Genomic DNA, 57671 nt, shown 5'->3' with positions numbered 1-57671 from the left:
TTTATTGATTTTGGTATTGTTGGGCGAATTCGCCCGGATACCTGGCAGGCTGTCAGCGATTTTATTTCATCGGTGATGGTGGGCAACTTTGACGGCATGGCTAAGGCGATGATCCGCATTGGCATTACCAACCATACTGTCAAGGCAGAAGATTTGGCAGCGGACTTGCGTAAGCTTTACCAGCAGATGGATAAGATGGTTCCGGACCATGAGCCGTATCAGGCCGATCAGGCGGAAGACGATGTGAACAGCATTCTGATGGACATGGTGAAGGTGGGTGAAAGCCATGGCCTGCACTTCCCGCGGGAGTTTGCTTTGTTACTGAAGCAATTCCTGTATTTTGACCGCTACGTACATATCCTGGCTCCGGAAATGGACGTGTTCATGGATGAGCGCCTGAATATGCTTCACTGAGGCGGTCGCCTTCAGCGGTATGGTTTTGTACACTAAGGCAGCATTTCACGAAGCAGCGAGATGCTGCTTTTTTCGTGGATAATCCTCCACTCTTCTTGCTGCCGCGACGAGCTGTCCCTTCTATGGCGCTGGTAAAACTTCATACCGAGTTTTTTCGCAACCTGTCACCAGATGAACCTGCGTCCTTCTCATCGTCGTTCAATTTTCTTTATGGTGCCAACGGGAGCGGTAAAACAAGTGTGCTTGAGGCCATTGGTTACCTTGGCCTTGGGCGATCTTTCCGGATCAATCGTCATCAAGCTGTTGTTCAGCACGGGCAACAACGATTCACTGTATTTGGTGGCCTCGATCATGGCTTTGATAAAGAGCGCAATGCGCAGTCCGCAGGAACACTCGCTCACCGGTTAGGTATTTCCCGGGACGTCGCGCAGAAGGAAACCACGCTTCGGGTAGACGGTGAAGGTGTGAGGAGCCTGTCTTCTCTTGCCAAGCATTTGCCGGTTTCGGTCATTGATCCTGGCGTATTTGATATTGTCGCCGGAGGGCCAGGTAAACGTCGGCAATTTCTCGATTGGGCAGTGTTCCACGTGGAACCTTCTTTCGCATCAAGCTGGCAACAGTGTCAGAGAGTCACATCACAGCGGAATCAAACGCTGAGAAATGGTAGACTGGACGAATCCATGTTGCGCATCTGGGATACGCAGTATGCGGCGCTGAGCGAAAGAATAAGTGGAGCCCGGAGAATCGCCTTTGATCAATTCAAAAGCGCGTTCGACAGTCTGGTTCAGGAAGTTGGTATGAATTGGACAAAGGGGCTAAAGCTTGAGTTTTATCCCGGGTGGGATACCAGTCAGTCGCTGGTAGAGGTACTTGTTCGGCACAGGGAGCAGGAAGCTCGCATGGGGCACACGCTCTATGGGCCGAACCGGGCAGACATCCGGATCAGATTTCAGGGACGACCGGTGGCGGAAACCTTTTCTCGCGGCCAACAAAAAACCCTCGTTATTCTGATGAAGATTGCCCAGAGCATAGTGTTGAATAATCTCGGAAAGCAGGTCAGCTTTTTGGTTGATGATATCAACGCCGAACTGGATGAGAGCCACAGAACAATGCTGGCTCGGAAATTACAGGAATTGCGTTGTCAGGTGTTTATTACCTCCATTGAACATCCCGATCCGGAGACATTGTGGCAGGGTAACCAGGTACCTGATTACCGAATGTTCCACGTGGAACATGGCAAATTGAAGGAAGAATGAAACCGGCATACCAAATCCTTAACCCGCGGATTAGCGGCTTTAGGGAGGGCGCCGGCCCTTACGGCTTCAGGAGTTTCTAATGAGTGAATCGAGCTACAATTCCACCAGTATCAAAGTCCTGAAAGGGCTGGATGCGGTAAGAAAACGACCAGGGATGTACATTGGCGATACGGATGACGGTACTGGCCTGCATCACATGGTGTTCGAACTGGTGGATAACTCCATCGATGAAGCTCTGGCAGGTCACTGCTCCGAAATCGGAATTATCATTCATCCTGACGAATCCGTGAGCGTTCAGGATAACGGCCGTGGCATTCCTGTAGATATCCACGAGGGAGAGGGTATATCTGCCGCCGAGGTTATAATGACGGTGCTCCATGCCGGGGGTAAATTTGATGATAACTCCTATAAGGTTTCCGGCGGTCTCCACGGTGTAGGCGTATCGGTTGTAAATGCGTTGTCATCAACACTGACTCTGACCATCCGCCGGGATGGCAAAGTGTATGAGCAGGTTTATACGCACGGTGTGCCTAATGCGCCTTTGGCTCCGGTAGGCGACACCGAAGCCTCCGGCACCCGGGTTCATTTTATCCCTTCGCCAGAAACCTTTACCCACATCGAATTTCATTACGACATCCTTGCCAAGCGCATAAGAGAATTGGCGTTTCTGAACAGCGGTGTGCGTATTCGCCTGACAGACGAGCGCAGTGGTAAAGAAGAAATTTTTCAGTACGACGGCGGCTTGCGGGCGTTTGTTGAGCATCTTAACGCTAACAAAACGCCCATCAACCGGGTTTTCCACTTCACCCGGGAGCGCGAAGACGGCATCGTGGTGGAAGTTTCCATGCAGTGGAACGATGCCTTCCAGGAAAATATCTATTGCTTCACCAACAACATTCCCCAGCGCGATGGGGGCACGCACCTGGCAGGCTTCCGTGCTGCTCTTACCCGCTCATTGAATAACTACATTGAACTGGAAGGCCTGGGTAAGAAATCCAAGGTAAGCACGTCCGGTGACGATGCCCGCGAAGGCTTGACGGCGATCATCAGCGTTAAAGTGCCCGACCCCAAGTTTTCTTCACAGACCAAAGACAAACTGGTGTCTTCGGAAGTGAAAACAGCGGTTGAGCAGGAGCTCTATCAGAGCTTCGCCGAGTATCTGCAGGAACAGCCCAACGAAGCCCGGCTAATTGTTAATAAAATGATTGAAGCTGCCCGGGCTCGCGAAGCTGCTCGTAAAGCCCGGGATATGACCCGACGCAAAGGTGCTCTGGATATTGCCGGCTTGCCAGGCAAGCTGGCTGATTGCCAGGAGAAAGACCCCGCCCTTTCCGAACTGTTCATAGTGGAGGGTGACTCGGCCGGCGGCAGTGCCAAACAGGGCCGAGACCGCAAAACCCAGGCTATTCTGCCTTTGAAGGGTAAGATCCTGAACGTAGAGAAGGCACGCTTCGACAAGATGCTGTCCTCCGCGGAAGTTGGCACTCTGATCACCGCTCTGGGTTGTGGTATCGGCCGGGAAGAGTTCAACGCGGACAAGCTTCGGTATCATTCCATCATTATCATGACGGACGCCGACGTGGACGGTTCCCACATTCGTACCCTGCTGTTGACCTTCCTGTTCCGTCAGATGCGCGAAATCATTGAGCGTGGCCATGTATTCATTGCAATGCCGCCGCTCTACAAGGTCAAGCGTGGCAAGCAGGAGCAGTACCTGAAGGATGAGAAGGCAAAAGAAGCCTACCTTACTCAGACTTCGCTGGAAGGCGCTCAGCTGTATGTGAATCCGGAAGCACCCGCTATCAAGGACTCCGCACTGGAGACCATGGTAAAGGACTATCAGGCCGTGATGGCAATGATCGTACGCCTGTCCCGTGCGTACCCGGCAAAAGTGCTGGAGCAGATGCTACACAACGATACTCTGAAGCCCGAGCACCTGAAGGATGAGCAAACCGTTGCTGCCTGGGCAAGTCGTTTGGGCGACGGCCTGGATGTGGATACCCGCACCGGAACAAAGTACACCTTCTCCGTTACGAAGGATTCCGAGCGTGGCCTTTATCTGCCTAAGGTCACCATCTACGTCCACGGTATTCCCCATGAGTACGTGTTTAGTCATGATTTCTTTGATTCACCGTCCTATGGTGCCATAGCGCGGCTTGGTGAAACCCTTAACGGGCTGGTCGAAGAAGGTGCCTACATTCAGCGAGGTGAGCGTCAACAAGCGATACTGTCGTTTGAAGGAGCGCTGGCGTGGTTGATGAAGGAGGCCCAGCGAGGTCTGAATATTCAGCGTTACAAAGGTTTGGGTGAGATGAACCCGGACCAGCTGTGGGAAACAACCATGGATCCTGAAACGCGTCGAATGATGAAAGTGAAGATCGATGACGCCATTGCGGCAGACCAGATCTTTACGACTCTGATGGGTGACGACGTAGAGCCGCGTCGTAACTTTATCCAGACCCATGCGTTGGAAGTGCACAACCTGGATATCTGATAACTTTTGAGCAGTAACAAAAAACGGCCAGAGCATCACCACTCTGGCCGTTTTTTTATACTCGGAAAACCCCGGTAAATTATTGAAATATTGCGTTATTTGCCAGAATCGGAGCCTGAAGACCGGGCCTTCTCCTTCTCCGCCAAGTGTGGCGACATCACCTCTTCCAGGGTATAACCTGTCAGGCGGCGTATGGTTCTCCACAGGTAGTAGAAGATAAGCATCATCATTACCATGGAAGGGATGGCGATCATCGGGTAACTCACCAGGGTCATTCTGCCAAGCTCTTCGTTAAAGGCCTGAGTGCCAGAGGGGCTGACCACAATCCAGCGGGCGAGAACGTAGTTCATGATGGATGAGAACAGAAAGGTGCCAGCGAAAAAGTAGCTGGCCTTCAACAAGCGCGCCTCAAACTGCTCTACACAATTCTTTTCCTCCAATGCCCCGTGGATCTTTTTCACATCAAGCACGTTCGGGTTATAAAGCAGCGTACGCACCAAGGGGTATTTTGTGCGGGTGGACACAAGCACGGCCAGGCCGATAATTGCGGGAATAGCGGCTTCTTTTACGGCTAGCCAACCGGCATCCAATTCCAGCAAACCAATGCCACCCGTCAGCCCGACACTCACCAGACCCAGCAACGCGATAAAATTCTTCTTGTGGTAGCGGACCAGCTCGAAAAGCCCCCAACCCAAGGGGAACGCAAGCCCGAGAATCAGGGCGTTAACGCTGCCAAGATGCTGTTCGCCGCTGAATTTCATCAGAATAACGGAGGGAATGATAATGCTGACCAGCAGATCAACCCAAGGCCTGGGTTTATGGTCGGGTGCGGATGTGGCGGTGTTCGGTGAGGTCATAATTCTGCCTGGTTGGTGAAACAACTGAAGGCAGTATACGACGAACGCCATAAAAAAACCGAACCCTGAGGTTCGGCTTTTATACGAGCAGGTGAAGGATCAGGCGCCCGCTTCTTTCATGCTTTCCTCAAGAATCGCCAGACCTTCTTCAAGGATATTATCCTCGATGGTGACTGGCATCAGGAAGCGCAAAGTATTGCCGTACATGCCACAGCTCAGAAGAATCAGGCCCTTTTCTTTGGCTTTTTTCGTGATGGCTGCAGCGAGTTCCGGCATGGGTTTACGGTTTTCTTTGTTTTCGACCAGCTCAAACGCCGCCATGGAGCCGAGACAGCGGACGTTATCCACATGGGTGAACTGCTCTTGCCACTTGGTGAAGCAAACTTCCAGTTTCTTGCCGAGACGCTGGCTTTGACCCAGAATATCCTCGTCCCTGAACACATCAAATACAGCCAGGGCGGCCGCGCAAGCGGTCGGGCTACCGGTATAGGTGCCACCCAGCGAATTCGGGCCAGAGGCATCCATGTGCTTGTCTGTTCCAACGATCGCCGAGATGGGCATGCCGTCGGCCATACTCTTGGCCATGGTTATCATGTCCGGCTCAACACCGCTGTGCTCGATGGCAAACATCTTGCCGGTACGGCCAAAGCCGCTCTGGACTTCGTCAACAATCAGCAGAATGCCGTTTTCATCACATATCTCGCGGAGTTTCTTGAGGAAACTCGCAGGTGCCGGATAAAAACCACCCTCACCCAGCACCGGCTCAATAACAATAGCGGCAGTCTGGTTTGCGGGTGAATCTGCCTTCATGGTCATCATCAGCCCACGCAGGGCTTCATCTTCGCTAACACCGTGGTATGGCACGGGGTAAGGCGCTCGGAAAACGGTTCCCGGCATAGGGCCAAAATCCGTCTGGTAGGGCGCAGCCTTGCCGTTCATAGCCATGGTCATGAACGTACGGCCGTGATAACCACCGTCGAAGCAGATGATGTTCGTGCGGCCGGTAGCAGCACGGGCAATTTTGACGGCGTTTTCCAGTGCTTCTGCACCGGAGTTCGCCAGCATGACTTTGGCGTGACCTTTCACCGGTGAAGCTTCGCTGAGCTTCTGTGCCAGGCGCACATAGCCCTCATAGGACATCACCGTCTGGCAGGTATGCATCAATTTATCAAGCTGGGCTTTTACTGCCTCAACCACTTTCGGATGTCGGTGGCCAATGTTGAGTACGCCGATACCGCCGGCAAAGTCGATCATGCGCTTGCCGTCTGCGTCCCACAGTTCTGCGTTTGTCGCGTGGTCGGCAAATTGTTCATTGGGGCTTGCCGCGCCTGCCGCAACATAGCGTTCTTTAAGTGCCTGCAATTCTTTATTGCTCACTTTGCCATTCTCCCTGTGTCTCTGATTTATCAATCTCGTTTAACAGTGTAGGGAGTAGCGAGGCATGACACAAATTGACAATGTTCATATTTATGCCGGTTGCTCCCGGAACTGTAGCGCAGCCAGACGCCGGTAAAGCTCGTTTTGCTGTATTAACTCTTCATGGGTGCCAACGGCTAACAGCCGGCCCTGATCCAGAACGGCGATGCGATCAGCATCCCGAACCGTGGCAAGCCTGTGGGCGATCACCAGTGTGGTTCTGCCGGATGTGAGTGCCGGCATGGCTTGTTGGATCAGGCTTTCACTTTCCGCATCCAGTGCGCTGGTGGCTTCATCCAGCAGCAGAATGGGTGCGTCGGCAAGCAGAGCTCGGGCAATGGCTAGGCGTTGCTTCTGGCCGCCCGAGAGCCCCAGCCCCGCATCCCCCAGACGCGTGAGATAACCGTTCGGCAGTTCTTCGATAAATTCATCGGCGTGAGCGATGCGGGCTGCATTTTCAACCTCGGCCTGGCTGGCGTCAGGGCGCGCGTAGCGGATGTTGTCTGCCACGGTGCCATGGAACAAAGCGGGGTTCTGGGGCACCAGTGAAAAACAGTTACGCAGCGCCTCCAGAGAAACCGTAGCGCTATCTGTGCCGTCGATGTGAATGGAACCGCTGTCGGGCTGATAGAAATGCAGCAGCAAATCAAACAGCGTAGATTTTCCGGCCCCCGAGGGGCCAACCAAGGCCAGGGTTTCCCCGGCACGGACATGCAGGCAGATATTGGCCAGTGCCGGATGTTCGCGACGACCGGGGTAGCTGAAGTTCAGGCCTTCGATGGCAATATCGCCGATAATGGGCTCTGGAAATCCCTTTGCCAGTCCTGCAGACCGTTCAAACGCAGGTTCCGTCTGCAGCAATTCAAAAAGCCGTGCGGCGGAGCCGGCTGCTCTTTGCAGTTCCCCGATCACTTCGCTGATGGCGCCTGCGGCAACGCCTACCAGCAGGCTGTAAAACACGAAAGCTGCCAGTTCACCCGGGGTAATGCGGCCGTGAATAACATCGAGGCCGCCAATCCAGATCACAACACCGACAGCCCCCATCACCAGGGAAATTGCTATGGTGGTCAGCCAGGCGCGCTGTTTGATGCGGGCGCGGGCAATGTCGAAGGCTCGCTCCGACACGTCCGCAAAAAAGCGCCGGTCGTGGGTTTGATGGTTAAAAGCCTGCACGGTTTTGATCTGGGTGAGGTTTTCTCCCACGTAGCTGCCCACATCGGCCACTCTGTCCTGGCTGAGCCGTGAAAGCTGTCTTACTCGCCGGCCGAAAAACAGGATGGGAACGATCACCAGGGGAAAGCCCAGCAGAATGATTCCGGCGAGCTTGGCGTTGGTAATAAACAGCAACAGCAGCCCGCCCACGAGCATGAGCGCGTTGCGCAAGGCAATGGAGACCGTTGAGCCGATCACCGACTGCAACACAGTGGTATCGGCGGTGAAGCGCGACTGTATTTCCAGCGCCCGGTTCTCCTCGAAAAATCCCGGGTGCAGATCAATCAGATGGTTGAACACCTGTTTACGGATATCCGCCACCACCCTTTCGCCGATCCAGGACACAAGATAGAACCGCGCGAAGGACCCGAGCGCCAACCCCAGCACCAAAATGAAAAACAGGCCCATGGCGCGGGCCAGGTTGCCGGGAGATTCCGTAGCCAGGCCCTGATCAACCAGAACCCGAAGACCCTGCCCCAATCCGAGTGTAATCCCTGCAGTGATAATCAGCGCGACCAGCGCTCCCGCAACAGCTTTGCGATAAGGGCGTATAAACCCTATAACGAGTTTCAGGGCCTGCCGGTGACGAGTGTTGATGGTGTGCCTCCTGAGAGCTGTCTACTGTAAACTTAGCCAGCTATACGGTTACGCTTGAAGTAAGGACTTATCATACAGCCAGACAAGAGCATGTGGGCAGACACCTCCTGCCAGGACCGTCAAAAGCCAGGGATGGCTTTTGCCGAGCGTACATGGACGTATTTACAGCGTGTCCTGGCGGGAGGTGTCTGCCCACATGCTCGCTAAAACCGTATTTCCTGATAAATAACTACGCCATAAAAAAGGATCCCCCGTGCGAGCCTACGCCGACAGTGATTACCCGCAAAACCACAAACCTGACTGGAAGGTGATCGCCGGGCTCTGGCCTTATCTTGCCGAGTTCCGTGGGCGGGTTGCGTTGTCTGTCGCCTTCCTGATATTGGCAAAGCTGGCGACCGTGGCAACCCCTGTGGCCCTGAAATACATTGTCGACTACCTCGATCAGGGCCGTGAAGGCGAGCTGTTGCTGTGGATTCCTGTGGTTCTGGTGGTCGCCTATGGTGCATTGCGGTTTGGCAGTACGCTGTTTGGTGAACTGCGGGACGCGGTGTTTGCGCGGGTCGCCGAGCGCGCCATGCGGCGGGTATCACTAAGAGTGTTCCGCCATCTGCATGACCGCGAACTGGCGTTCCATCTCGATCGCAAAACCGGAGGGCTGGCTCGGGACATCGAGCGAGGAACCACCGGTATCAGCTTCCTGCTGCGCTTTACCCTGTTCAACATTGTTCCGACCCTGCTGGAAATTCTGATGGTGGCGGGCATTTTACTGGTAGCGTTTAACGCCAGCTACGTGTTGGCAATTCTGATAGCTGTAGTGGTGTATATCGTGTTTTCCATTGTGGTTACCGAGTGGCGAACCAAGTTCGTACGTGAGGCCAACGCCCGGGACAACCAGTCCAACTCCCGCGCCATTGATAGCCTGCTCAACTACGAAACCGTGAAGTACTTTAATAATGAAAAATTTGAAGCCGACCTTTATGATGAAAATCTTGAGGGTTGGGAACAGGCACGCCTGAAAAACCGGCTGTCTCTGGCTGCGCTCAATACCGGCCAGGCGTTCATCATAGGTTTGGCCATGATAACCATGATGGTGATGGCCGTAAGGGAAGTGGCCAGTGGCGCCATTACCCTGGGTGACTTCACCATGATCAACGCCTACCTGCTTCAACTGTTTATTCCTCTGAATGCTCTGGGATTTGTTTACCGGGAAATCCGTCAGGCGCTGGTGAACGTGGAGCGCCTGTTTGGTTTGCTTGGTGAAACGCCTGCGATTGAAGACGCTCCCGGTGCTCCTGCGCTGGCTGTGAATAAAGGCGAGGTTGGCATTCACCAGGTGCATTTCGCCTACCGTGCAGATCGACCGATTCTGCGGGATGTGGACTTCTCGATACCTGCGGGACATACACTGGCGGTTGTGGGCGCCAGCGGAGCAGGTAAATCCACCCTCGCCCGCCTGTTGTTCCGCTTTTTTGACGTGGATAAAGGCCGCATCACCATTGATGGTCAGGACATTCGCGAGGTCAGCCAGGACAGCCTGCGTGCGGCCATCGGCGTAGTGCCGCAAGACACAGTGCTATTCAACGACACCCTGTATCGTAATCTGGCCTACGGCCGCCCGGAGGCCACCGAAGCCGAGGTCCATCACGCCGCGAAACAGGCGCGCCTGGACGACTTCATCAGCAGCCTGCCAGAAGGTTACGACACCAAAGTAGGCGAACGTGGCCTGAAACTCTCTGGCGGTGAAAAACAGCGCGTTGCCATTGCCCGCGTGCTGCTGAAAAACCCGCCGTTGTTGATCCTGGATGAGGCCACGTCGTCGCTGGATTCCATCTCCGAGCAGGCGATTCTGGATGCCCTGAACGAAGTCAGTCGCCAGCGTACCACCCTTGTTATTGCCCACCGCCTGTCCACCGTGCGCGATGCTGATACGATTCTTGTAATGGATCACGGCCAGATCGTGGAAAGCGGCGGCCACAGTGAGTTGCTGGCACAAAATGGCTACTACGCCAGATTGTGGCTGCAGCAACAGCACAGCGCTGAAGAAGAAACAGGTATTTAAAAGAAGTTAGAGTTATCCGTTAGTTCAGAAAGCCAAAATACCCGCAACTCTTTAATTACTCCCCAAGCACAGAAGCCAGCCCGGAGGCGCGCACCACCCTCTGGCCCACACTGTCGCTGAACACGCTGGCGTCGCCGGTGATCAGGCTGAACCAGTTTTTTGCACGGGTGATGCCGGTGTACACCAGCTCACGCGTGAGCACCGGGCTGAGGCGATCTGGCAGCACCAGGCAGGTGTGATTGAACTCCGAGCCCTGGGATTTATGCACCGTCATGGCGTATACGGTTTCCAGCTGCTGCAGCCGGCTGGGTGAAATCCAGCGGATGTCGCCGCTGCCATCGCTGGTGGGAAATGCGACGCGCAACACTGGCTGCGGTTGCTCGTCGCTGGCTTGTGCGTCAGCAGCCCAGGGCAGGCTGAAGGTAATGCCGACATCGCCGTTCATCAGGCCCAGGTTGTAATCGTTGCCGGTGATCAGCACCGGGCGCCCGGCGTACCAGCCCTCGGCCCGGGGAATCAGACTTTGCTTGAGCAAGTGGTGGGCAATCAGCTCGTTCAGCCCTTCTACGCCCCAGGGCCCGCGACGCAGCGCGCAGAGCACCTGAAAATCACTGAAGGCCTGCAATACCGATCTTGCCAGCGCGTCCCACTGTTCCGTTGTGCTGTTGCTGTCCAGATTGTGATCCTGCATCAGCGATAAGTAGTGGCGATAGCCTACCGGTGGCGGCAGGGGCTGGCTATTGCCATCGATTCGTCCTTCCCCGTTATTGTTGAATGCCTGAGGACTGCCACTGACCGAGTGGCCGCAGATCAGCGCCTGAGTGTCTTCCAGCGGTGGTTTGCTGGTGCGGCCATTCAGCCACACCACATCCTCAAACCCGGCGCTGCGGGCCTGTTGAAGGGTGCTGTCGCTCAAGGTGTTGGTGTTGACCGCTTCAGCCAGTTGCCGAATGCCACTGCCTTCGGCAAAGCGGTAACTCTTGCGCAACATGGCCACCGCCTGATCCAGGGGCTGACCGTCGGCGCTCTGCAGGCTTGTCGGGATGTCGGCGCCGGTTATGGTTTTCAGCCATTGCACCGTGGCTGGCTGATAATGCCCCTCTGGCGCACGCTGACACAGTTCGCCTAACACTGCGCCGGCGTCTACCGAGGCCAACTGGTCCTTGTCACCCAACAGAATCAGTTGGGCGTTGGCGGGCAGGGCGTCAAATACCGACGCCATCAAGTCGAGATCCACCATGGACGCTTCGTCGATCACCAGAATATCCACCAGCAGCGGGTTGTCGCGGTTATGGCGGAATTTACGGGTGTCCGGACGGCTGCCCAGCAGCCGGTGCAGGGTGGTTACTTTGGTGGGAATGTCTGCCAGAGTCACCTGTCCCGGCAACTGGGCCAGTGGCAGGCGGCTGACGGCACCGCCAATGGATTCGTTCAGTCGCGCAGCAGCTTTGCCGGTGGGGGCCGCCAGGCGGATGCGATATTTGCGCCCGTCCCGTTCGGTGGATTCGCCCGCGACGGACTGCAGGGCGGCCAGTAAATTCACCACAGTGGTGGTCTTGCCGGTGCCGGGGCCACCGGTAATGACGGCGAAACGGTTGCGGGCCGCCAGGGCGCAGGCGAGCTTTTGATAGTCCACAGGCGAGCCCACAGAATCCTGGGGTTTAAACAGTACTTCCAGAGCTTTGCTCAGTGTTGTGGCAGCGGGTGAAGATGGGTCGGCCAGGGTGGACGACGGCTGCGCCAGACGCTGCAGAATGCCGGCAGCGATTTGCTGCTCATAGCGCCAGAAGCGGCGCAGGTAGAGCCGACTACCACTCAACACCAGCGGCGTAGTATGTGAACCATTACTTACCGCTAAAGCGTTGTCCAGAGCGGCCAGGCATTGCTGAGTGGATACGCGAGCCAGGACTTCTCCGGGGCCGTTGAGGCTGCCGTCAGTGTTTGCTGGCTCTGCCGATGAGCCTGGCGAATTGTCCCTGTTATGAGCGGAGTGGGATGCGTTCGGCTCCTCCGGTGGCAGCGACAGAGTGTTGTCCGCATCGGCCAGCAGGGTGGCCAGATCCACGCACACGTGGCCCCGGCCCACCTGGTGAGAAGTCAGTGCAGCGAGTAGCAAAACCAGCGGTTGCGGGGCTTCACCCTGCTCTTTCGACAGATCCTGAATCAGCCGTGCAAAGCGCACGTCTAATGGTCGAATCCAGCCGGCGTGCTGCCAGTTATCAAGCAACTCCAGAAGGGCTGCTGTCTGGTTCAACGCAAGGCTGCTGTCCTGGCCGGGAGTAACGGAAGCAGTTTTAACCACATCAACGGCCTCGTCCAGATCAAAGGCAAACTGGTTATCGGTATTCCGCGTTTTGCTCATGCCGCCACCTCCCCGGGTGCTGTCTTGCCGTCAAACATGGCATCCAGTTGTTCGATCAGTGCTCTGGGTGGTTTGTCGGTAAACGCCCCTGCCCCGGGCGCATTCACGCCGCGTAAAAACAGATACACGGCGCCGCCTATGTGCTGGTCGTAGTCATACTCCGGCAGACGCGCTTTCAGCAAGCGGTGCAGGGCCAGCAGATAGAGGATGTACTGCAGGTCGTAGCGCTTCTCCAGAATCGCCTCGCCCATGGCCTGATCCGTGTAGGCGCTGTCGTTGTCGCCGAGATAATTGGATTTGTAGTCCAGCACGTAATATTGCCCGTTGTGTTCAAACACCAGATCGATGAAGCCTTTCAGCATGCCGTTGAAGTGCCCGTCATCCACCCGCGGTCGGTCAGCGCCGTTGAGAGTGTGCTCGGTAACCAGTCTGTCCATGGCCCGGGTGCTGACGTTGCGGCTTTCAAACCAGAACTCCAGCTCCGGACGCAGTGTGCCAAGGCTCGCCAGGCTCGTGCTTTCGCCGCTGCTGCGGCTCAACGGCAGTGGCTGGCGGATCAGCGCCAGTATCCACTGTTCCAGAGTATCAACCCAGTCACTCCAGCCCCGGGTGCTGCAGCGGCGGGTGAGCTGTTCGCGCAGTTGTGAGGGGTTATTTACAATGTGTTGCAGGCCCTGCTGCACGCACCATTCCAGCAAATCGTGCAGAAAGGTTCCCGGGCCTGCGCCTTTGGGAAAATGATGCAGGCTGTGGCTGAGCGGGATGATCAAGTCGTCCGCCTCTGGGTTGTGGGCGCCCTCTTCCAACAGGTTCTGGGTTTCGGCGTCTTCCACTTCGCCGGCGAACACGATGCCGGTACCAGATAGGCCGCTGTACTCCAGGGCGGAATAGCTGGCAATCCACCAGTCTTCTCGCGCTTCGCGGGTTGAGATCAGCGCTGGCCCGAGCGCTGCCGGTGTCTCTTCCGCGTAACGTAGACTGGTAGCCGCCGGCAGCGGCTCGGCACACAGCTCTGTCTGGCCATTAACCAGATGGTTCAGCGCGACACTCAGCGGCTGCGCCGCTGCAGGTTCACCACCGAGTAGATAACCCAGGCCGCTGAGGTGCCAGTTTTCAATGTCGGCAACGCCCACCCAGGTGGCGAAGCGGGCGCGGGTCAGGGCCACGTAGAGTTTGCGGATGTCCTCGCCCAGCCGTTCCCGATCGGCGCGGGCAACGTCTTCCGGCGTTGGATCAAATACGGTGATCAGCTTTGAGTGGTCATCGTGATAACGCACGAACGACTGTTTTTCGCTTTGGGCGCGGAACGCGGTGCCAAAGGGCAGGAACACCAGAGGGTATTCCAGACCTTTGGATTTATGCACGGTAATCACTTTCACCAGGCCGGCATCGCTTTCCAGGCGCAGGGTGCGGTGTTCGTCTTCTTCGTCTGCCGCGCGCAGAATCTGGGTGTAGTGATGCACCAATGCGTGTTCGCCATCCAATTGCAGGCTGTCCTGCTGCAGCAGTTCGGCAATGTGAAGAATATCGGTCAGCCGGCGCTCGCCGTCGGCGCGCTGCAGCAGCCGGCCGGGCATGTCAAAGTCCATCAGGAAACTGCGCAGCATGGGCAGCACGCCCTGGCTTTGCCACTGTTGCTGATAGCCCATAAAGCGTTCGATTTCACGCTCCAGCGCCATCTCGTCGGTCAGCAACTGATCAAGATAGCACCAGGATAGACCCAGCGTAGGCGTGGCGAGCGCCGCGCGGGCGTAGGCCAGCTGTCGGGGTTCGGCAAAGGCTTTAAGCCAGCACAGCACTTCCTTTGCCTCCTGCGAGGTGAGTACCGAATCCCGGTCGGACAGGTACACGCTTTTGATGCGCCTTTGGCCCAGGGCATCGCGCACCGCAGCCGCTTCGTTGCGGTTATTAACCAGAATGGCGATGTCTTTGGGTGCAACCGGCTCCAGGTCAGCCGGATTGTCCGTCAGGGCAAAACCGGCCAAGCCCTGCTGGCCAAGGGTCAGCAGGCGGGCGATTTCGCTGGCGCAGGTTTCTGCAACCTCCGTTGTGGCGGCACCCTTGGCCAGGCTCTTGCGATTGCCGTTTCTGTCTTCCTGATCGCTTTCCAGTGACCACAGCGTCAGGCTGGGCTGTATGTCGCCATTAGCTGACCACAGGCGTTTGGTGCCGTTGGCCTCCACCCCCTGAAATGGCAGAGGTGAGGTATCGCCCTTGCCGAACAGAAAGGCACCTTCCGGGCTGTTCTGATCGCCATACTCGAACACCCGGTTGACCGCTTTCACCATAGGCTTGGACGAACGGAAGTTGCGGCCCAGGGTCCAGGTGCGGGTGCCGGTGCGGGCGTCCAGATAGGTGTAGATGTCGGCACCGCGGAAGCCGTAAATAGCCTGTTTCGGATCGCCGATCATCAGCAGGCAAGTGTCCGGATGATTCTCCGCAACCCGGTAAATGCGGTTGAAGATGCGGTATTGCACCGGATCTGTGTCCTGGAATTCGTCGATCAGCGCCACAGGAAACTGCCGGCGAATGGTCGCCGCCAGTTGATCGCCGCGAGGACCATGCAGGGCGTCGTCCAGCCGCGTGAGCAGGTCGTCAAAGCCCATTTCCGAGCGCTTCTGTTTTTCCGATTCCAGTCGCGCCGCAATCCAGCGGGTGGCGTGCTTGAGAATGTCGGACTCGGCGCTCGGCAAGCTCTGGCTGAACTCAATCAGCTCTTCGATAGCGTCAAAAGCGGGATGGTGGGGCACATCGCCATCACCCTTGAGTTTTGTCGTTAGTATGTTCGGTGTCTGGTTCTGGAAGCCGGCCTTGTCGAGTCCCTCCGGGTAGAGCTCATCGGAAGCGGCCCACTCCAGCAGCGTGTCCCAGGCGGCAATCATCGGTTTCATGCTGCCACCGTGCAGGCGTTTGCTCTTGTTGAGTGCAATCAGCATGTCGGTGACTTCAGGCTTCCAGTTTGCCCAAGGGTCAGCTTTCAGGGCCTGAGCCTGCTCCATGCGCTTTTGCAGAGTGGCTTCGATGGCCTGCTTTACATCGTCGGTGGCAACTTCGAAAGAATCGGCATCGCCAAGCAGATTGTGCACAGAGGCACGGAGGTTGTCCGGGGTTTTCCAGTGGCTCAGCACCTCGTCCATCAGTACTGGCGACAGCGGATAGATAAAGGTGCGCCAGTAGTCGCGCGCTACTTCATCGAGCAGCTCGCTCTGATCGGTTTCCAGTGACAGGCGAAACAGGCTGCCGCTGTCGAACGCGTGCTCGGTGAGCATACGGTTACACCAGGCATGGATAGTGGACACAGCGGCCTCGTCCATCCATTCAGCGGCCAGCAGCAACTTTTTGCGGCAGTCCGGCCAAGTCGCCGGATCCGGATAGCTGGCATCCCGAAGCTGATGAATCAGAGCGGTTTCCGGCGTGGGCTGGATAATTTCCGCGTTACTGGAAAACACCTCGGCGGCCTGAGTGAGCCGGGTGCGGATACGATCCCGCAGCTCCTTGGTGGCGGCGTCGGTGAAGGTGACCACCAGCAGATTTGGTGGTGGCATGCCGGCAGCCAGAGCACTGCCCTCGGGTTGTCCGTGGCCCAATACCAAACGCACGTACAGGATTGCGATGGTGAAGGTTTTGCCGGTACCGGCGCTGGCCTCAATCAGGCTGCTACCGTTCAGGGGCAGCGCAAGCGGATCAAGATTCGGGTTCGTAGCCGCTGTGGTAGTCGTCATAGCTTGCCCTCAATCTCACCGGCGGCGGATTTATCCTGTTCGGCTTCCCACAAAGGCACGTAAAGCGCGTGTAGCAAGGCCTCAAACTCACCGCTTTCGAGCAGCTTTTCGGCGCGTTCGAAGGCGCCTCGCAGATAGCCTGCGTCGCGCTCCAGGGCGGTGGTGTAAGCCTGCTGGGCATCGCTGGTGGCGCGCTCGTGATCACCGAGGAATTTTTTGCTCTGGTAGAAGCTGTAAATCCAGGCAAAACCGGCCTCACAGTGCAGCGGCAAAGCGCGGGTGCTGGCCTCTATCCAGCGCGCCAGCAAGGCGTCGAGGTGTTTGGCGGCGGTTTCTTTGGGCAGAGGTGCAAAGCGGACTTTGCGGCCTTCCTCCTTGCCCAGAATCAGGGTTTCAAAAGGTTGCGCCGTCAGTTGTCCGGCCAGGTGAATCACCCAGTCCCGCATCAGGTTGGCGTAGCGGAGCTTTTTGCTGTTACCGCTGCCGGTGAGCAGGCTGGAACCGGCGATAACCAGCCGGCAGATTTTGCCTTCGTGGTTGCGGCGCAGGTGATCAATCAGGTCCAGCACCTCCACGGATCCGGTGCTGTTGGTCAGACGGTATTCAAATGGCAGCGGTTCGCTGATCGCCTCGGGCCATTCGGCCAGAGCGCTCTGATACCGTTGGAACAGATCCGGCAGGCGGCCGGAGAGGTCACTGCGCAGCCTGTGTTCGGTTATACCCATACCAAGGTCGCCGCGCCGCGCCATGCGATCCAGAGTGCTTTCCAGGCGTTCGTGCAGGTCTTCTTCATTACTGGCTTTCAGCAGGCTCTGCTCAATCAGCTCGGTGTCCAGACGCCAACGGTCGAGTCCGTTCAGGTCAAAGTTTTCGTTATCCGTGTCGTCGTCTTCCACATCCTCGAAGCGCACCTGCAAGCGGCGTTGATAAAAGGTGTCCACGGGTTTTTTCAGGAAGCCGGCCAGATCGTTGAGGGTGATGGGTTCCTCGGGCTGCTGATACGGTAAGGCTGTTTGCGGAGATTGTTCAACCGATTCGTTGCCATGGGCACCGCGCCATTCGTGTTCGTAGGTGAACAGGCTGCGGGCTGCAAGCACCTCGGAGAGTGGCTTTGGCTGATCACCTTCACTCTGGCCATTGGCCTTGGGGAAATAGTCGCGGCTGAACGGCTGCAAAGGGTGGCGGGTGGTGAGGGCACCGGTTACGGCAGCGTCTGGCTGCCCGGGCAGTTGCCACAAGCTGTCGAGGTGATCCTGCAACTGGCCCACCAGTACCGACGGTGGTCGCGGCGAGTCGTCGCGAATGCTGCGCCCTACCCAGCTGATGTACAGCTGTTCGCGAGCCGACAGCATGGCTTCGAGAAACAGGTAACGGTCGTCTTCCCTGCGCGAACGGTCGCCCGGGCGGTAATCCTGCGCCATCAGGTCAAAATCCACCGGCGGTCGTGAGCGTGGGTAGTCGCCGTCGTTCATACCCAGCAAGCACACCTTGCGGAAGGGAATGGCACGCATGGGCATCAAGGTGGCGAAGTTTACCTTGCCGGCCAGGAAGCGTTGGTTCAAACCGCCTTCGTCGAGGCCTTCCAGTAATACGTCTTTCACAATATTTAATGGCAGCGATTGTTGATCCAGCCCGGCGGCCAGTGTGTCCTCCAGCCACTGCTCCAGTTGCCGGCGAAAGCGATTAAGTAGCAACAGGTCATGCCCCTCTACCTTGTGGAAAAACTGCTCCAGCATGGCTGAGAAGAGCTCTTCCCATTGTTGCGGTGTGCGGCTTGCCTGCAGCTCCTGCCACAGGGTTTCCAGGCGATACACGAACTCGCCAAGACGGCCTGCCAGGCTGGCTTGCAGCCCTCCAATTTCGCCGTAGGGTTGAACACCCGCCCAAGGCTCGTCGTCGCCCATGCCGTAACCCAGCAACATGGAGCGTAGGCCAGCCTGCCAGGTGTTGCGATCCAGATCAGCCGGCAGCTCCAGGCTTTCGCGGTGGGCGCCGTGCAGGCCCCAGCGGATGTTGGCGCCCGCTACCCAGCGCCGGGCCAGGGGAATTTCTTCTTCGGCAATCTCGAAACGGTCGCGGATCCCGGGCACTTCCAGCAGGCTGATGATCTCACTCACCCCGAAACGGCTGCGGGGCAGAGACATGAGCGTCTCCAGGGCAATCAGTACCGGCTCGTGGTGGCGTTGGCCCTGGTCGGAAATGGTGAACGGAATGTGGCGTTTGCGTCCTGGCGGGTAGCGACCAAACACCGCCTGAATATGCGGTGCGTAGACGTTGATATCCGGCACCATCACCATCACGTCCCGAGGCCGCAGTGAGGTATCTGCGTTGAAGGCGGCCAGCAGTTGATCGTGCAGAATCTCCACTTCCCGTTGCGGGCTGTGGGCGTCGTGGAAGGCCAAGGAATGATCCCGGCTCAGATCAAGCTGGCGCTGTTCATCGCGGATTTCCTGCAACGGCGTCAGGTTGTAAATGTCGTTCTGCAGCTCGTGCAGCAGGCACGGGGCCTGCCCTGTGCCATGCTCGGAGAAAATGTCGATCTTCTGATCCGGGGTCTGGAAGCTGGCGCGGTATTCATCGGGGTTGTCGAATTCATCCAGCAGGCGAATGTAGTCCCGGCCCTGCTTGCCCCAAGCTGCCAGCAGCGGGTTGGCGTGCTGGTGCAACTGGTCGGCATCGTCAATTTGCGACAGCGTGGGATGGCTGGCACCGCGTTTGCGCTCGGCTTTCAGCAGTTCGCGGTCGCTGACAATATCGGCCCAGTAAAACTGCGAAGGGTTGTGAACGCAGAGCACCACCTGGCTGAAACGGCTAAGCACGTAAAGAGCTTCCAACGCCTGGCGTGGCAGCGACGACACCCCGAACACCACAATGCGCCGGGGTAAGCGGCTTGGGTGAGCTGGCGTGGTGATGCGCTGGCCTTCGTCCATAAACCGGGTATGAATCTGCGAGCGGCTGGTGTGAGCTTCAGCGCCTGTGTCTTCCACCAGTTTGCGCCAGAGCATCGGTTGCCAGTGGGTGTCTTCGTCAACCGGCTTTTCTTCGTTGCGGGCGGTGATCACCACATCCCGGCCCTGCTCCCATGCGGCGAGCCAGTCGGCGCGGAACACCTGATACTGGTCAAACAGATCCGCCACTTTCTCAGCCAGCTGGAATGCCCGCAAATCCGGGTCGCTGCCTTCCAGAAATCGTGCCAGCGGGTTGAATACGTCGTCGCTATGAACCAGCTCTGGCAGCAGGCGGTACAGTCGCCACACCAGCCGGCGCTTATCGAACGGGGATTGCTCCGGCACCTCTCCATCCGGCAACACGGCGCGGTAGGCCTGCCAGATAAACCGTGCCGGAAACAGAAAATCCATACCGGCGGCGATGCCCAGCCCGCCTTCACTGCCATCTTCCGAGCGTTTCTCCGCCAGCGCCAGCTTCAGCCACTGGGCAATACCGTTGCTTTGTACCAGAAAGGTCTCGCTCTGTAGCGGCGGCAGCGGGTTCTGCTGGCAGATAAACACCACAGCCCGGCGCAAGTCTTCCAGATGATTGGCGTGAACGGCGTGAAAGCCGGGCGTGATGGCGGAGTGTTCGGGCATAGTGTTCCTTATCGGATTATCGTTTCAACGCTAATCAGGTGATCGTATCAATAGTAACCAGGTCATCGTATTGATAGTAAAGAGTACCGCAACTGGTGACAGAATCAGACCGGAGACACTCGAGAGTATGACGGAAGGTGGCGACAGTTTGTGTCGTTCTGGTAAGCCCGACGTATAAAGAGCGATTGTTGTCCCACTATTTGAGCTGCGCCGCCACCCATCGTAGAGTTGTGGCCTGAATAACCCTCAGCAGTAAGGTCTGCCTTTGCTTTTATGAGTATGCACCTCCGGCCCGCCACGGCGGATCTCGAAAACCCCCTGTATTACCTGGAAAACATGGAAACGGTGGTGGCCTGGGTGGCTGATCACCACGCGGATCTGCTGCTGGAGTCGGAGCGTGCCTGCCTGCGCGGCTTTTTTGAGTTGCCGCGCCCGTCGCGAGCGCTGTTAACCCGCATGGTGATGCGCAGCGGAGACCTGTTCCGTGCTGACAAGTTGAATTATCCGGAGCTGGGAAGCCCGAAAGCCGGCGCACTGGATGAGCTGATTGCCTATGGGTGGCTGGATTCCGATCCGTTGCTTGCTCTGAACGATATCTTCCGCCTGTTCACCCTGGCCGAATTGCGCCCGGCGTTTGCGCCGGTTCTGGCCCAGGCGGGATTCGCCAAAAACCTGCCCAAAGCCCGAATGTTCGAAGTCCTGCAGGACACCTTCACCGGTGCTCGCGCATTGACGGACTGGTTCGAGCAAGAGATGGCGTCCGTAGTGCGGGTCGACCAGATGCCTTTGTTTGATCGCACTCGCCTGATGTTCTTCGGCAACCTGCGCCAGAGCTGGACAGACTTCGTGTTGGTGGAACTGGGTCGCCATCGCTATGAACAGGTTGAGTTTACCCCCGAAGCACGGGCTTTTTCCCGACGCAGCGAGGTGGATGCCTATTTAGACATGCACCACTGCCGCGAGAGCCTGGATGCTGGAGCGCCAGCTGCAGAGGTTTGGGCTGATATTCCCGCAGCCACGGACAACCCCTGGCTGACCAGCCGCCGAGATCGCCTGTTGCTTGAACTTGGGCGGCAGGCGGAGCGTCAGAGCGAACGTGAGCTGGCGTTGCAGTCCTTGGCAGCCAGTGGCCATCGCGAGGCACGGCTGAAACAGCTGCGGCTGCTGGAGCGAATGAAGCGTTATGAGGAAGCCTGGGCAATCGCCAAACAGTGGGGTAGCGAAGAGCTTGGCGATGCCGAAGCTCAGGGTCTGGCACGCATTGTGAAGCGGCTGGCAAAAAAAGTGGGCGAGCCGGTTCCGGCGGCGCCGGAGAACCCGGAAATACGTGAGTTTACGCTGACCCTGCCACAAACCGATGACTCGGTTGAGATGGTCGTTCGGGATCACCTCTCCACGCCCGAGGCGCCGGTGCTCTATGTGGAAAACACGCTGATCAACAGCCTGTTCGGTTTACTGTGCTGGCACACGATATTCAAAGCTATACCTGGTGCTTTCTTTCATCCGTTTCACACCGGGCCAGCGGATCTGGTGCGGGACGATTTTGTCAGCCGCCGGCATGCGGCGTTTGATCAATGTTTTGCGGCGCTGAACGATGGCAGCTATCGCAAGAAAATTCTGGATACCTACGCCGCCAAACAGGGCATTACCAATCCTTTTGTGACCTGGCCGGTGCTGAACGACGAGTTACTGACTCTGGCGCTAGACTGCATTCCTGCAGCAGACCTTCTGGTTCTGTTTGAGCGATTTTTATTGAACATTCGCGAACATCGCAGTGGTTTTCCCGATCTTATAAGATTTTACCCGGAGATCCCGGGAAATAAGCCCCGTTACGAAATGATCGAAGTAAAAGGCCCGGGCGATCGGCTACAGGATCATCAAATTCGTTGGCTGCACTTCTTTGCCCATCAGGGCATTGCTGCCAGCGTATGCTATCTGCGTTGGCAAAACAGCGGAGCAGCGCCGTGAAGGTTGCAGTCAGAACCCTCTGTGAGTTTGCCGCACGGGAAGGCGATCTGGACTTTCGTTACACGCCGGCGCCCACTGCCGAAGAGGGCGTGGCGGGGCACCAGACCATTCAGGGAAAGCGTGGATATGGTTATAAAAGCGAGTATTCACTTACCGGTGAGTGCTTTGGGTTAGAGCTGTATGGCCGAGCCGATGTCTATAACCCGCATTCCGGCCTGCTGGAAGAGATCAAAACACACCGTGGGGATTTGTCCCGTATCCGCCCCCATCAACGTGCTTTGCACCGAGCTCAGTTGCGGGCCTACGGCGCCCTGCTCTGCCGCCAGGAAAAGCGAAAAACCCTCAAGCTGGCGTTGGTGTATTTTGATATTGGCAAAAACCGGGAAACGCCAGTCACCGAAACTGCCCGCGCCGATGAACTGTGGCAAGAGCTGGAAACTTTATGTGAACGTTATCGGCTTTGGGCGGAGCAGGAAGCTCACCACCGGGAACAGCGTGATATTCGCCTCGCTGGGCTGCGTTTTCCGTTTGCACAGTTTCGTCCCCGCCAGCGCCAGCTTGCCGAAACCGTTTATAAAAATGCGGTAAAGGGCGGCACCTTGCTGCTGGAAGCGCCCACGGGTTTGGGTAAAACCCTAGGCACTCTGTTTCCTGCACTCATGGCTATGCCTGCAGCTGAGCACGATCGCCTGGCCTATCTCACCTGCCGAAACACCGCCCGACAACTGGCGGTGGACGCGGTGGAGCGCTTACGGGCCGCGCAGGAGGCACCGCAGATCTGGCCCTTGCGTACTCTGGAATTGGTGGCCAAGGCCGACGCCTGCGAGCATCCGGACAAAGCTTGCCATGGGGATTCCTGCCCGCTGGCCAAAGGCTTCTTTGATCGCCTGCCGGACGCCCGTGCCGAAGCTGCTCAGGCTGGCACAACGCTTACGCAGGAGGTATTGGCGAAGATCGCCGCCGGCCACGGCATCTGCCCCTATTTTCTGGCGCAGGAAATGGCGCGCTGGTGTGATCTGATCATTGGGGATGTGAACCGGATGTTTGATCAGTCTGCCCTGCTCCATGGCCTTACCCGACAAAACAACTGGAAAACCGCCGTTCTCGTGGATGAAGCGCACAATCTGGTGGACCGCGGGCGCGGCATGTATTCGGTGCAGCTGGACCAGCAGCGGCTGCTGAAAGTGAGGAAAAACGCACCCAAAGCTCTGAAACCGCATCTGGACCGCGCGGCCCGAGCCTGGCAGGGTGTTATCCGTGATCAATCAGATAACAGCGATGGCCCGGTGTTTCTCGACAGCCTGCCCTCAACGCTTACCGGCAGCCTGTTGGGGTTGGTGTCCGGGCTTACGGACTTTCTGGCAGACAACCCACCGGATCTGGCACTTCAGGAAGTGCTGTTTGAATCAGTGGCGTTTATGAAGCTGGCGGACTCCTTTGGCGACCATTCCCTGTGTGAATTCCGCCGCGAAGGCCGCGGCCGTGCGAGCCTGACCATCCAGAACCTGGTGCCCGCGGATTTCCTGCGGGACCGCTTCCAGGCAGCCACCTCGGTATTGCTGTTTTCCGCCACTCTAAGCCCTGGTGTTTATTATCGGGACCTTCTGGGATTGCCGGAGGACAGTCGGTTTATTTCGCTGCCCAGCCCCTTCAGCGCCAACCAGTTGCAGGTGAACTTCACGCCAAAGATCAGCACCCGTCAGGCCCATCGCGAAGCGTCGGTACCTCCCATTGCTACGCTGATTGCCCAGCAATACCGCAAGCGCCCCGGGCACTATCTGGCGTTCTTCAGCAGTTTCAAGTATCTCAATGAGGTAAGCGAAGCATTGGCCAAGACCGCCCCGGATGTCCCCCAGCGCTCCCAGCACTCCGGAATGAGTCCACAGCAGCGAAGGGAGTTTCTGGCAGGGTTCCGCGAAGAATCTGGCAGCGTGGCTTTTGCCGTTCTGGGAGGGGTGTTCAGTGAAGGGATCGATTTACCGGGGGATCAACTGATCGGTGCCTTTGTCGCTACCTTGGGCCTGCCACCGTTTGATGCCTGGCATGAGATCCTGAAACATCGCCTGCAGCAGCGCTTCGGCGCGGGTTATGACTATACCTATCTGATTCCGGGACTGCAGAAAGTCGCCCAGGCTGCCGGTCGGGTGATTCGCACGCCGGATGACAGGGGGTTGATCTGGCTGATAGACGACCGCTTTTTACAGCCGCAGATTCGAAGGTTATTACCGGGGTGGTGGTTCGGAACCGGAGCCGCCGATTGAAGCGGCCCCGGTGTCTGGCAAGGTTACATCAGCCGAATTTGAAGAACGCCAGCTTGTTGCCGTCTGGATCTTTCACGTAGGCGCCATAGAACTGGTCAGGAATACGCTGCCCGGGCTCGCCGTCACAGGTTGCACCTAGCTCTATCGCTTTGTGGTAGTGGGCATCAACCGCCTCTTTTGAGCCTGGCTGTAACGCCAGCATGTTGCCATTACCGGGGTGGTTTGGTGAGCCGTCGAACGGTGTGCAAACAGCCAACATCGGGGATTTCATGCTTTCACCAATAAATGCGATGCGGCCCAGGTCCAGCAGCAGCTTCGCGCCCATGTCGCCCAGAAGCTCTGAATAGAACTTCTTGGCTTTTTCCATATCACTGACACCAATGGTGACGTATCCAATCATGCTTTATTCTCCTGTTTTGCGCTCTTGCCTGCGCAGTTGATTTTAAGTCGCTCACCGTTTCGAAACTGACAATCGTACTGTCGTCTGTATCGTTCAACATGTCCATTACAAACGAGCGGACGCTACGGGTGTCGAGAAGTTCCCGCCGGATCACCGCCGTGCTGGCTTTGCCAGCCATTCACGTCCCCCAGACCAAAGATGTTGGTGTGGCGCTTATGGCAGAGCATGTCGTCTTCCAGATCGAGCCATAAAGGTGACTTTGTCACTGAACAGAGCAGGCAGGCGGCCTATTCTGGATGTATACCACCGATGAACCGATACAGGAGCACTTCAAAATGATCAAATCACTCAAGGCACTTATCGCGGCGTCCGTAGTTGCTGTTGCCCCCATCAGCGCTCACGCAGGAGATCCGAAAATGGTTGAGGAAGTACTGGTGATTCTTTCAAGTGATTCCCTGCAAACTCAGGGTATGGCGATGGTTCTTTCCAGCACCATGGCTCAGCAGGGAGCCAAGGTGAACGTTCTGCTGTGTGACAACGCGGGTGATCTTGCTCTGAAAAGCTATGAAGCACCCGCTCTGAAGCCGAAAGACCTTACCCCCGGCCAGATGTTGCGTGGCCTGCTGAAGAAGGGTGGTGTTGCCAACGTTTGTGCGCTGTACCTGCCAAACAGTGACTACAGCAAGAACGACCTGATTGAAGGTGTGGGTGTTGCAACTCCTCCGGAAATGGCAGGCCAGATGCTGAACCCTGCGATGCGGACCTTCACTTTCTGAGATTTCCTGACACAGCCCTGAGATATGAAAAAGCCGGCTCCTTGAACAGGGCCGGCTTTTTGTGGGTAGCACAAACACGAATTATCAGGATTATCCGGCAGGTTCGTCCAGATCCTCGTAGCCGGTCACCATGGGTTTGATGTGGCTGGTCAGGGTTTGTCCCATCGTAGTCATATACACATGAGCAATAATGAAAACCAGCATGGCAAAGGCTGCAGCGGTATGGACCAGTGCCACGGTCTCAAGGTTTAACGCCCCTGCACGCAAGGCCGGCCAGTCGTTGTAAAACAGGTACAGCAGACCACTCACCCATATGATGGGTGAGATCACCAGTTTGAAGAACAGGTAGGCCAGCCGCTGCAGCGGGTTGTGCTTGGCTTTACTGGTTTTGCGATAAGGGTGTTCAGCACCGGTAAAGGTGCCAATCAGGTAGTAATGCACCACCGCAAACAGTCCGTCTCGGGTGGGCACATACTGGCGCCATTCGCCGGTGGTTATGTGCCAGAAAATTGCAAACAGCCAGAGCACGATCAGTGACCAGGCCGCGATGGTATGCAGCCGCGTAGCGTCACCAAAACCCAGCAATGAATAGCTGCCGTGTATTTCAAAGCCGGTGATCAGCAGGCTGAAAATCAGCAAGGCCTGAAACCAGTGCCAGAAACGTTCAAAGCGTTTGAAGATCAGTACCCGGCTCATGATTGCTTCCTCCTTCTGAATACCACGCGAGCAAGGCCGTGGAGCACCACTCCGGCCAGGGTCAGTGCCACCGCCAGCCAGCCAATGCGATCCAGCCAGAGGTTGCCGCTATGTCCTGGCATGTAGATACCACCAATACCCGCCAGGCGACTTTCTCCCGAATGGCAGGAGCCGCAACGCAGGGCCTGGTCTGCAGGCGGAACCATGTGGGTAATCGGCCAGTACATTTTGGTTTCCATGAAGTCGAAGTTGCCACTGAACGGCATGCCCGACATGTCGCTGGCGAATTTCAGGGCCTTGGGCCAGTCGTAGTTGCTCCAGAGCGACGAATCATCAGCACCGAATACGTGAGTGGCCAGGAGTGTTTTGTGTTCGGTATCGAAAGGTTGTTTGCCGCGCATCAGCTTGAACGGCCAGATGCGTGAGCCTGGGTCGTTTGGTTCGCCATCCAGCCGGTTGATCTCCAGCGGCGGGTTATCGATGTCGAATTGTTCATCGACCATCGTGTACTCAACGGTGCCATCAAACCAGGCGTAGTATGGAACCACATTTTCACCGTGGCGGAAATCGCCCTTTTCGCTCAAGTAGCTCACGTGGCCCGCATCATCGTATGTGGCGACCGGTTTGCTGTTCTCGTCAAGCTTGCCAGCGGTGGACCAGTCCCACCACATCTTGGTTGGCACGCCACCCCGGGCAAAAGAGGGTACGTGGCAGGTCTGACACGCCAGCTTGTTCACGTGATCGTTCAGCTTTTCCCTGCCATGTGGTTCACCGCCATGGCAAGACTCGCAGCTCGCGCGGCTGAGATCGGTGTGGCCGGGGATATCAATGCCCAGGGTATCTTTCGCGTTCACCTGATAGCGGCTGCCGGAAACACTGTGACCCCAGGTTGAATGGCAGTCGGAACAACTGAAATTGCCGCCATCGGGGGACATGTGTACGTCGAGGGAACGGGCGGGCGACACCAGTGAAGAGTCGAGATCGCCGTGTTTTACACCGTCGCCACCGCCGCCGTAGAAGTGGCAGCTGCCGCAGTTAGCGCGGCCAGTGGCACCTACGTTCTGGGCTATGTCAGGTAGATCCGGCGGCTGGACCATCTTGCCGCTGCCTTTAGGCCATTCCCGGGGCACATAGGTCGGGTCGCCTGCGAGTGTGGGGAACTTCCAGTAATCGCCGGTTGTGTCGTGGCACACCAGGCAATCGACGGCAGAATCGGCTTCTGGCGGCGGCTGATTCATGTCCTTCCAGCCATAACCTACGTGACAGGAAGTACACCGGGGCTCATTGGTGACAGCCATACCGCAGAAGGAGTTGATAACCTTGTTTTTACCCAGCGTTTGCCCGGTTTCTTCGTGCTGGTAGAGCCAGGTCCAGTGGGTGGTTGCCTTGATTTGCCCGGCCGCCTCGGTGTGACACCTCAGGCAGGCTTCGGTTACCTGGCTGGCGGATTCAAATGGGCCTTTGAGGGATTTGAATTTGCTATGATCGGCGGTGGCGGGGGCGCGCTCAACCGCCGCCATTCCGGGGGAACCAACCAGCATCAGCAGGACTGCCAGTATGCTTATCACCAAGTATGTGGCTGTGTGAGCCTTTGTCAGCTTGGCCATGACGTCCTCCCTATTTTTATCAGATTAAGGAATCGCCCGTGCCCTGCCAGCACAGCGGTTGTCAGGGCTGGTATATTTTTTCCGGATTAAGCTTCATGGACCAGGGCAAGCCCTCGTTTTGCCAGCCGTTCACAATCCTCATGCCGGCCTTTTTGCCCTCTTTTGAGCCACTACCCTGAAAGCCATGATCAATGTATTTCACGTTGCTGAAGCCGTGGTCCAGCAGATAGTCTGCGCTGGGTTTGCCGCGGGTGGAGCCGGAGCGGCACATGGTGACAATCAGGGCATCCTTGTTCAGCCGTTTATCCTTCAGGGCCTGCTCAACACTGGCCGCAAAGTCCGGGTTGGGGTTCATGGCAAATCGGCCTTTGTCTGCGAGAAATTTGCTTCGGTCGGCGAGCTTGAACGGAATGTTCGTGTCAACGGCGTCGGTGAAACCGATAAACATGATTTCTACCGGATCCCGCACATCAACGAACAGCATCTGGTCGCCCTGCTTCTTAACCAGGTCGTAAGTTTCCTGGGCGGTCAGGGACAGAGCTTCGCCTGCCGACGCCTGAAAGCTCAGCCCGAAGGTAATGAGAAATGTGGCCAATAAGAGCTTCATCATTTTTTCTCCGGAGGTCGAGGTAGAGCGAGGTGTAGCTTCGACCATACCCCTGAGAGGTGGAAGCCCCAATATTCGGCATAAGTTTATAAGTTCTAGTTTGACTAAGGTCAAAATAGCAACAGATGAGCTGCTACAATTAGTCATCTGATCAGTGGGAGTAACTCAATTGTCGAACTGGCTCAAGCGACGTTACCCGGGCGTGGTCTCCGTTCTGGCTGCTCTGCTGACCATAAGCGGATGCGCTTTACCTTCTATGGCTGATCGCACCGAGAGCTGGGCGGTGCCTGCTGAAAAAACAGCAGACACACGGCTAGGAAGCGCGATTGTTCCGCTGATAGAGGCACACCCAACCGAGAGCGGGATTGTGCTGCTTGAAAACGCCCACGATGCGTTCGCGGCGCGGGCGTTGTTGGCTGAAGGCGCCGACGCTACTTTGGATGTGCAGTACTACATCTGGCAATACGACATCACCGGCACCATGTTGCTTGATGTACTTTATCGGGCGGCGGAGCGAGGTGTTCGTGTTCGCCTTTTGCTGGATGACAACGGCATCTCAGGGCTGGATCAACCGCTCGCAGCGCTCGATACTCACCCGAATATAGAAGTACGCCTGTTCAATCCGTTTGTGGTGCGCAGCCCCAAGTGGATCGGCTACATAACCAGCTTCTCGCGCCTGAATCACCGCATGCACAACAAATCATTCACTGCTGATAACCAGGCAACCATCATCGGCGGGCGCAACGTTGCTGATGAGTATTTCGGAGCCGGTGAGGGTGCGCTGTTTGCGGATCTTGATGTATTGGTTATCGGACCGGTGGTGAGTGAACTTTCTGATGATTTTGATCGCTATTGGTCAAGTGCCTCGTCATACCCTGCTGCGACCATTCTGCCGGAGCCATCAGAGACGGATCTCGCACGGGTTGTTGAGACAGCGAGAGAATGCAATACCAGCTCAGAGGCGAGCAGGTATGTCTGTGCGGTGGCCGACTCAGAGTTTCTGAGAAACCTGCTGGCGGGCAACCTGGAGTTTACTTGGGCACCGGTCTCCATGGTCAGCGACGATCCCGCCAAGGTGCTGGGAAAAAAACCAAAGAACGGATTAATGAGCCGGCAACTGGCAGAAGCCATGGGGAGCCCCGAACGCTCGGTGACGCTGGTGTCACCCTATTTTATTCCCACCAAAGCCGGTGTTGAAATATTCCGTGGCCTGGAACGTAAAGGGGTTCACGTGCGTGTGCTGACCAACTCCCTGGAAGCCAACGACGTAGCCATGGTGCACGCCGGTTACGCGAAGTACCGCAAGCCGCTGCTGGAAGCAGGCGTGCAGCTGTTTGAGCTTCGCAAGTTACCTGGAAAGGAATCTGTGGAGCGTCAATTACAAGACAACCTGATGGGAAGCTCTTCCTCCAGTCTCCACGCCAAGACCTTTGCGGTTGATGGCGAGAACCTGTTCGTGGGTTCGTTTAACTTCGACCCCCGCTCGGTTCATATCAACACTGAGCTGGGCTTTGTTATTGAAAGCCCGGAGCTGGCCCAGGTGATGGAAAGCCATTTCGAAGAACAAGCCCTGATAACCGCGTATGAAGTGGTGCTGGACGACGGTGGCGATTTGCAGTGGATTGAGCGCAATGGTGAGGAAGTGATTCGGCACAGCAACGATCCGGGAACCGGGCCGTTTAAACGTATGCTGGTTTCGCTTTTCTCGTTTTTGCCTATCGAGCATTTGCTGTAGACATCGCGTGCCCTCTTGACGCGCGTCAGTGCGACACAAAAATCTGTTGTTATACTAGTAGCAACCTAATTTTGACTGCAATAACTCACGCCTGCACCAGGGAAGAACAATGTCCGGTTCACACTCCAAAGTTCGCCAGAAGCTTCTCATCACTCTTGTTGTTATCGCCGCGATTGCCATAGTCGCTTGGCAATTTGTGCCGGATAGCGACAGGCTTCCGGAACATATTGCCTCTGGGAATGGCCGTATAGAGGCTACTCAGGTAGACATTGCCACCCGGATTCCAGGCCGGCTGCAGAGTTTTTTTGTGGCTGAGGGCGACCTGATTGACGCCGGCAGTGCGGTGGCTGAAATGGATACCGACGAACTGCAGGCAACCATGGCTGCGGCTCAGGCTAACCTGAACCAGGCGGTAGAAGCCCAGAATCTGGCCGAAGCGATTGTTGTTCAGCGTGAAAGTGAACTCCGGCTGGCCCGGGCTGAATTAAGCCGGATGGAATCTTTGGTGGACAAAGGTCATGTCTCGCGTGAGCAGCTTGACCGTGCCCGTACTACTGCAGAAACCGGTGAAGCAGCGTTGCAGGCATCCAAGGTTCAGGTGGCGTCGGCGGGCGCGGGCATTGAAGCCGCGAAAGCCAGCATTCGTAAGGTTCAGACCACCATTGATGACAGCCACCTTATCAGCCCGATTGGTGGGCGGGTGCTGTACCGCCTGGCCGAGCCTGGTGAGGTGTTGGCGGCCGGAGGCAAGGTCGCAACGGTAATTGATGTTACTGATGTGTACCTCACCATTTTTCTGCCCACCGCGCAGGCCGGCAAGGTGCGGGTTGGATCCGAAGCCCGCATTATTCTGGATGCTCTGCCCGATTACGTGGTGCCGGCGGAAGTCAGTTTTGTTGCTGCCGAAGCCCAGTTTACCCCCAAGGCAGTGGAAACCCGCAGCGAACGTGAAAAGCTCATGTTCCGAGTGCGCATTCGCATTGATCCGGAATTACTGAAAGCCTACCGCGACAGGGTAAAAACCGGTGTGCCGGGAGACGCCTACGTGCGCCTGGATGAAAGCAAACCCTGGCCAGAAAATCTGCAGGTGACTTTGCCCAATGGCTGAGATGCAGAACCCGGGTATGGATGATATGCAGTGTGTGGCGCGGCTGGAGGCCGTCAGCCATATCTATGGCGGGCGCGAGGCCTTGCGGGACATCAACCTGAACTTGCCGGCCGGTTGTATGGTCGGGTTGATTGGTCCGGATGGTGTAGGTAAATCCACACTGCTGGGGCTGGTGGCCGGTGCCCGAAAACTGCAGCAAGGCACCTTGCAGGTACTGGGTGGCGATATGGCCGATTCCCGGTTTCGAAGAGAGGTATCACCGCGCATTGCCTATATGCCCCAGGGTCTTGGGGGCAATCTTTACCATACGCTCACGGTCGACGAGAACATTGGTTTTTTTGCCGATCTGTTTGGTCTTACCGGTGCGGCCAGAACCGAACAGGTTGACCGTTTACTGGATGCCACCGGGCTGCTGGATTTCCGCAACCGGCCAGCGGGCAAACTCTCCGGAGGCATGAAGCAGAAGCTGGGGTTGTGTTGTGCACTTATCCACAACCCGGAGCTGCTGATTCTTGACGAGCCCACCACCGGGGTGGATCCGCTCTCGCGGCAGCGTTTCTGGGATCTGATTGACACCATTCGCCAACAGCAGCCGTCCATGAGCGTGCTGGTGGCTACGGCTTATATGGAAGAAGCCGAGCGCTATGACTGGTTGGTTGCGATGGACGACGGCGCCATTCTTGCAACCGGGTCCCCAGCGGAGTTGAAGCAGAAAACGGCTACAAAAACCCTGGATGATGCATTTATTGCCCTGTTGCCAGACGATCGTCAGGAACCCGTATCCGGGGGAGGCAGTGAGTCACAACTGGTCAGGAATGCGGTTTTTTCGAATGATGTGCCGGCCATAGAAGCGCACAACCTGACTCTGCGTTTTGGCGATTTCACGGCGGTGAAAAACGTCAGCTTTACCATTCCTAAAGGCGAGATTTTCGGCTTCCTGGGCTCCAACGGTTGCGGCAAGACCACCACCATGAAAATGCTCACGGGCCTGCTGACACCTTCCGAGGGCGAGGTTTCGCTGTTCGGCTCGCCACTGGATGCCAGAGATCTGACTACGCGCCAGCGTGTTGGTTATATGTCCCAGTCGTTCTCGCTCTATAGCGAGTTGACCGTGCGCCAGAACCTGGAGCTGCACGCCCGCCTGTTCCACCTGCCGCCGGAGCGTATTGAGCCCAGGCTGGATGAACTCACTCAGGATTTTGGTCTTGCGGATGTGATGGAGGAATTCGCCGGCAATCTGCCTTTGGGGGTCCGCCAGCGTCTGTCTCTGGCCGTCGCGGTGGTGCATTCACCGGAACTCTTGATTCTTGACGAGCCCACTTCCGGAGTCGACCCCGGTGCCCGAAACCGCTTCTGGAAGCTGTTGCTGCGCCTGTCCAGGGAGGACGGCGTAACCATTTTTATCTCTACTCACTTCATGAACGAAGGTGAGCGTTGCGACAGGATTTCCCTCATGCATGCCGGCGAAGTGCTGGCCTGCGATACGCCTGCGGCGTTGGTCCGGGACGCTCAGGCTGAAAACCTTGAAACCGCATTCATGAAGACCCTTGAGGCAGTGGACAAAGAGCCGCAGAGCCGTGGTGACGGTACAGTTCTGAGCGCAGATAGCTCATCGCCCCAGCGCCACGGTGCCTTCAGCCTGAGGCGGCTGCTGGCCTACGCTCACCGTGAGTCCCGGGAGTTGCTGCGCGATCCTATTCGCATGGCTTTTGCCTTCGTTGGCTCGGCACTGCTGATGATGATCCTGGGCTATGGTATTACCCTGGATGTGGAAGATCTCTCTTTTGCCGTTCTGGATCAGGACCAGAGCCCCCAGAGCCAGGATTACATCACGGCGGTTTCTGGTTCACGGTATTTCGTGGAGCAACCTGCGATTGCAACCATGGCTGAGCTGGAACAACGCATGATATCCGGCGAGCTCAGTCTGGCGCTCGCATTCCCCCCGGAGTTTGGCAAGGATCTCAAAAGTGGCCGGCCCACAGAGATAGCTGTCTGGATAGATGGCGCCATGCCGTTTCGTGGCGAGACCATTCTTGGCTACATTCAGGGCCTGCATCTAAGTTATTTTGAGGACCTGATTCTGCGCACTTATGGCACTGTGCCGGATCTGAGCCTGGTCTCCATAAAAACCCGCTATCGGTATAATCAGGAGTTCCGCAGCCTGGATGCCATGGTGCCTGCGGTTATCCCCATTCTGTTGATCTTTATTCCGGCGATTCTCATGGCTCTGGGCATTGTGCGAGAGAAAGAGCTGGGCTCCATCACCAACCTGTATGTTACCCCGGTATCCCGGCTGGAATTTCTTCTGGGCAAGCAACTGCCCTACATCGGGTTCAGTATGGTGAGCTATGCGAGCCTGGTTTTGCTGGCAATATTCCTGTTCGACGTACCCATCAAGGGCGGTGTGCTGACTTTGACTCTCGGCGCCCTGCTCTTTGTTACGGCGACGACTGCCCTGGGCCAGGTAATCTCGGCTTTCGCTTCTACACAGATTGCTGCACTGGCGGCTACCGCCATTATTACGATCCTGCCGACGGTGCAGTTTTCCGGCGTCACTGAACCCGTATCTGCGTTGGAAGGTGCTGCTGCGATCATTGGCCAGTTCTGGCCCGCCACCTGGTTTCTGGAGATCTCTCGGGGTGTGTTTACCAAAGGGCTGGCCTTTGGTGATCTGCAACATGCCTTCCTGATACTGGCGGCGTTTATTCCCGTGCTTACGTTTTTGGCCGTGGCCTTACTCCGGAAACAGGGGCGCTGATGATGGAATCTCTCGGAACTATCTGGAACCTCGGTGTTAAAGAGCTGCGCAGCGTGTGGCATGACAAGGTTTTGCTGATCTTTGTGTTGCTGGCTTTCACGCTGATTATCTATACCGCCGGTTCTGCAGGCTCCATGGAACTGCACAATGCGCCTGTGGCGGTGGTGGATGAAGATCAGACAGCGCTGTCCGGCCACGTTATAGATTCACTGCAAGAGCCCTGGTTTCTGGAGCCTGATCTCGTTGCTTTTGATCAGGTTGACGAGCTGCTGGACCAGGGTACTCATACCTTTGCCCTGATCATTCCGGAAGGCTTTGAGCGGGACGTGCGCAGTGGAAAAGTCTCCAGCCTGCAACTGGATATTGACGCCACACGGATGACACAGGCGTTCATCGGCGCCAGCTACATCGAGCAGATCATTACCACGGAAGTGGCGGAATATTTGGAGACCGGAAGCTCCGCAAGCGAGCTTCCGGTGAAACTGGTTACCCGGGTCAGCTTTAATCCGAATCTTGACGGCACCTGGTTTGGCGGCGTTATGGAGCTGATTACACAGATTACCCTGATCAGTATTATCCTGACCGGCGCCGCGCTGATCCGTGAGCGCGAACATGGCACGGTAGAGCACCTTATGGTGATGCCTGTAAGGCCCTTTGAAATTATGGCTGCCAAGGTCTGGGCGAATGGTCTGGTGGTTATGCTGGCGGCGACTCTGGCCATCACTATTGTGATCCAGGACGTGCTTGCCGTGCCCGTGCAGGGTTCGGTTTTATTGTTCCTGTTCGGCACTTTGATTCATCTGTTTTCCACCACTGCGATCGGTATCCTGATTGGCACGGTGGCGCGCACCATGCCGCAGTTTGGCTTGCTGCTGATCCTCACCATTCTACCGCTGCAACTGCTTTCTGGCGGTATTACGCCAAGAGAAAGCATGCCGGATCTGGTACAGAATATTATGCTGGCGGCACCCACTACACATTTCGTGAGTATGGCTCAGGCCATACTGTATCGGGGTGCAGGACTGGACGTGGTGTGGCCGCAAATGCTGGCGCTGGCCGGTATCGGTGTAGTGGTCTTCAGCACAGCGCTGGCTTTGTTCCGCCGGCATCTGGCGGTTTAACAGGCGGCAACGACCGAGATTTCTACCAGCAGCTCCGGTGATGCCATCTGAGCCTGCACACAGGCCCGTGCCGGGGCCTCCCCTTGGGGTACCCAGTTATCCCATACGTCGTTTAAAGCTTTGAAGTCAGACATATCCGCAAGGTAAATCGTCGCGGACAGGATCTTGTCGCGGCCTGACCCAATGCTCTCCAGAAGCTCATCTACTTTTTCCAGCATGCCGGTTACTTGAGCATGAATGTCGCCATGCCTGTCCTTGGCAACCTGTCCACACAGATAAGCCGTGCCATTGTGCTTTACGATTTTGCTCATGCGGCTGCTGGTTGAAATGCGTTCTATAGCCATGGATGTCGCCTTAATGAAAGTGGAAGGAATTTTTCGTTAGTCGCAACTCATCAAACTCCAGAATACCGGGTTTGTGTGCCAAAGGCGTACCCAACCAGAAACGAAAAAGGGCCCATCCGAAGATGCGCCCTAAGTCGTTGAATTCTGGTCGGCGTGGCAGGATTCGAACCTGCGACCCCTTCGTCCCGAACGAAGTGCGCTACCAAGCTGCGCCACACGCCGATCAACCGCCGGTATTATACGGAATCACTTGTTTTTTACCAGCCCAGGGCCTGATAAAAAGGCATCCGCAAATGCACTGAGATTGTCGTATATCGCCACCCTGGCGCCGGGAATCGGGCGGGTTTTCAGGTGGTGTTCGGTGTCCTTGCCGTTGCCGGTTCGGACCAGCACGGGCTGGCAGCGTTCAGCAAAACCGGCTTCCAGATCCTTGCGGCTGTCGCCGACCATAATGGCGCCGTTCAGAGTGTCGAGATGGAGATGATCGCGGATTTGTTCCAGCAAGCCGGTGAGTGGCTTGCGACAACGGCAACCGTCGTCCGGATGGTGCGGACAGTAGGCGATAAAGTCGATACGACCGCCCTGAGCTTCCAGCAATCGTTCCAGTTTGTCGTGCATGGCACCCAGCACGTCGGTGCTGTAGAAACCTCTGGCGATACCAGACTGATTGGTGGCAATGGCAATCCGGTGGCCGGCTTTGCAAAGCCGCGCCACCGCCTCAATACTGCCGGGAATGGGTTGCCACTCATCAACAGAGCATATGTAATCGCCATCGTACTCGTTGATGACCCCGTCCCTGTCGAGGATGATCAGCATCGGTCAGCCAGCGGCGGGCAGCAGTGAGATATCTGCAACGCGCAAGAACAGGTTGTGCAGGCGGTTCAATAGCGCAAGGCGGTTGTTCCGCACAGCTTCGTCGTCTGCCATCACCATGACTTCGTTGAAGAAGCTGTCTACCGGCTCCTGCAGGCTTGCCAGCGACTGCAGCGCGCTGGCGTAGTTGCCTTGCTCAAACAGTGGCAGCACCTTCTCGGCTTGCTGGTCTACCTGTGTTGCCAGAGTTTTCTCGGCCGTATCCTGCAGAAGGTTGCTGTCGACGGTTTCGCCTACGTGTTCTCCTGCCTGCTTGGACAAGATGTTGGAAACCCGCTTGTTGGCGCCGGCAAGAGCCAGTGCTTCTGGCAGTTGGCGGAAGGCTTCCACGGCCTTCACCCGGCGATCGAAGTCCAGTGGACGGGTCGGGCGACGAGCGTGAACAGCCAAGTACACTTCGGCGCCAATGCCGCGCTCATCGTAGTAAGCACGGAACCGGTCCAGCATGTAATCAACAACGCTGGAGGCGGTATTCTCTTCGGTCAGCCCGGTGAAATTTTCTTCCGCCCACTCGCAACAGGTTTGCAGATCAAGCGGCAGCTCCCGTTCGATGATGATGCGCAGTACGCCCAGAGAAGCACGACGTAGCGCAAATGGGTCTCGTGTGCCCGATGGTGGCTGGCCAATGCCGAACAGCCCGACCAGTGAATCCAGGCGATCTGCGATGGCGAGGGCACAGCTTGTGAGCGTGGTGGGCAGACTGTCTTTGGCAAAGCGCGGCATGTACTGCTCGTTCATGGCCTTTGCGACATCGGTTGGCTCGCCGTCGTCGGCTGCGTAGTACTGGCCCATGATGCCTTGAAGGTCGCTGAACTCCAGCACCATCTCAGTGACCAGGTCGGTCTTGGCCAGCATGGCGGCACGCTCGGCCAGGGCTGGATCGCTGCCAATCGCTGCGGCAATTTTCCTGGCCAGCGCGGCTACGCGAACGGCTTTGTCGTAAACGCTGCCGAGCTTTTCCTGAAAGACAATCGGCTTTAGCCGTTCGATACGGTCTTCCAAGCGGATTTTGGAGTCTGTTTCGTAGAAGAACGCAGCGTCAGCAAGGCGTGGGCGAATCACTTTCTCGTTACCGGAGACAACCTGAGAAGGGTCTTTGCTCTCAATGTTGGCGACGGTAATAAACAGAGGCAGCATTGCGCCATCGGCACCCACCACGTGGAAGTATTTCTGGTGTTCCGCCATGGAGGAAATCAGAGCTTCTGCAGGGACTGCCAGGAACCGCTTGTCGAAACGGCCCATCAGCGGCACCGGCCATTCGTTCAGGCCGGTGACTTCGTCCAGAAGATCTTCACTGATGATTGCTTTAGCGCCGGCCTCGGTTTCAGCAAGGGTGCTGACACCAAAACGGATCTGCTCGCGGCGCTTGGCGAAATCGGCAATGACATAACCTTCCTGCTCGAGGACAACTTCGTAATCCGCAGGTGTTGGAATGATCAGTGCTTTCGGGCAATGGAAACGATGGCCCCGGGTTTTGTTGCCGGGAGTCAGCCCCATGATGGGCGCATCAATGATCTTGTTACCGAACAGCATAACCAGCCAGTGCACAGGCCGGACAAACTCCGTGCGGTGGGCGCCCCAGCGCATACGCTTGGGAATTGGCAGTGACGCCAGCGACTGCTCAACCAGTCCGGACATCAGATCGACCGTTGGTTTGCCCTGCTCAACGGTGCGATAGACCAACCAGGCACCTTTATCAGTTTCCAGAGTGTCGAGCTGATCCGGGGTTATGCCCAGAGACGTGGCAAAACCGGTAAGGGCTCGGGTCGGGTTGCCGGAATCATCGAAGGCGGCTTTGACGGCCGGGCCCCGCTTTTCAACCGGTTTGTCCGGCTGGGCATCAGCCAGGTTGCGAATGCGAACGGCCAGACGGCGCGGCGCGGCGAAGGCTTCTACCTTGCCAAATGCGATACCGGCATCTTCCAGGCCCTTGGTAATACCCTGAGTGAACGCTTCAGACAGTGGCTTGAGTGCTTTCGAGGGCAGTTCTTCAACGCCCAGTTCGACCAGAAAATCCTGCTTTGCCATGATTATGCGTTTCCCTCTGCCTGTTGTTCCTGCTTCGCTTTTTTACCTTTCTTGCCGTTGGCCTTGTTATCGGCCGCTTCGGCTAGGGCCAGCACTTCTTTGCGCAGGGCCTCCGGGGCTAACGGGAAGCCGAGTTTGCGCCGGCTGTCGAAGTACGCCTGGGCGACGGCCCGGGCCAGAGTGCGTACACGCAGGATAAAGCGCTGACGCTCGGTGACCGATATAGCGTGGCGGGCGTCCAGCAAATTGAAGGTGTGAGAGGCCTTCAGAACCTGCTCGTACGCAGGCAGGGCCAGACCCGCTTCGATCAGCCGGGCACTTTCACGTTCGTGGACATCAAAGCTTTGGAACAGGAACTCGACATCTGCGTACTCAAAGTTGTACGCGGACATTTCCACTTCCTGCTGGTGGAACACGTCACCGTAGGTGACGACACCGTCAGGGCCTTCGGTCCAGACCAGGTCGTAAACGCTGTCGACGCCTTGCAAGTACATGGCGATGCGCTCGAGACCGTATGTGAGCTCGCCGGTAACCGGGTAGCATTCAAGGCCGCCCACCTGCTGGAAGTAGGTAAACTGGGTGACTTCCATTCCGTTCAGCCAGATTTCCCAGCCCAGACCCCAGGCGCCCAGCGTGGGCGATTCCCAGTTGTCTTCCACAAAGCGGATATCGTGTACCAGCGGGTCAAGCCCCAGGGCTCTCAGCGAGTCAAGATAGAGTTCCTGAAGGTTATCCGGCGATGGCTTGAGTACCACCTGAAACTGATAGTAGTGCTGCAGGCGGTTCGGGTTTTCGCCGTAACGACCGTCGGTGGGGCGGCGGCTCGGCTGCACATACGCAGCATTCCAGGTTTCCGGCCCGATGGCCCGCAGGAAGGTAGCCGGGTGAAAGGTACCGGCGCCCACTTCCATGTCCAGGGGCTGAAGTACCACGCAGCCGTGCTTCGCCCAGAAGTTTTGCAGGGTCAGAATCAGGCCCTGAAAGGTCCTGGTGTCCGAATTCTTGCTGTTTATTGCCTTGTCTGTCGCCTTGTTTGTCACTGCGGATGCCTGCTGGTCAGTCTGTGTGTAGCGCCCCGTTAATTCCAAGACACTCTCTGGGCTGTTCTTCGAGTGAGCTTTCGAGCCGCTCGCAAGAGGGGCATTGCGAAAAAAGGCGCATTATACGCGCGCCAAACCCGTATTTCTAAGTAGTCTTCATGCTCTTGATTTTGAACTAGAAGAACGTGAGCCCCACGGAGAAGAGCTTTTCAACCTCCCGCACCCGGGATTTGTCTACCAGGAACAGGATCACGTGATCATCCGGTTGCACCCGCAGGTGGTCGTGGGCGATCAGTACTTCGTTGTGGCGGACAATCGCACCGATGGTCGCGCCTTGCGGCAGGTTGATTTCATCAAGTCGTCTGCCAATCACCTTGGAGGATTTATGATCGCCGTGGGCGATGGCCTCAATAGCCTCAGCAGCGCCTCTGCGCAGTGAGTGAACGTTTACAACGTCGCCCCGGCGCACATGAGTAAGCAGGCTGCCGATGGTGGACTGCTGGGGGGAAATCGCCACATCTATTTCGCCCCCCTGAATCAGATCTACGTAGTCCGGGTTGTTGATCAGGGTAAATACCTTGCGGGCGCCCAGGCGCTTGGCCAGCAACGACGCCATGATATTGGCTTCGTCATCGTTGGTCACGGCGCAGAACACATCGGTATTTTCGATGTTTTCTTCCAGCAGTATGTCTTTGTCAGCCGCATTGCCTTCAAGCACGACCGTCTTGCGCAGATTTTCGGAGAGCAGCACACAGCGTTCATGGTTCCGCTCAAGCAGCTTTACCTGATAGCGGTTTTCCAGAGTGTGGGCCAGGCGCTGGCCTATGTTGCCGCCGCCGCAGATAAAAATACGCTTGTAGTTTTTGACCAGAGGTTGCAGCTCGCTCATAACCGAGCGGATGTGATCGGCGCCGGCGATAAAAAACACTTCGTCGCCGTCTTCAAGCACCGTGTCGCCCTTAGGCATAATGGCCCGGTCTTTACGGAAAATGGCAGCAACCCGGGTCTCAATCTTGGGCATGTGAGTGCTCAGATAGGACAGCTCGCGACCAACCAGCGGGCCGCCTTCTGTGGCACGAATTGCCGCCAGCCGGACCAGGCCCTTGGAGAACTCCAGCACCTGCAGGGCGCCCGGGTACTCGATCAGCCGTGTGATGTGTCGAGTAACCAGGTGCTCCGGGCTGATCATGACGTCAATTGGAAAACCGCCCTTGCCAAAGAGCTCGTTGCTGGAGAGATAGGCGCTGGCCCGCACTCGGCTGATTTTGGTGGGCGTGCTGAACAGGATACTGGCAACCTGACAGGCGACCATGTTGGTTTCGTCGCTGTTGGTGACAGCGATCAGCATGTCGGCGTCATCCGCATCTGCCTGTCGCAAAACAGACGGGTAGGAGGCGTTGCCCTGCACCGTGCGAATATCGAGGCGATCCTGCAGCTCACGCAGCCTTATCGCGTCTGTGTCGATGACCGTTATATCGTTGGCTTCGCTGGCCAGATTTTCAGCCAGCGTGCCGCCTACCTGGCCGGCACCGAGGATCAGGATCTTCATAGTTCAGGTTTCTCCAGTACGGCATAGAAAAAGCCGTCATGGCTGATTGGATCGGGAAGAAGTTGTCGCCCCGCGCCCATATCGCACCCCCACTGAACCTCTGGCTCAATAAGCGCGGCGCAGCTCTGTTGTTTAAGAAACCTCTGGATTATACGGTGGTTTTCCTGGGGGAACACGGAACACGTTGCGTAGACCAGGCGCCCGCGCGGTTTGAGTACAGTCCACATGGCTTCCAGCAGTCCGAGCTGTATAGCGGCCAGTGGCACAACGTCGGTTTCCCGGCGCAACAGTTTGATGTCCGGGTGGCGACGGATAACGCCGCTGGCGCTGCAGGGAACATCCAGCAGAATACGATCGAACGCCTGGCCATCCCACCACTGTTCAATGTCGGCGGCATCTACCTGCAGCAGGCTGGCGTGTAAATCCAGGCGGTCGAGGTTTTCCTGAACCCGGGGCAGGCGCGCAGCCGATTCGTCGATGGCAACCACTTCAGCCAGTTCTGCCTGGCTTTCGAGAATGGCACAGGTTTTTCCGCCTGGTGCTGCGCATGCGTCCAGAACCCGCTGCCCCGGCGCCAGATCCAGCAACGTGGTGCAAAGCTGCGCGGCTTCATCCTGAACGCTGACAGCGCCATCGGCAAACCAGGGTAGCTGATCAACCTGCACCGGCCTGGCAAGCTGTATACCCTGAGGCGCAAAGCGGGTGGCGGTCGCCTCAATACCGGCGTCATTCAACAGCGCCAGATACTCGTCGCGGCTAAAGCGCAGGGCGTTCACTCTCAGTGTCATGGGCGCCTGGGCGTTATTCGCCTCAAGAATCTGCTGCCAGTTGTCGGGCCAGTTATGGCGCAGTTTTTCCACCATCCAGACGGGGTGGCTGAAGCGGCTGACGTCATTTTGCGGCTCCGGAGCCCCTTCGCGCTCGGCAGCCCGCAAAACAGCATTTACCAGACCGGTGAGGTGAGGCTTGTCGAGAGCTCGGCAGGCCTCCACGGTTTCATTGAGAATGGCGTAGGTTGCCTGCTGGCTGAAGCGTAGCTGAAACAGCGCGATCAGCATAAGGTGATGAACAATGCGATCCGGTTTCTTTATTGGCTTTTTCAACCGGCTGCCCAGCTCACTGTCGAGGCGATGAAACCAGCGACATGTGCCATAGCAAAGCGCCTGAAGCACCGGGCGCTCGTTGAGGGCAAGGCGTTGCAGGGCCGGAGGCAGGCACTGGGACAAAGACTCGCCGTTTTCCACTGCCAAAAGAACATCGGCCGCAATGGCGCGCATGGGCTGATTATAGTCGCCCATATCAGTGCAGCTCCTGGCCGGGTAAAAGCAGTTGTTTGCCGCCGTTAATCAGGTCATTCACGCTCTGGGCGCGTGACCCTGGCAGCTGCAAATGGGTGATGCGCAGGGCGCCGGTACCGCAGGCAATATCGATACCGTCCCGTTCACGCTGTATCACTGTGCCGGCGGGCTTCTGACTGTTCTCATCGAGGGCAGTGGCCTCGTGGATCCTCAGGCGCTGCTGTTCCAAATCGGTGAAGGTGCCGGGCCAGGGGTTGAAGGCGCGAATCAGGCGCTCGATGGCAGGGGCATCCTGTGACCAGTCGATATGACCTTCTTCCTTGGAGAGTTTGCGAGCGTAACAGGCCTGTTCGTCATCCTGAGCTTCGCCTTGGAGCTCACCCTTTTCCAGCAGATCCAGTGCTTCTACAATGGCCTGGCCACCCAACTCGGCGAGGCGATCATGAAGGCTGCCGCCCGTATCGTTTGCATCTATGGTGGTCCGGGATTTCAGCAGCATGTCGCCGGTATCCAGGCCTTTATCCATCTGCATGATGGTAATGCCGGTTTCTTTATCGCCGGCGGCAATGGCGCGCTGGATAGGCGCCGCACCACGCCAGCGCGGTAAAAGAGAGGCGTGAATGTTGAGGCAGCCGTGGTCAGGAATGCTCAAAACCGCTTCCGGCAGAATCAGTCCGTAGGCGGCAACGATCATGACATCCGGCTGGAGATCTGCGAGTTCTTGCTGTGCACTCGGGGCTTTCAGGCTTTCCGGCTGGAATACCGGGATGCCGTTGTCCAGAGCAACCTGTTTAACGGGGCTGGGCTGCAGTTTGCGGCCACGGCCTGCTGGCCGGTCCGGCTGGGAGTATACGCCCACGATGGAGTGGTGGGTGCCCAGCAGCGCTCTCAGGGCGGTTGCTGCAAAATCCGGAGTGCCGGCAAAAACGAGTCGCACGGTGTTGGGTCTCTGTTTCGTTGAATACGAAAAGACCGGGCCAAGGCCCGGTCCAGTACGTTTTACAAACTACTTATACTCGCTTCAGGCACATTTCTCAGGCCCCATTTACGCACTTTGTTTTTGAAGCTTTTCCAGCTTCTTGCGAATGCGGTTGCGCTTGAGGTTGCTGAGGTAGTCGACAAATAATTTGCCGTTCAGGTGATCCATTTCGTGCTGGATGCAAACCGCCAGTAGGCCCCGGGCTTCGATTTCAAAGGGCTTTCCGTCACGATCCAGCGCACGAATGATGCAGTGCTCTATCCGCTCGACGTCTTCATAAAAACCGGGTACCGAGAGGCAGCCTTCCTGCATGGCTTCGCGCTCGCCATCCAGAACCTCAACCTTTGGGTTGATAAACACCCTCGGTTCAGTCTTGTCGTCGGACAGGTCCATAACGATGATCTGCTTGTGCACGTTGACCTGTGTCGCGGCCAAACCAATGCCGGGCGCATCGTACATGGTCTCGAACATGTCGTCGATCAGCGTAAGGTCGGCGTCCGTCAGTTCATCAACCGGCTTGGCGATGGTGCGCAGACGTGGGTCCGGGTATTCGAGAATATCTAGTATCATAGTGCTCGTACTTTTGGCCTGTATGACGAACGCCAGGGTTTCTGACTGGCATTCCTTATGGCTTTGCCTGACTTTTAACGTTGTCTTTTGTAACCGTGTGAAAGCGATCTCTGAAATGCGACAGCGTACTGCGCAAATTGTTCCTCTCGCATTAATATGATTAGCGCCATGCACCTTTAGGTACATTATCCAACAATTCGCCGATTGAGTACAAACTGATCAGGCAATAGTTAAAATCTTTTGCAAATGGCATAGAATTTACTGGAAGAACAAAACATAACATCACAATTTGCGAGACTTCTTCTATAGTAACTTGCATAACAACGTAATAAGCTGCAGACAACTGGCTGCATCCTTACCAGAATTCACAGAATCAAGGCACGCGATCAAGGACTTAGATAATGAGGAAACTGCTGTACGCTCTGGCAGCCACAATGCTGCTATTAACCTCCTGGGCTCACGCTGCACCAGAACTGCGGTCTGATCATCCTGAGCGTTACACTGTTGTAAAAGGTGACACTCTCTGGGACATTTCCGGACGTTTTCTGAGTAATCCATGGTATTGGCCCGAAATCTGGCACGTTAACCCGCAGGTCGCCAACCCTCACCTGATCTATCCGGGTGATCGTCTTGCTCTGGTCTATATTGACGGCAAACCCCGGATCACCAAGGTATCGTCCAACAACGGCATTGTGAAACTGTCACCGCAGGTGCGTTCCGAGCAGATTGATACACCGATTCCTGCAATCCCTCTGGACGCCATCAGCAGCTTCCTGACAGATACCCGGATCGTCAGCCCGGATTTGATCAACGAGGCACCCTATGTGCTGGAAGGCAAAGACGGCCGCATCCTGACCGGAGCGGGCGACCGTGTCTATGCCCGCGGTGAGAAGCCGGCCGACAAGGTAGGTGTATTCCGCCGCAGTAAGGAGTTTGTTGATCCGGATACTGGAGAGTTTCTCGGCCTGGAAGCACGCAGCATCGCTCGCGGTAACATCGCAGCCGAAAACGGTGATGTGCTAACTCTGGATCTGACACGCTCCAGTGAAGAGGTGCGCATTGGGGACCGTTTGCTGGTCAGTGAAGATCGTCGCCTGACCACCAACTTTGTGCCCAGCTCCCCAGAACAGCAGATCGAAGGCAAAATGATATCGGTAGATGGCGGTGTCACACAGATTGGTCAGTACAACGTGGTTGCCATTAACCGAGGCAGTCGCGAAGGTCTGGAAGCCGGCAACGTGATGGCCATTCTGAAAAGTGGCAATCTGGTGCGGGACCCCATCACCGATGAGACCATCGAGCTGCCCTCCGAGCGAGCCGGCCTGCTTATGGTATTCCAGGTTTATGAAAAGATGAGCTACGGCCTGATACTGCAGGCGACTCGTGCGCTGTCGGTTGGCGACAAGGTTACCAACCCCTGATCTCATAATCGGTTAATCAAAAGCCGGGCCAGGAAGGCGCGGCTTTGTTGTCTTCAAGGATGATGCTGTGTTTTCCTCTCCTTCTGTGCAGTGGCTGTTTCTTACCCGTTTGCCCAAGTTCGGGCGCGCTCGTCGGCGGGCCATGCTCGCAACAATTCCCGACCTTACTGATCTTCTCATCAAAAACTCCGCAACACTCCGGGCGCATGGCCTGCACGCTGAAGCGGTGGCGGCAATCCTGGCGTGGCAACATCGGGATGAAGCCAATACCTCAGTGAGCGCAGTTCGGCAGATCCTGCTGGATTGTGCGCGGCATGGCATTGATATCGTGAGCTGGCAGAGCTCCAATTATCCGGAAGCGCTAAGGCACATCCATGATGCGCCGCTGGTATTGTTCGCACGGGGTGATGTTCGCCTTTTGAGTTATGAGCAGATTGGTATTATTGGCAGTCGCAACGCCACGCCTGCGGGGCTGGACCACGCCCGGCGCTTTGCGGCAGAGCTGAGCAACCGCAATCTGCTGGTAACCAGTGGCCTTGCACTGGGTGTTGATGGTGCAGCCCATGCCGGAGCCCTTGATGCGGGATACGCCACAATTGCAGTCATCGGCTGCGGCCTTGATCGCATCTACCCAAACCAGCATCGTCGGCTTGGAGAGCGGGTTATCGATAATGGCCTGATGGTATCTGAGTATCCGCCCGGCACGCCCGCAAGGGCTGCGCATTTTCCCCAGCGCAATCGTATTATCAGCGGCCTGAGCCGTGGCGTTCTGGTGGTTGAGGCCGGTTTGAAGAGTGGTTCCCTGATCACCGCCCGCATGGCTCTGGAGCAGGGGCGCGAAGTTTTTGCCATTCCCGGATCCATTCACAGCCCGGTGGCGCGTGGCTGCCACCATTTGATCAAACAGGGCGCCAGGCTCGTTGATACAGTCGACGATATTCTGGAAGAACTGGGCGCCTCCTGGTCACTACCTGCCGGTTGTGGAGCGCCAGATCTGACGGCCGCGAAGCCACCGGGGAGCAGGCTGGCTGCTGCGAGCCCGGTGGATGCGTTGGACAGCCGCGAAATCGCGGTGTTTGAGGCATTAGGGTATGATCCCCAGTCAACCGATGCACTGTGTTCGGCAACTGGTCTTCCGGCCGATCAGCTTGTCCAGTCTCTTATGCTTCTTGAGCTTGAAGGGCTGGTGAGTTCCGCCCCCGGAGGTTTTCAGAAAATCGCCTGAGCCCGGTGCGATGATTCATCCCGTTTTTGGTCTGAAAACATCAGTATGGCTGCGCTCAACGCTTTAAACGAACAGCAGTTACAGCTTGCCTGCAGTGCGATCCTGCGAGGTGGCGTTATCGCCTACCCTACGGAGGCTGTCTGGGGCTTGGGGTGCGACCCCTGGAATCTGCAGGCGGTAACACGCATTCTTGAACTCAAGAACCGACGGATGGAAAAAGGCCTGATTCTGGTGGCTGCGTCTGTGGAGCAGATTCGCTTTCTGCTGAACCCCCTGTCCGAAGAACTTCAACTGGCGGCTTTGAGCTATTGGCCTGGCCCGGTGACCTGTTTGCTGCCAGATGTAAACAGACAGGTTCCTGACTGGGTACGTGGCAGCCATAGCTCGATTGCTGTCAGAGTCAGCGAACATCCGGTGGTTAAAGCCCTGTGTGAAAGCGCCGGCATGCCTCTGGTATCCACTTCCTGCAATCCGGCTGGGCAAGAGCCGGCCCGCGACGCTTCGCAGGTTCGCCGCTACTTTGATGACCATCTCGACCACATTGTTCCGGGCGACCTTGGCGGTAACCGGAAACCCAGCCGAATTATTGATATTGTTAGCGGTAAACAGCTTCGTTAGGAGAATTCATGCCACAGCAACCCGATAGCAATGCAGTCAAGCAGTATCTGCTTGGCTTGCAGGATGTCATCTGTCAGCGCCTGGAAACACTTGAAGGCGGTGTAGAGTTTGTTCGTGACACCTGGGATCGCCCCGAGGGTGGTGGCGGTGCGAGCCGTGTGATCAGCGATGGCCGCATCTTCGAAAAAGGTGGGGTCAACTTCTCCCACGTGATGGGCGAGACCATGCCTGCGTCGGCCACCGCACATCGTCCCCATCTGGCGGGTGCGCCCTGGCAGGCCATGGGAGTCTCCCTGGTGATTCACCCGAACAACCCTTATGTGCCCACGTCCCACGCCAACGTGAGGTTTTTCATCGCCACGCCGAAGAATGCTGAAGCGGTTTACTGGTTTGGTGGTGGTTATGATCTGACGCCTTACTACGGCTTTGACGAAGATTGCGTGCACTGGCACAAAACCGCAAAAGACGCCTGTGCGCCTTTTGGAGAGGACACGTATCGCCGCTACAAAGATTGGTGCGATGACTATTTTTACCTGCGCCACCGGGACGAACCGCGGGGCGTCGGCGGGCTTTTCTTCGATGATCACAATACCGGTGATTTTGAAAAGGATTTCGAGCTGATGAAGTCCGTGGGTGACAGCTATATTGAAGCTTATGAACCCATTGTACGGCGCCGCATGGATCACGCTTATGGTGAGCGCGAGCGGGATTTCCAGCTCTACCGGCGCGGGCGTTATGTTGAGTTTAACCTGGTGTACGACCGCGGCACGCTGTTTGGTCTGCAGTCTGGCGGGCGCACAGAATCCATTCTGATGTCGCTGCCGCCTCTTGTTCGCTGGGATTACAGCCGTGTACCGGAAGCCGGCAGCGAAGAAGCACGCCTTACAGAGCACTTTCTCACCGGGCGTAATTGGGTAGCCGATGACGCGCAGTAAACGAGGTAGGCAATGAACAACGAACTTTATGCGGTAGTGGGTCATCCGATATGCCACAGCAAATCGCCGAGAATTCACAGTTTGTTCGCCGAGCAGACGGGCGAGCCGGTGGAGTACACCGCAGTTCAGGCGCCTCTGGATGGTTTTGCGGCCACGGTTCACCAGTTCTTTGAAAATGGAGGCAAGGGGCTGAACGTAACGGTTCCCTTCAAGGAACAGGCTTGGGCGCTGGCGGAATGCCGGGCGGCGCGAGCCGAAAAAGCTGGCGCGGCCAATACGCTGTACCAGAACAATGAGGGGCAACTGGTGGCCGACAATACCGATGGCCACGGGCTGGTACGGGATCTGGTGGCTAACCATAGCATTCAACTCAAAGGCGCCCGGGTATTGGTTCTGGGAGCCGGTGGCGCCGTGCGTGGTGTTCTGGGCCCCTTGCTTGAACAGCAGCCCGCGAGCCTGACCATTGCAAATCGTACGGTGGCCAAAGCCGACGCACTGGTGGCGCTGTTTGCCGATGAGGCCGGCGCTGCAACCTTGAGCGCCTGCGGGTTCGAAGAGCCGGGCCAGCCCTTCGATGTCATTGTCAACGGCACCAGCGCCAGCCTGCAGGGAGACCTGCCACCCGTTCGCGCAAATGTGATCGGAGTCGGCACAGTTGTATACGACATGATGTACTCTCTGCAGACCACCACGTTTAACCAGTGGGCTCTGGATAACGGAGCTGTCCGGGTGTTTGATGGCCTGGGCATGCTGGTTGAACAGGCCGCCGAATCCTTCCGTGTGTGGCGGGGCGTGCGACCGGAAACAGCACCGGTTATTGATGCGTTGCGTGACGACTGAAAGGGCACATCGCAGCCGAGACCGTCGTAGAGACAACAACCCGTAAGGGCTATCCATAAGGGCTATGCATGGACATTCTTACCCTCGTAGGGCTTGTCGCCGGCATTCTGATTGTTATTCTGGCGATGCTGGCAAACGCTTCGCTTCTTACCTTTCTCAACCTGCCAGGCTTGGCGATTGTTGTGGGTGGCACCTTTGCGGTAACACTCATAAAATTTCGCATGTCCTCAGTGATGAGCGCCTTTCGCCTGGCCATGAGTGCTGCTTTTACCGATAGGGTCGAACGACCTGCGGAGCTGATTCGCGAGGCGGGTGCGCTGGCTCTGGTGGTGCGCAAGGAAGGTATTCTGGGGCTGGAGAACCACCAAACCGGTAATGAATTCCTGCAGAAAGCCATCAATCTGTGCGTGGATGGCCACCCGCCCGAGCTGGTTGAAGAGGCACTGGCTCAGGAATCCCAGCAGATGGCAGAACGCTATGAAGTGGCGGAGCGGGTATTCCGGGGTATTGGTGAGTCTGCGCCAGCCATTGGGATGTTGGGTACCCTGGTGGGTTTGGTGCAGATGCTCAACTCATTGGACGACCCCTCTTCCATCGGCCCGGCTATGGCGGTTGCCTTGCTCACCACTCTATACGGCGCGTTCATTGCGCAATTGATTGCTCTGCCACTGGCGGACAAGCTTCAGCTCAAGGCGGAAGACGAAAGCCGCAACCAGATTCTGATCATCACATCCATGCGCAACATCATGCGCGGTGAAAACCCCAGAGTGATGAACGAACTGCTCTCCTCGTTTGTAACGCCGGAACACCGCACCGGGCTGGCGCCGGAGCGGGAGGCCTGAGGTTTTGCAAACTATCCGGAAAACCAGCAAGCCCCGGCAGAAAAACCACACCCCCGCGTGGATCGTTACCTTTGCCGATCTTGCCACGCTGCTGCTGACGTTTTTTATTCTGCTGCTGTCATTTGCGGAAATGGATATTGAAAAATACAGAGCGATGGCCAATTCCATGTCCGATGCGTTTGGTTCTGCCAATGTGCTGTCGGATGATATCGGTGGCTCGCCGATTACTCTGGTGGAATCGGACACAGTATCCCTGCCAGAGCCCACCGACTCACAGGCCCGGGAGCGGGAGCCGGAGTTTATTGATGAACGAGCGCCAGACACGGCGACCACGGTTGTTTCAGGCGGTGTGATAGATCTGGCCAGTCGCATGATCGGTGAGCTTGAGAACGAAGTGGCGTCCGGAGCCTTGAGTGTCGATTACGACAAAAACAAAGTGGTTATCCGGTTTTCCGAGGAAGCCACCTTCCGCTCCGGAGAGGCGTCTATCAAGCCGGAGATGATCCCGATCATCGAGCGGGTGGTTGGCGTTCTGGCTGGTTGCACAGGCGATGTGCTGGTTTCCGGCTATACTGACGACCGGCCCATCTCCAGCAGCCGGTACCGCTCTAACTGGGACCTTTCCGCAGCCCGGGCAGTATCCGTAGTGCACGAGCTGGTCATGAGCCAACAGGTACCCGCAGAGCGGGTGGTTGCTGCTGGGCGTGCTGAAACCAACGCCCTTGCCCCGAACGACACGCCTGAAAACCGTGCGCTGAACCGCCGGGTGGAAATCGCCATTCGTGATCCCGAATGTGGTGAATCCATCTCGACCGGGGACCTGCCGGTCGAAATACGGCCCTGATTAACAATTTAACGAATAAGGAGAGAGTGATTGTGAGTGGACCAGATAAACCCAAAGTCATCGGTGAAGAATGGAGCGATGAACGGGTAAAAAGCTTCCTGGTGACCCAGCCCAAAGGTGAAGGCTCGGATTACACCACACTGCTTAAAGCCTATCAGGCGATGATAGCCAAAGATTTTGATCGATTCGTAGGTTTTTTCGTGGAAGCGGGTCGGGACCTCAACGCGGTGAATGAAAGCGGCGAAACCATACTGGATAGAGTGGGCGAGCACCGGAAAAGCCTGGACTATGCCCGTGCATTGGAAAACGCGGGCGCGAAAAAAAGTTCTTAAGGACGGTTTAAAAGACTGCCAAAGTGGCGATGCAGAAACGGTCGGAATCGATTCATGGGTGCACCTGCTGTTTGCAGGCTCGGCCTGGTGCCGAGCTGGAACCCTGGCAGTTCACCGGATAGAAATGGTGTAACCAGCTCGGGGTCGCCACTTATGATGTGGACGATGACATCCCGGCTGGCGTTTTCACCGGTTATCAGCGGGGCAGGTTGATGATCGCCAAGAATGATCATCAGTGTGTTCTCTCCTGCATATCGGGCTGCGAAACCACTGGCAACGGTCAGGGTATACGCGATTGCCTGGGCATAATGGTCACGGACGCGGTCGGGGTCACGCCAAAGTGACATAGGCGTTTCTCCAGCTCCTTTCCAGCGTTCGAACACCTGTCCGTTGCCAATACTGTCCCAATCCTCGATAACTGGCAGGATCGGAACCCAGGGGGCATGACTACTGATCAGCGCCAGCTCGGCAAACAGTGGCTCGGGGGTCTGCTCGCGCAGTTTCTGAAACCAGTGCCAGGTATACTGATCCGGCATGGTCACCCAGTTGAAGGTAGGCCCCTGATAATCCATATCGTCATGATCGTAGATGTGCTCGTACCTTAGTAGCCGGCCCTCGGGCCAGGCTTGGGTGATAGCCGGCATCACCGCCAACGTCTTATGGCCGGTGCTGCGAAAGTCGTCGATAAGGGTCGGAAAGTTGCTGCTGAGGAGAGTCTCGTAGGCAATCTGGTTATGAATCCATTGCCCGCTGAGCACGGAGAGATGTCCAAGCCAGGATTGTCCACCCTGGACAGGAGATTGCAGCCTCCCGGTTACTACCGTCAGGCCCGCTGAGCCCAGTTCCTGTGCCATTGATTCCAGACGCTCGTCGATCACTGCCTGGTAGCGATCGTCTGTCAGGGTGGATACGCCATAGGATTCAAGAAAACCGAGGATCACGTCTTTCCCGGCCAACCGCATTAGTGGTTGCGGGTTTTGGCCAGCCTCCGGCTGACCCTGAAGCTGCTCGGCAAAGGCCCTGGTCGCCTGATAGGTGTGAGTCACCAGGGACGCCTGATTGGCCACGAATGCCAGCGCCGGACTCCCGATAAGGGGTGTTGCTGCTCCTGCAATGACAAGACCTGCCACCAACAAAAGCGGTTTGGCAAGATTTGCCGGCGAGTGATATTGAAGACGCTCCAGGCTTAAACGAAACAGCCAGCCCAGGCTTGCCAGAAGGCCCATGAGAAGTGCAAGAGCCAGAGCAGACATCAGAGCGCCCAGGTTGGTCTCCAAAAGGTTCCAGGCGGCACCCAGCTGTCCAACCTCCAGGTACAGGTTCAGTCCTCGCCCCAGGCTTTCGCGAACCAGAGCGTCCACCAGAACCAGGAATGCCAATGCACTGTAGATGACCGCCAGGGCCGTGGTGATGCGGTGCCGCCGATATGGGTTCGGCAGCAGACAAAACAGAGCCCAAAGCCCGATTGCCTCAATTGATAGCCAGGGCATGGCGCCCGGTAAGGCCAGAGCCGGAATTAAAAACAGACCGTTAAGTAGCAGCAGCCAGAACAGCATCATGATGCACGCTCTCCAGTAGCGCTCGTGGATACGAGACATACGGCTTCAGACTGCTATTCAGACCATTCGCTTACGTCTCGGTAAGTTATTCATCGCCTGGCCCGATATAATTGCAATCGCTACCAGTTTAAACCTTACCGAGCAAAAAAATGCTGTGGCCGGGAACTGACTCCCGGCCACAGCATCAATCACAAAAAGTGAAGTGAGTTACTGTACGTCTACCTCAATGGCTTTGGGCTCTTTCGGCTCTGCCTTCTGCAAGGTGAGCGTCAACAGGCCATCCTTGAAGTTGGCTTTCACACTATTGTCGTCAACATTTTCCGGCAATGTGAAGCGGCGCATGAAGCTGCCATAGAAACGCTCAACGCGATGCACCTTTTTGTCATCGGATTTTTCCTCATGCTTCCGCTCTCCCTCAATGGATAGCACACCGTCGCGCACGGTTACCTTCACGTCCTTTTTGTCCATACCTGGCAGTTCTGCCTCTATGGTGAAGGCGTTGTCCGTTTCCTTGATGTCGACGGCTGGCGCCCAGTCACTGCGACTGAACAGGTCTTTGCCTTCGCTGCCAGTGCGTGACACGCCAAACATCCGGTTATAACGACCCATCAGGTCTTCAAGTTCATTGATCGGGTTCCAGCGGGTAAGGTTGCTCATAAGAAGTTCCTCTCTTGTCTACACAAACGAATTTGAAAAAATCAGCCTCGTTCCCGGAACTGCTCTGCGTACTGGCTTTAGCCGGTTGGATATCCGTGAACATCCGCTATTAACGAATGTATGAACACCGGATTATTTTTCAAGCCCTCTCGAACGCGATCAGAAATTAACCAGAATTATGGTTTCAGCTCAGCCAGGTATTCATCCTTGAGCTTCACGTAATTGGCTGCCGTGTATGCAAAAAACGAACGCTCATTCTCGCTCAAAGGCCGGGCTTTCTTGCACGGTGAGCCGACATAGAGATGCCCGGACTCCAGCGTCTTCCCCGGCGGCACCAGACAGCCCGCAGCCACGATCACCTCATCCTCCACCACTGCGCCATCCATAATGATACAGCCCATACCCACCAGCACACGGCTGCCAATGGTGCAGCCGTGTAACAGAGCTTTATGCCCCACCGTGACATCGTCGCCAAGGGTCAGCGGGTAGCCGCCCGGATTAAAATCGCTGGCATGAGTAATATGAAGCACCGAACCGTCCTGAATGCTGCAACGGTCACCGATGCGAATCTTGTGCATATCGCCCCGCACCACGGTCATCGGCCAGATGGAGCAATCGTCACCGGTTTTAACATCACCGATAACCACAGCGCTGGGGTCCACCAGAGTGCGTGCTCCGAAATCTGGCGTGGTACCCTTGTGAGAACGTACATTCGTCATTACATATACTCTAGTTAGATGAAATTATTCCCCGAGTCTGGGGAGTTCGGTTTTGGAAAGACCTTCCAACCGAACTCCATTCCAGGGGCCCAAGACGCTAGCGTTGTTTGTGTCACGCTACTTTACCAACTCATTGCTGAGAAGGGGATCCATGAATAACCCGTTACTGACTGATGATTTGCTGCCCAGGTTTGATCATGTGCGAACTGAGCACATGGAAACGGCTATTGACCAGATTCTCAGCGAAAACCGCGTGAAAATCGCAAGCCTGGCCCAGAACGAAGACCCTGACTGGGACACCCTCGCTCAGCCCATGCAGTCGCTGGAAAACCGCCTGAATAACGCCTGGTCCGTCATTTCGCACTTCAACAGCGTCATGAACAACGACGACCTGCGCAAAGTCTACAAAAACTGCCTGGAAAAGCTCACCGAGTACAGCACCGAGCTCAGCCAGAACACCGCCCTGTGCGAAGCCTACAAAAAGCTCGCGGCCCGGGACGATTTCAGCGAACTGAGCGAAGCCCAGCGCAAAGCCGTGGACAACACCTTGCGCGACTTCCATTTGGGTGGCGTCGACCTGCCTGACGACCAGAAAAAGCAGTATGCGGCGCTCTCGCGCGAGCTATCGGAACTCACCAACAGCTTCAGCGACAACGTTCTGGACGCCACCCAGCACTGGTTCAAGCACATCACCGATGTGGAAGAACTGGCGGGCATCCCTGAATCCGCTCTTGAAGGCGCAAAACAGGCCGCCAGCCAGAAAGATCTTGATGGCTACGTGATTACCCTGGATTTTCCCAGCTTCTTCCCGGTTATGACCTACTGTGACAACCGCGAGCTGCGCCACGAAGTCTACGAGGCGTTTGTTACCCGTGCCTCCGATGTGGGGCCAGACGGCGGTACCTGGGACAATACTCAGGTTATGGCCGAAATTCTCAAGCGCCGCCATGCTCTGGCCAAACTGCTGGGCTTCAACAACTACGCCGAGCGCTCCCTGGCCACCAAAATGGCCCGGGACAGCGACGAAGTATTGGGTTTTCTCAACGAGCTGGCGGCCAAGTCCAAGCCGGTCGCAGAGAAAGACTATGCTGAGCTCAAAGCCTTCGCCAAAGATCAGCACGGCCTGGATGATCTGAAGGCTTGGGACGTAGGCTACTACAGCGAAAAACTACGCCAGCAGCGCTACGACATCTCACCCGAAACCCTCCGCCCCTGGTTCCCGGTGGATAAAGTGGTACCCGGGTTGTTCCGCGTTGCAGAGAAGCTGTTCGACATACAGATTGAAGCCAAGCCGGAAGTGGAAACCTGGCACGAAGACGCCACGGCCTACTGCATCAGCCGCAACGGCGAGCCGATTGCCTGGTTCTATTTCGATCTGTTCGCCCGCCAGGGCAAGCGCGGTGGCGCCTGGATGGCCGACTGCCGGGTACGCTGGCGCGACCAGCGTGGCAGGTTGCAGCTGCCGGTGGCCTTCCTCACCTGTAACTTTACGCCGCCTGTGAATGGCAAACCGTCGCTGCTCACCCACGACGAAGTAACCACTTTGTTCCATGAATTCGGCCACGGGTTGCATCATATGCTGACCCAGGTGGAAGTCATGGACGTGTCCGGCATCAATGGTGTGGCTTGGGACGCGGTAGAGCTGCCCAGCCAGTTCCTGGAAAACTGGTGCTGGAACCCCGACTCCCTGGCACTGATTGCCAGCCACCACGAAACCGGGGAGCCGTTACCGGAAGACCTGCTGCAGAAACTGTTAGCAGCGAAAAACTTCCAGTCCGGCATGGCTATGGTACGGCAGTTGGAGTTCTCCCTGTTCGATTTCCGTCTGCACGCGGAATTCACCGAAGAGGCCCCCACCAATCCGCTGCACATGCACCGAAAAGTGCGCGAAACCATCGCAGTGGTGGAGTCTCCGGAGTTCAACCGCTTCCCGAATTCGTTCTCGCACATCTTCGCTGGCGGATACGCAGCGGGCTATTACAGCTACAAGTGGGCGGAAGTGCTGGCTGCAGATGCCTTCTCGTTATTCGAGGAAAACGGCATCTTCGACCCGGAAACCGGCACGGCGTTCCTGCAGAATATTCTGGAAAAAGGCGGGTCTCAGGAGCCAATGGAGCTGTTCAAAGCGTTCCGTGGCCGCGAGCCGCAGGTAGATGCGCTGCTGAAGCAGACTGGTATGACGGACGAAGCCGCCTGATCCAACCCTCTCCGGTGGTCGTTATGGCCACCGGGGCCTTTAATCTGGAGTTACGTTATGGCGACCCCAAAACGTTTTATTGCCGGTGCCGTTTGTCCCCGCTGTGCGGAGATGGACAAGATTATGATGTTCACCGACGATGACGGTGAGCAGATTCGCGAGTGTGTGGCCTGTGGCTTCACTGATGCGGTATCGGATGCTGAGAAGCCTGCTGATCCTGAGTTGGAGACTCGGGTTAACAAGCGCGACAACGATGACGACCATACGGTTAAGCAGGTTGTTTTCTTCAAGGCTGGGACTGAGGACTGAGGATCAGGAGTTAACGACTAAGGACTGTAGCCTGCTGGCTTGGCTGGGTGCGAGGCCGCGGCGGTATATTTTTCTTCTGGGAAAAAACAACTCGCTGCGCTCAGACATTTTTTTCCCGACAGAAAAACATCCCCCCACGTCCTCTTGTTCTTACTGCGAAGATAGATCGGTTTAAACGATAAAGAAGTTCAGTTCGTTCAGTTCGTTCAGTACGGTTTGGTTTCAGGTTTCAGGTATTGAGTGTTGCCAGCCGTAAAAGCCTTGCGCAGAACGTTTACCCTCCCCATCTTTTCCCTAAGATATCTGTAACGTGTGTTCAGAGGGTGCGGGGGTACTTTTCTGGCGGAAAAAAATGTCTGAGCGCAGCGAGTTGCTTTTTTCCAGAAGAAAAGTACCCCCGTGACCTCGTAGCCCCCAAACCAGCAGGCTACAAACGAAGGCAAACTCCAAAGTTCCCTAAATCAGAGAACCATAGCCGCCAACCACCCAAAGCCGAGTAACGGCAGGTTGTAGTGCAGGAACGTGGGCACCACGGAATCCCAGATGTGGTTGTGCTGGCCGTCTACGTTGAGGCCGGCGGTGGGGCCGAGGGTGGAATCGGAGGCCGGGGAGCCGGCGTCGCCCAGGGCGCCGGCGGTGCCGACGAGGGCGACGATGGCGAGGGAACTGAAGCCCATTTCCAGGGCCAGGGGCACGTAGAGGGCGGCGATGATGGGGATGGTCGAGAAGGATGAACCTATGCCCATGGTGATCATCAGGCCCACCAGTAGCATCAGCAGCGCAGCCATGGGTTTGTTGTTGCCGATCACGTCTACCGAGCCTTGTACCAGAGTGGCGATTTCACCGGTTTCGCGCATCACTTCCGCAAAGCCAGAGGCGGCGATCATGATGAAACCGATCATGGCGAGCATTTTCATGCCTTCGGTAAACAAATCGTCGGCTTCTTTCCACTTCACCACGCCTGAAAGGTTGAACAGCAGGAAGCCTGCCAGTGCACCCAGGATCATCGAGCCCAGCCAGAGCTGAACCACGAAGGCGACCACAATGGCAATGACGGCCATGATCAGTGTGCCAGAGCTGTAGGACACGTTTACGCGCTCGGTGCGGGTAATGGCTTCCAGGTCGTATTCACGCTCGCCGCGGTAGGTAAAAAAGACTGCAACCAGAAGGCCACAGAGCATGCCCAGGGCTGGCAGGGCCATGGCCTGCATAACGCTCAGGCCTTCGGTTTCGCCGCCGTTGGCGCCGATTTTGGCCATCAGTATTTCGTTCAGGTAAATGCCGCCGAAGCCGATGGGCAGGAACATGTAGGGTGTGATCAAACCAAAGGTGAGCGCACAGGCTACGAGCCGACGGTCCATTTTCAGTTTTGCCATCACGTACAGCATGGGCGGAACGACCAGAGGGATGAATGCGATATGGATGGGCAGGATGTTCTGTGACGACAGGGCAATCAGGATCAGCACGCCGATGATCATG

Annotated in this window: 44 protein-coding genes and 1 tRNA gene (2 of these 45 only partly in view); 22 read left to right on the top strand and 23 right to left on the bottom strand. The window is 56.7% G+C overall.

The annotated features are described in order from the left end of the window. The 3 genes from ACN0V1_RS03075 to gyrB all read left to right on the top strand — a co-directional run. Window positions 1–414, top strand: the end of a protein-coding gene (locus tag ACN0V1_RS03075) for an ABC1 kinase family protein (protein ID WP_417543565.1). The gene continues 858 nt to the left of window position 1, outside the view; only the last 414 of its 1272 coding nucleotides appear in the window; the start codon falls outside the window, past its left edge; it ends in the stop codon at window positions 412–414. 122 nt (window positions 415–536) lie between these two features. After that, a complete protein-coding gene (gene recF / locus ACN0V1_RS03070) occupies window positions 537–1670 on the top strand; it encodes a DNA replication/repair protein RecF (RefSeq protein WP_417543564.1) in 1134 nt (377 codons plus the stop codon). 79 nt (window positions 1671–1749) lie between these two features. Further along, window positions 1750–4164, top strand: coding sequence for a DNA topoisomerase (ATP-hydrolyzing) subunit B (gene gyrB / locus ACN0V1_RS03065; protein WP_417543563.1), 2415 nt, complete (start codon window positions 1750–1752; stop codon window positions 4162–4164). A gap of 95 nt (window positions 4165–4259) precedes the next feature. On the opposite strand, the gene ACN0V1_RS03060 is transcribed toward gyrB, so the two are convergent. The 3 genes from ACN0V1_RS03060 to ACN0V1_RS03050 form a co-directional block, all read right to left on the bottom strand. Next, complete coding sequence (locus ACN0V1_RS03060) at window positions 4260–5021, bottom strand: VC0807 family protein (RefSeq protein ID WP_417543562.1); 762 nt, start codon at window positions 5019–5021, stop codon at window positions 4260–4262. Between the two features lie 99 nt (window positions 5022–5120). Next, window positions 5121–6398 (bottom strand): 4-aminobutyrate--2-oxoglutarate transaminase, encoded by a 1278-nt coding sequence (gene gabT, locus ACN0V1_RS03055; protein ID WP_417543561.1) that lies wholly within the window; start codon window positions 6396–6398, stop codon window positions 5121–5123. Between the two features lie 90 nt (window positions 6399–6488). Further along, window positions 6489–8222 (bottom strand): ABC transporter transmembrane domain-containing protein, encoded by a 1734-nt coding sequence (locus tag ACN0V1_RS03050; protein WP_417543648.1) that lies wholly within the window; start codon window positions 8220–8222, stop codon window positions 6489–6491. A gap of 277 nt (window positions 8223–8499) precedes the next feature. Here ACN0V1_RS03050 and ACN0V1_RS03045 point away from each other — a divergent pair, with 277 nt between their 5' ends. Then, on the top strand, window positions 8500–10305 hold the full coding sequence (locus ACN0V1_RS03045) for an ABCB family ABC transporter ATP-binding protein/permease (protein WP_417543560.1): 1806 nt from the start codon (window positions 8500–8502) through the stop codon (window positions 10303–10305). Window positions 10306–10360: 55 nt separating this feature from the next. Here the strand turns inward: ACN0V1_RS03045 and recD are convergent, their stop codons facing one another. From recD to recC, 3 genes are read right to left on the bottom strand one after another with little or no spacing between them, the layout of a single operon-like run. Beyond that, complete coding sequence (recD, locus tag ACN0V1_RS03040; protein ID WP_417543559.1) at window positions 10361–12667, bottom strand: exodeoxyribonuclease V subunit alpha; 2307 nt, start codon at window positions 12665–12667, stop codon at window positions 10361–10363. Further along, window positions 12664–16389 carry an exodeoxyribonuclease V subunit beta gene (gene recB, locus ACN0V1_RS03035; RefSeq protein WP_417543558.1) on the bottom strand — a complete coding sequence of 1242 codons (3726 nt, stop codon included), beginning with the start codon at window positions 16387–16389 and terminating at the stop codon, window positions 12664–12666. Before recB ends, recD begins: the two co-directional genes overlap by 4 nt. Continuing rightward, window positions 16386–19976, bottom strand: coding sequence for an exodeoxyribonuclease V subunit gamma (gene recC, locus ACN0V1_RS03030; protein ID WP_417543557.1), 3591 nt, complete (start codon window positions 19974–19976; stop codon window positions 16386–16388). Before recC ends, recB begins: the two co-directional genes overlap by 4 nt. A 273-nt stretch (window positions 19977–20249) precedes the next feature. On the opposite strand from recC, the gene ACN0V1_RS03025 reads away from it, so the two are divergent. Then, window positions 20250–21944 carry a VRR-NUC domain-containing protein gene (locus ACN0V1_RS03025; RefSeq protein WP_417543556.1) on the top strand — a complete coding sequence of 565 codons (1695 nt, stop codon included), beginning with the start codon at window positions 20250–20252 and terminating at the stop codon, window positions 21942–21944. Then, window positions 21941–24205 carry a helicase C-terminal domain-containing protein gene (locus ACN0V1_RS03020; protein WP_417543555.1) on the top strand — a complete coding sequence of 755 codons (2265 nt, stop codon included), beginning with the start codon at window positions 21941–21943 and terminating at the stop codon, window positions 24203–24205. Before ACN0V1_RS03025 ends, ACN0V1_RS03020 begins: the two co-directional genes overlap by 4 nt. A 28-nt stretch (window positions 24206–24233) precedes the next feature. On the opposite strand, the gene ACN0V1_RS03015 is transcribed toward ACN0V1_RS03020, so the two are convergent. After that, a complete protein-coding gene (locus ACN0V1_RS03015) occupies window positions 24234–24605 on the bottom strand; it encodes a VOC family protein (RefSeq protein ID WP_417543554.1) in 372 nt (123 codons plus the stop codon). A gap of 128 nt (window positions 24606–24733) precedes the next feature. On the opposite strand from ACN0V1_RS03015, the gene ACN0V1_RS03010 reads away from it, so the two are divergent. Next, complete coding sequence (locus tag ACN0V1_RS03010) at window positions 24734–24856, top strand: hypothetical protein (protein WP_281288103.1); 123 nt, start codon at window positions 24734–24736, stop codon at window positions 24854–24856. 84 nt (window positions 24857–24940) lie between these two features. After that, on the top strand, window positions 24941–25381 hold the full coding sequence (locus tag ACN0V1_RS03005; RefSeq protein WP_417543553.1) for a hypothetical protein: 441 nt from the start codon (window positions 24941–24943) through the stop codon (window positions 25379–25381). A 90-nt stretch (window positions 25382–25471) separates the two neighbouring features. Here ACN0V1_RS03005 and ACN0V1_RS03000 read toward each other — a convergent pair whose 3' ends face one another. The 3 genes from ACN0V1_RS03000 to ACN0V1_RS02990 form a co-directional block, all read right to left on the bottom strand. Continuing rightward, window positions 25472–26077 (bottom strand): cytochrome b/b6 domain-containing protein, encoded by a 606-nt coding sequence (locus ACN0V1_RS03000; RefSeq protein ID WP_417543552.1) that lies wholly within the window; start codon window positions 26075–26077, stop codon window positions 25472–25474. Then, window positions 26074–27684 carry a tetrathionate reductase family octaheme c-type cytochrome gene (locus ACN0V1_RS02995; protein ID WP_417543551.1) on the bottom strand — a complete coding sequence of 537 codons (1611 nt, stop codon included), beginning with the start codon at window positions 27682–27684 and terminating at the stop codon, window positions 26074–26076. The genes ACN0V1_RS03000 and ACN0V1_RS02995 overlap by 4 nt, the downstream gene beginning before the upstream one ends. A gap of 61 nt (window positions 27685–27745) precedes the next feature. Then, window positions 27746–28294: a rhodanese-like domain-containing protein gene (locus tag ACN0V1_RS02990; protein WP_246123426.1), complete on the bottom strand. Its 549-nt coding sequence runs from the start codon at window positions 28292–28294 to the stop codon at window positions 27746–27748. Window positions 28295–28460: 166 nt separating this feature from the next. On the opposite strand from ACN0V1_RS02990, the gene ACN0V1_RS02985 reads away from it, so the two are divergent. The 4 genes from ACN0V1_RS02985 (at window position 28461) to ACN0V1_RS02970 (ending at window position 35013) form a co-directional block, all read left to right on the top strand. Beyond that, window positions 28461–30026, top strand: a complete 1566-nt coding sequence (locus ACN0V1_RS02985) for a phospholipase D family protein (RefSeq protein WP_417543550.1) — start codon at window positions 28461–28463, stop codon at window positions 30024–30026. A 109-nt stretch (window positions 30027–30135) separates the two neighbouring features. Next, window positions 30136–31134, top strand: a complete 999-nt coding sequence (locus ACN0V1_RS02980) for an HlyD family secretion protein (protein ID WP_144777298.1) — start codon at window positions 30136–30138, stop codon at window positions 31132–31134. Further along, window positions 31127–33892 (top strand): ribosome-associated ATPase/putative transporter RbbA, encoded by a 2766-nt coding sequence (gene rbbA, locus ACN0V1_RS02975; RefSeq protein ID WP_417543549.1) that lies wholly within the window; start codon window positions 31127–31129, stop codon window positions 33890–33892. The genes ACN0V1_RS02980 and rbbA overlap by 8 nt, the downstream gene beginning before the upstream one ends. 2 nt (window positions 33893–33894) lie before the next feature. Further along, window positions 33895–35013 (top strand): ABC transporter permease, encoded by a 1119-nt coding sequence (locus tag ACN0V1_RS02970; RefSeq protein ID WP_417543647.1) that lies wholly within the window; start codon window positions 33895–33897, stop codon window positions 35011–35013. Here ACN0V1_RS02970 and ACN0V1_RS02965 read toward each other — a convergent pair. The 9 genes from ACN0V1_RS02965 to def all read right to left on the bottom strand — a co-directional run bounded on the left by ACN0V1_RS02965 (window position 35010) and on the right by def (window position 43694). Then, window positions 35010–35357, bottom strand: coding sequence for a RidA family protein (locus tag ACN0V1_RS02965; protein WP_144777297.1), 348 nt, complete (start codon window positions 35355–35357; stop codon window positions 35010–35012). The genes ACN0V1_RS02970 and ACN0V1_RS02965 overlap by 4 nt on opposite strands. A 145-nt stretch (window positions 35358–35502) precedes the next feature. Next, window positions 35503–35579, bottom strand: a tRNA-Pro gene (locus tag ACN0V1_RS02960). 24 nt (window positions 35580–35603) lie between these two features. Then, window positions 35604–36173, bottom strand: a complete 570-nt coding sequence (gene gmhB / locus ACN0V1_RS02955; protein ID WP_417543548.1) for a D-glycero-beta-D-manno-heptose 1,7-bisphosphate 7-phosphatase — start codon at window positions 36171–36173, stop codon at window positions 35604–35606. Between the two features lie 3 nt (window positions 36174–36176). Next, window positions 36177–38258 (bottom strand): glycine--tRNA ligase subunit beta, encoded by a 2082-nt coding sequence (gene glyS / locus ACN0V1_RS02950; protein ID WP_417543547.1) that lies wholly within the window; start codon window positions 38256–38258, stop codon window positions 36177–36179. A gap of 2 nt (window positions 38259–38260) precedes the next feature. After that, window positions 38261–39271 carry a glycine--tRNA ligase subunit alpha gene (gene glyQ / locus ACN0V1_RS02945; protein ID WP_417543646.1) on the bottom strand — a complete coding sequence of 337 codons (1011 nt, stop codon included), beginning with the start codon at window positions 39269–39271 and terminating at the stop codon, window positions 38261–38263. A 202-nt stretch (window positions 39272–39473) separates the two neighbouring features. Continuing rightward, window positions 39474–40847 (bottom strand): Trk system potassium transporter TrkA, encoded by a 1374-nt coding sequence (gene trkA, locus ACN0V1_RS02940; RefSeq protein WP_417543546.1) that lies wholly within the window; start codon window positions 40845–40847, stop codon window positions 39474–39476. Beyond that, a complete protein-coding gene (gene rsmB / locus ACN0V1_RS02935) occupies window positions 40844–42145 on the bottom strand; it encodes a 16S rRNA (cytosine(967)-C(5))-methyltransferase RsmB (protein ID WP_417543545.1) in 1302 nt (433 codons plus the stop codon). Before rsmB ends, trkA begins: the two co-directional genes overlap by 4 nt. 1 nt (window position 42146) lies before the next feature. Next, a complete protein-coding gene (fmt, locus tag ACN0V1_RS02930) occupies window positions 42147–43082 on the bottom strand; it encodes a methionyl-tRNA formyltransferase (RefSeq protein WP_417543544.1) in 936 nt (311 codons plus the stop codon). Window positions 43083–43190: 108 nt separating this feature from the next. Beyond that, window positions 43191–43694, bottom strand: coding sequence for a peptide deformylase (gene def / locus ACN0V1_RS02925; RefSeq protein WP_417543543.1), 504 nt, complete (start codon window positions 43692–43694; stop codon window positions 43191–43193). 401 nt (window positions 43695–44095) lie between these two features. On the opposite strand from def, the gene ACN0V1_RS02920 reads away from it, so the two are divergent. The 8 genes from ACN0V1_RS02920 (at window position 44096) to ACN0V1_RS02885 (ending at window position 50751) form a co-directional block, all read left to right on the top strand. Then, entirely contained in the window at window positions 44096–45115 is a 1020-nt protein-coding gene (locus ACN0V1_RS02920) for a LysM peptidoglycan-binding domain-containing protein (RefSeq protein WP_417543542.1), read from the top strand. Between the two features lie 67 nt (window positions 45116–45182). Continuing rightward, on the top strand, window positions 45183–46340 hold the full coding sequence (gene dprA / locus ACN0V1_RS02915) for a DNA-processing protein DprA (RefSeq protein WP_417543541.1): 1158 nt from the start codon (window positions 45183–45185) through the stop codon (window positions 46338–46340). Window positions 46341–46385: 45 nt separating this feature from the next. Further along, window positions 46386–46958: an L-threonylcarbamoyladenylate synthase gene (locus ACN0V1_RS02910; RefSeq protein ID WP_417543540.1), complete on the top strand. Its 573-nt coding sequence runs from the start codon at window positions 46386–46388 to the stop codon at window positions 46956–46958. 8 nt (window positions 46959–46966) lie between these two features. Next, the gene (gene hemF, locus ACN0V1_RS02905) at window positions 46967–47893 is read left to right on the top strand and encodes an oxygen-dependent coproporphyrinogen oxidase (RefSeq protein WP_417543539.1); all 927 of its coding nucleotides are present in this window, start codon (window positions 46967–46969) and stop codon (window positions 47891–47893) included. Window positions 47894–47905: 12 nt separating this feature from the next. Continuing rightward, complete coding sequence (aroE, locus tag ACN0V1_RS02900; protein WP_417543538.1) at window positions 47906–48733, top strand: shikimate dehydrogenase; 828 nt, start codon at window positions 47906–47908, stop codon at window positions 48731–48733. Window positions 48734–48801: 68 nt separating this feature from the next. Further along, window positions 48802–49575 carry a motility protein A gene (locus tag ACN0V1_RS02895; RefSeq protein WP_417543537.1) on the top strand — a complete coding sequence of 258 codons (774 nt, stop codon included), beginning with the start codon at window positions 48802–48804 and terminating at the stop codon, window positions 49573–49575. 4 nt (window positions 49576–49579) lie between these two features. Further along, window positions 49580–50419 carry a flagellar motor protein MotB gene (locus ACN0V1_RS02890; RefSeq protein WP_417543536.1) on the top strand — a complete coding sequence of 280 codons (840 nt, stop codon included), beginning with the start codon at window positions 49580–49582 and terminating at the stop codon, window positions 50417–50419. A gap of 32 nt (window positions 50420–50451) precedes the next feature. Then, on the top strand, window positions 50452–50751 hold the full coding sequence (locus ACN0V1_RS02885) for a PA4642 family protein (protein ID WP_417543535.1): 300 nt from the start codon (window positions 50452–50454) through the stop codon (window positions 50749–50751). On the opposite strand, the gene ACN0V1_RS02880 is transcribed toward ACN0V1_RS02885, so the two are convergent. The 3 genes from ACN0V1_RS02880 to ACN0V1_RS02870 form a co-directional block, all read right to left on the bottom strand. After that, window positions 50748–52310 (bottom strand): sulfatase, encoded by a 1563-nt coding sequence (locus ACN0V1_RS02880; protein WP_417543534.1) that lies wholly within the window; start codon window positions 52308–52310, stop codon window positions 50748–50750. The two genes, ACN0V1_RS02885 and ACN0V1_RS02880, sit on opposite strands and share 4 nt — an antisense overlap. Window positions 52311–52517: 207 nt before the next feature. Continuing rightward, window positions 52518–52967 carry an Hsp20/alpha crystallin family protein gene (locus ACN0V1_RS02875; RefSeq protein ID WP_417543533.1) on the bottom strand — a complete coding sequence of 150 codons (450 nt, stop codon included), beginning with the start codon at window positions 52965–52967 and terminating at the stop codon, window positions 52518–52520. 176 nt (window positions 52968–53143) lie between these two features. After that, window positions 53144–53686: a gamma carbonic anhydrase family protein gene (locus tag ACN0V1_RS02870; protein ID WP_417543532.1), complete on the bottom strand. Its 543-nt coding sequence runs from the start codon at window positions 53684–53686 to the stop codon at window positions 53144–53146. 151 nt (window positions 53687–53837) lie between these two features. Between ACN0V1_RS02870 and prlC the strand changes: the two genes are divergently transcribed. Then, window positions 53838–55883, top strand: a complete 2046-nt coding sequence (prlC, locus tag ACN0V1_RS02865; protein ID WP_417543531.1) for an oligopeptidase A — start codon at window positions 53838–53840, stop codon at window positions 55881–55883. A gap of 57 nt (window positions 55884–55940) precedes the next feature. Further along, window positions 55941–56192 (top strand): YheV family putative zinc ribbon protein, encoded by a 252-nt coding sequence (locus tag ACN0V1_RS02860; RefSeq protein ID WP_417543530.1) that lies wholly within the window; start codon window positions 55941–55943, stop codon window positions 56190–56192. Between the two features lie 461 nt (window positions 56193–56653). On the opposite strand, the gene ACN0V1_RS02855 is transcribed toward ACN0V1_RS02860, so the two are convergent. Then, on the bottom strand, window positions 56654–57671 hold the 3' portion of the coding sequence (locus tag ACN0V1_RS02855; RefSeq protein WP_417543529.1) for a Na+/H+ antiporter family protein. 305 nt of this gene lie beyond the right edge of the window; 1018 of the gene's 1323 nt are visible here — the last part of the coding sequence; the start codon falls outside the window, past its right edge; its stop codon occupies window positions 56654–56656.

Origin of the sequence: Marinobacter sp. (assembly GCF_048266785.1) — a bacterium.
Lineage (GTDB): Bacteria > Pseudomonadota > Gammaproteobacteria > Pseudomonadales > Oleiphilaceae > Marinobacter.
This window is presented reverse-complemented; position numbering and strand designations above follow the sequence as displayed.

Coding starts and splice junctions, on each gene's coding strand:
- recF (WP_417543564.1), top strand. CDS start 537: ATGGCGCTGGTAAAACTTCATACCGAGTTTTTTCGCAACCTGTCACCA.
- gyrB (WP_417543563.1), top strand. CDS start 1,750: ATGAGTGAATCGAGCTACAATTCCACCAGTATCAAAGTCCTGAAAGGG.
- ACN0V1_RS03060 (WP_417543562.1), bottom strand. CDS start 5,021: ATGACCTCACCGAACACCGCCACATCCGCACCCGACCATAAACCCAGG.
- recD (WP_417543559.1), bottom strand. CDS start 12,667: ATGAGCAAAACGCGGAATACCGATAACCAGTTTGCCTTTGATCTGGAC.
- recB (WP_417543558.1), bottom strand. CDS start 16,389: ATGACGACTACCACAGCGGCTACGAACCCGAATCTTGATCCGCTTGCG.
- recC (WP_417543557.1), bottom strand. CDS start 19,976: ATGCCCGAACACTCCGCCATCACGCCCGGCTTTCACGCCGTTCACGCC.
- ACN0V1_RS03025 (WP_417543556.1), top strand. CDS start 20,250: ATGAGTATGCACCTCCGGCCCGCCACGGCGGATCTCGAAAACCCCCTG.
- ACN0V1_RS03015 (WP_417543554.1), bottom strand. CDS start 24,605: ATGATTGGATACGTCACCATTGGTGTCAGTGATATGGAAAAAGCCAAG.
- ACN0V1_RS03005 (WP_417543553.1), top strand. CDS start 24,941: ATGATCAAATCACTCAAGGCACTTATCGCGGCGTCCGTAGTTGCTGTT.
- ACN0V1_RS03000 (WP_417543552.1), bottom strand. CDS start 26,077: ATGAGCCGGGTACTGATCTTCAAACGCTTTGAACGTTTCTGGCACTGG.
- ACN0V1_RS02995 (WP_417543551.1), bottom strand. CDS start 27,684: ATGGCCAAGCTGACAAAGGCTCACACAGCCACATACTTGGTGATAAGC.
- ACN0V1_RS02990 (WP_246123426.1), bottom strand. CDS start 28,294: ATGATGAAGCTCTTATTGGCCACATTTCTCATTACCTTCGGGCTGAGC.
- ACN0V1_RS02980 (WP_144777298.1), top strand. CDS start 30,136: ATGTCCGGTTCACACTCCAAAGTTCGCCAGAAGCTTCTCATCACTCTT.
- rbbA (WP_417543549.1), top strand. CDS start 31,127: ATGGCTGAGATGCAGAACCCGGGTATGGATGATATGCAGTGTGTGGCG.
- ACN0V1_RS02970 (WP_417543647.1), top strand. CDS start 33,895: ATGGAATCTCTCGGAACTATCTGGAACCTCGGTGTTAAAGAGCTGCGC.
- ACN0V1_RS02965 (WP_144777297.1), bottom strand. CDS start 35,357: ATGGCTATAGAACGCATTTCAACCAGCAGCCGCATGAGCAAAATCGTA.
- gmhB (WP_417543548.1), bottom strand. CDS start 36,173: ATGCTGATCATCCTCGACAGGGACGGGGTCATCAACGAGTACGATGGC.
- glyS (WP_417543547.1), bottom strand. CDS start 38,258: ATGGCAAAGCAGGATTTTCTGGTCGAACTGGGCGTTGAAGAACTGCCC.
- trkA (WP_417543546.1), bottom strand. CDS start 40,847: ATGAAGATCCTGATCCTCGGTGCCGGCCAGGTAGGCGGCACGCTGGCT.
- rsmB (WP_417543545.1), bottom strand. CDS start 42,145: ATGGGCGACTATAATCAGCCCATGCGCGCCATTGCGGCCGATGTTCTT.
- def (WP_417543543.1), bottom strand. CDS start 43,694: ATGATACTAGATATTCTCGAATACCCGGACCCACGTCTGCGCACCATC.
- ACN0V1_RS02920 (WP_417543542.1), top strand. CDS start 44,096: ATGAGGAAACTGCTGTACGCTCTGGCAGCCACAATGCTGCTATTAACC.
- ACN0V1_RS02910 (WP_417543540.1), top strand. CDS start 46,386: ATGGCTGCGCTCAACGCTTTAAACGAACAGCAGTTACAGCTTGCCTGC.
- hemF (WP_417543539.1), top strand. CDS start 46,967: ATGCCACAGCAACCCGATAGCAATGCAGTCAAGCAGTATCTGCTTGGC.
- aroE (WP_417543538.1), top strand. CDS start 47,906: ATGAACAACGAACTTTATGCGGTAGTGGGTCATCCGATATGCCACAGC.
- ACN0V1_RS02895 (WP_417543537.1), top strand. CDS start 48,802: ATGGACATTCTTACCCTCGTAGGGCTTGTCGCCGGCATTCTGATTGTT.
- ACN0V1_RS02880 (WP_417543534.1), bottom strand. CDS start 52,310: ATGATGCTGTTCTGGCTGCTGCTACTTAACGGTCTGTTTTTAATTCCG.
- ACN0V1_RS02875 (WP_417543533.1), bottom strand. CDS start 52,967: ATGAGCAACCTTACCCGCTGGAACCCGATCAATGAACTTGAAGACCTG.
- ACN0V1_RS02870 (WP_417543532.1), bottom strand. CDS start 53,686: ATGACGAATGTACGTTCTCACAAGGGTACCACGCCAGATTTCGGAGCA.
- prlC (WP_417543531.1), top strand. CDS start 53,838: ATGAATAACCCGTTACTGACTGATGATTTGCTGCCCAGGTTTGATCAT.
- ACN0V1_RS02860 (WP_417543530.1), top strand. CDS start 55,941: ATGGCGACCCCAAAACGTTTTATTGCCGGTGCCGTTTGTCCCCGCTGT.